Origin of the sequence: Streptomyces griseus (assembly GCF_900460065.1) — a bacterium.
In the GTDB taxonomy this organism is placed as follows: domain Bacteria; phylum Actinomycetota; class Actinomycetes; order Streptomycetales; family Streptomycetaceae; genus Streptomyces; species Streptomyces griseus.
Map to the genome: position 1 here is coordinate 288,358 of NZ_UAVD01000026.1, position 57,671 is coordinate 346,028.

A 57,671-nucleotide genomic window follows, 5' to 3' on the forward strand; every position below is an offset into this window, starting at 1 on the left:
GCGTGACTTCCGGGTTCCGCCGTATGCGCAGACGCCCGTGCCGCCGCAGGCGCAGGCGGCACCTCCCTCCCCGGTGCCACCGCGCGCCCCGGAACCGAACCCTCCGGCGCCGGGCGCGTCCGCGCCCCCGTCCGCACCGCCCCCCGTCCCGCCCCGGCCGCCGCATCCCGGCAACGCCGCCGTGGGCGACGGGCAGCCGGAGGGCTACACCCCGACCGAGCGGGACCTCCCTGTCATCCGCCGCGGCGACACCGTGCAGGTGCGGACCGCCCCCGAGCCGCGCCCCGTGGCCGAGGGCAGCCGCGGCCCGCTCTACGTCGTCGGCGACGTCCACGGATACCTGGCCGAGCTGATCGCCGCCCTCGGCGCGCAGGGCCTCATCGACGCCGACGGGAACTGGGCCGCCGGCAACGCCCGCCTCTGGTTCCTCGGCGACTTCACCGACCGCGGGCCCGACGGCATCGGGGTCATCGACCTCGTCATGCGGCTCTCCGCCGAGGCCGCGGCGGCCGGCGGCTACTGCAAGGCCCTCATGGGCAACCACGAGCTGCTGCTGATCGGCGCCAAGCGGTTCGCCGACACCCCCGTCAACTCCGGGGCGGGCACCGCCACCTTCCAGGCCGCCTGGCTGCTCAACGGCGGCCAGAAGACCGATATGGAGCGCCTCCAGGACGTCCACCTCCAGTGGATGTCCCGGCTGGACGCGGTCGTCGAGGAGGACGGGCATCTGCTGATGCACTCCGACACGACGGCCTACCTCGACTACGGGTCCACCATCGAGGACGTCAATGACACGATCACGGCCATTCTCACGCGCAATGACGCCGACGAGTGCTGGGATCTCTTCCGCAAGCTCACCAAGCGGTTCGCCTTCCGGGACGAGGGCGGCGCCCAGGCGGTGCGCGAGCTGCTGACGACGTACGGCGGACAGCGCGTCGTCCATGGTCACAGCCCCATTCCGTACCTCCTGGGCGAGGTCGGCACGGAGGACGGCGAGGACGGTGCGGGGCCCGTGATCAACGGCCCGCACGTGTACGCGGACGACCTCGCCATCGCCATGGACGGCGGAGTGACCATGGCCGGAAAGCTGTTGGTGGTTCAACTCCCTCTGCATGACTGACCGTCGGCGGGGAATGCGCTTCAGGTTCCGCCCGCGCGGACCTCGCCGATCGACGGGCCCGTCACGGGGCCCAATTCTGGAAACACCCTGTCACCCCTTGCCGTGAGCGCTCTACCATCGGCGTATCAGTGGCAGGCTCTCCTCCGTTTCCGCCCGATCGCCCGGTCCACGCGGGCTGCCGGGTACGACGGAGCATCGGGGGATGCAGATGACAAGCGCTCCGCACCTGCTGGCCGAGGACGGACCCGAGTACGAGCGGATCCTGGGCGACGCACTGCGCCACGCCCATGAACGCCCGGACCTGGAAGGCGTCGGGGACCGGCTCAACACCGAACAGCTGCGCACCATGGCGCTCAGCGCCACGGCGCTGATCACCGCGGCCGCGGCCACCGAGTACGAGCACTACGTCAAGGCCCGCGCCGAACTGCGGCGCGCGGCGGCCGCAGAAGGGATCGACGGCGGACCGGCCGCGGACGGGCCGCAGAGCACGGCGGCCGGTTCGGGCGCCGGCATCGGCGCGGTCATCGCGGTCCTGACCCCGCTGCTGGCCGGCTCGGCGGCCGTCATCTTCCTGCTCGTCGGCTATCTGCTGAAGGCGGTCAACCCCTCGCTGCCCTTCGGCCGCTCGATGGTCGCGGCCGGCTGGTTCTTCGCGGCGGTCGCCGCCGCGGCGATCCTGGTCGCCGCCATCGGACTGCTCGTCACCGCGCTCCGCAACGGCGCGACGTCGCCGGCCGCCGAGGACGAGGGGCAGGAGCTTCCGGAGGACGTCGCACGGGCCAGGGAGGCGTGGCGCCACGCCCTGCTGGAGCGCGGCATCCTCCCGTTCCTCCGGGACGCCCTGGCCGACCCCACCGCGGGGCCCGCCGCACGGACCCCGCACCGTTCGCCCCACCGCATCCCGAAGGTCGGGTACAGCAGGCCGGACTTCTCGGGCCCGGACGACGGCCCGGCGGCCGGCCCCCGGCCGACCTTCACCAGCCCCGACTTCACGAGCCCGGACTTCGGCGGCCCCGAGCACCGGCCGGACTGAGCCACGGGTACCGGGCCCCGGGTGCAGGTCTCCACGCCCCGGGCCCCGGGTGCAGGCCTCCGGGCCGCCCGGGCCAAGGGCTCCCGGCACAGGTCCGGCCGCCCGGGCCCGGGTACGGCGAAGGCCGGGGCGGCGGTGTGCCGCGCCCGGCCTCGGGGTGCTCCGGTGCGTACCGGAGCCGTCGGTCAGACGGCCGGAGCCAGCTTCGGGTTGGCACCGTGCTGGTTCGTCTCCGGCTTGCCCTCCGAGGCGAGGAAGACGATCAGGATGATGAAGCCGACCAGCGGGATGAAGGAGATGAAGAACCACCAGCCCGAGCGGCCCGTGTCGTGCAATCGGCGCACCAGGACCGCCAGCGACGGGACGAGGGTCGCGACGAGGTAGAGGTAGTACGGGATCTGCGTGCTGATCGCCGCGCCGATGGCCGACAGCACCACGGCGATGATGATGTTGAAGAGCGCGAACATCCAGTACTCCTTGCGGCGTGCACGTCCGCTGAAGCCTGCGTAGTTCTTGAGTACAGCCAGGTACCAGTTCATGGTGAGTCCCTCCCCGGGCCCCGGTTTCCGGGGCCGCTTACTTTCAGCCAAGCAAGCCGGAAAGTAAGGCACAGATAAGGAAAGGGTCAAGCGCTGGTGAGCCGAGGGCCAAACGTACATCCAGCTGCCACACGACTGTGTCCATACTGTCGCTTAACAAGGCGATGAACTGCACCAAAGCGCAGCGAACAGGTCGAAGTCACGCGTAACTCGCTTACCGCCCGGGCCGGTTCAGAGGATTCCGGCCCGGCGCGCGGCGGCCGTCCAGCTCGGGAACTCGGACAGGAGCCGGTCGTACAGCTCCTGGTCGGGGACCGCGCCGATGTCGTCGACGGCGAAGAAGCCGACGTTGTCGACCTGGCGCCCGGGGAGGGAGTCGAACCGTTCCAGCACGCCGTACTCGGACCGGCCCAGGCCGACGAACTGCCAGAAGATCGGCTCCTGGACCGCCGCACGCAACTCCTGCTCGATCTCGGCGTTGCGGTGGACACCACCGTCGGAGAAGAACAGCACGAGCGTGGGGACCGACGCGGGGTGCCGGGCGACATGGGCACGCACCTCGGCGATGACCCGCTGCTCCTCGTTCTGGATGCCTACCGTCCGCATGTCGATCTGCCCGTCCTCCAGCCCCTTCGGCCTCCTGCCGCGCCGGAAGAGGGCGAGCTGTCCGACCCGTACGTGCAGCCGCAGCCACTCCGGGAGGTCGCCGAGACGGAGATCGGGCAGCCGGGCCGGCCGGGAGGCGAACGTCCACGCCTGCATCTCACCGTCGTCGTCGAGCTGCGCGGCGACCGCGGCCATCCGCTCCACCACATCGGCCACGACGCCCCGCGTGTACAGCGCGCTCATGGAGCCGGAGGCGTCCAGCACCAGGACGACCCGGGCGACGATCCCCTCCGCACCGCGCTTGCGCAGGCTGACCGCGACCTGTTCCTTGCGCAGCGACAGGCGTGCGCGCATGTCCGGCGGAAGACGGTCCTCGCCCTTGCCGAGGCCCGGCCGCCCGGCCGAAGCGCCCGGAGCCGGCACGGCGGGCGGAACCGGGGCGGCCGACGCGGCCGGCGACGGAGGTGCGCTACCGGGGGAAGGCTCGTCGACCGTGATGCCGAACTCCGTGGCCAGACCGGCGAGCCCTGCCGCGTACCCCTGCCCCACCGCCCGGAACTTCCACCGCCCCTGCCTCAGATACAGCTCGCCGCTGATGAACGCCGTCTCGGTGCCGGCCGTCATCTCGAAGCGCGCCACCTCGCCGCCGGAGGAGGCGTCGAGGAGCCGCAGGCTCAGGCCGGGCACGTGGCCGAACGTTCCGCCGTCGGCGGAGGCGCACAGCGCCACGCGCTCGACCTCGGGGCCGAGCGAACGGAGGTCCACCGCCAGGGTGTCGCTCGTGAGGCCGTCGGCGCACTGCTTCCCCAGGTGCGCCACGGCCCCGGACGCGTGCCGGGGCTGGTTGTAGAAGACGAAGTCGCCGTCGTCACGGACCCGTCCGGCCGAGGTCAGCAGCAGAGCCGACGCGTCCACGTCGGGCACGCCCGGCCCGGGGGACCAGACGAGCTCGACGCGCAGTGCCGCGGCGTCCACGGGTACGTTGGCGCCCTTGCGGAGGGATCTCGCTGTCATACGACCAGTCTGCCGCCGGCCGGCGCCCCCGGACACCGGCCGGCCTCGTCCACCGGTGGTCAGTCGGCGATGGGCAGGTAGACCCGGTTGCCGGCGGCCGCGAACTCCTTCGACTTCTCGGCCATGCCCTCCTCGATCTCCTCCCGCGAGCCGCCGTGCTGGCGCCGGATGTCCTGGGAGATCTTCATCGAGCAGAACTTCGGCCCGCACATCGAGCAGAAGTGCGCCGTCTTCGCCGGTTCGGCGGGCAGCGTCTCGTCGTGGAACTCCCGGGCCGTGTCCGGGTCCAGGGCCAGGTTGAACTGGTCCTCCCAGCGGAACTCGAACCGCGCGTCGGAGAGGGCGTCGTCCCATTCCTGGGCGCCCGGGTGCCCCTTGGCCAGGTCGGCCGCGTGGGCGGCGATCTTGTACGTGATGACGCCGGTCTTCACGTCGTCCCGGTTCGGCAGCCCCAGGTGCTCCTTGGGCGTGACGTAACAGAGCATCGCCGTGCCCCACCAGGCGATCATCGCGGCGCCGATGCCCGAGGTGATGTGGTCGTAGGCGGGCGCGACATCCGTGGTCAGCGGGCCGAGCGTGTAGAACGGCGCCTCCTCGCAGATCTCCTGCTGGAGGTCGATGTTCTCCTTGATCTTGTGCATCGGGACGTGTCCGGGACCCTCGATCATGGTCTGGACCCCGAACCGCTTCGCGACCGTGTTCAGCTCGCCCAGCGTGCGCAGCTCCGCGAACTGCGCCTCGTCGTTGGCGTCCGCGATCGACCCGGGCCGCAGCCCGTCGCCCAGCGAGTACGTGACGTCGTACGTCGCGAGGATCTCGCAGAGCTCCTCGAAGTGCTCGTAGAGGAACGACTCCTTGTGGTGGGCGAGGCACCAGGCCGCCATGATCGAGCCGCCGCGCGAGACGATCCCGGTCTTGCGACGGGCCGTCAGCGGGACGTACGGCAGGCGCACTCCGGCGTGCACCGTCATGTAGTCCACGCCCTGCTCGGCCTGCTCGATGACGGTGTCCTTGTAGATCTCCCAGGTCAGTTCCTCGGCCCGGCCGTCGACCTTCTCCAGGGCCTGGTAGAGCGGAACGGTGCCGATCGGCACGGGGGAGTTGCGCAGCACCCACTCGCGGGTGGTGTGGATGTTGCGGCCGGTGGACAGGTCCATGACCGTGTCGGCGCCCCACTGGGTCGCCCAGGTCATCTTGTCCACCTCCTCCTCGATGGACGAGGTGACGGCCGAGTTGCCGATGTTGGCGTTGACCTTCACCAGGAACCGCTTGCCGATGATCATCGGCTCGATCTCGGGGTGGTTGACGTTGGCCGGCAGCACCGCCCGGCCCGCCGCGATCTCCTCGCGGACGACCTCGGCCTCGACGTTCTCCCGGATCGCCACGTACTCCATCTCCGGGGTGACCTCCCCCCGCCGGGCGTACGCGAGCTGGGTGACGGGCCGTCCGTCGCGGCTGCGGCGCGGCTGGCGCGGGCGGCCGGGGAAGACCGCGTCGAGGTTGCGCAGCCCGCCGCGCGGCGAGGTGTGCTTGAGCCCGTCGTCCTCGGGGCGGACCGGCCGGCCCGCGTACTCCTCGGTGTCGCCGCGGGCGATGATCCAGTTCTCCCGCAGGGGCGCGAGGCCGCGGCGGACATCGGTGTCGACGGAGGCGTCGGTGTACGGCCCGGACGTGTCGTACAGCGTCACGTGCTTGCCGTTGGTGAGGTGCACCTGTCGGACCGGCACCCGGAGGTCCGGGCGCGAGCCCTGGACGTACCCCTTGTGCCAGCCGATGGACTTCCCGGCCCCGTCGTTCGGCGTCCCGGCGTCCGGCGTCGTGCCGTCCGGCGTTCCGTCGTTCTGTTTCGAGGCAGGCGTGCGTGCGTCCGCTGTGGTCATGAGACCTACTCCCTACGCCGGCATTACCCGGTAACAGGTTCGGCGGTCGGCGCAGCGTGTCCCGTACGGATGTACGGCGATCAGCGCCCTCTCAGCCCGGTGCTCCGAGCTCCCGCGTGTGCAAAGGTGCCTCCACGCTAGCGTCCTTTCCGGCGAGCTGACCAGAGGGCCCTCCCGTTCTTGCGATGATCGCCCGGTGACCTCCCCCCAGAGCGACCCCGCACCCCAGCCGCCCCAGGGCCCCAGCCACGGCCACACCCATGCCCACAGCCACGGGCCGGCCGCTCCCGTCTCCCGGCACCTGCGCAAGGTCATCGCCGCCGTACTGATCCCGTTCGCCACGGCGGTCGTCGTCGGCCTGATCGCGTTCTGGCCCGGCGGCGCACCCGACCACGAGCGCACCGGCGTCGGATTCGACCGGCAGACCCAGGACGGCAGGGTCGTCAAGGTCGTGAAGGTCGACTGCGCGGACGTCAACGCCGCGCAGGTGCCCCCGACCGGCGACACCTCCACGCCCTCGGGCCGGGAGGCCGTCAACGAGCAGGAGGGGGAGTGCGCGAAGGCCACCGTCGAGGTGACCAGCGGCGACGACAAGGGCCGCAGGTTCGTCGAGGTGGTCCAGCCGGACGCGCCGCGCCAGCTGAAGGAGGGTCAGGGCGTGGTCGTCGCGTACGCCCCCGACGCGCCGCGCGACCTCCAGTATTCGGTCACCGATGTGAACCGCAAGGTCCCGATGGCGCTGCTGGCCGGGATCTTCGCCCTGGCGGTGGTCCTGGTCGGCCGGATGCGCGGGGTGATGGCGCTGGTGGCGCTGGCCGTGTCGTTCGCCGTGCTGACGCTGTTCATCCTGCCGGCGATCCTGCAGGGTTCGAACCCGCTGGTCGTGGCGGTGATCGGAGCCAGCGCGATCATGCTGGCGGCGCTCTATCTGTGCCACGGGGTGACGGCCCGGACGTCCGTGGCGGTCGTCGGCACGCTGATCTCGCTGCTGCTGATCGGGCTGCTGGGCTCCCTGTTCATCGGCTGGGCGAGCCTGAGCGGCAACACCGACGACAACACCGGCCTCATCCACGGCCTCTACCCGGACATCGATATGAGTGGTCTCCTGCTGGCCGGTGTGATCATCGGTTCGCTCGGGGTGCTCGACGATGTGACGGTCACCCAGACCTCCGCCGTCTGGGAGCTGCACCAGGCCGACCCGAGGATGGGTTGGAAGGGGCTGTACCGGGCAGGTATCCGGATCGGGAGGGACCACATCGCCTCGGTGGTCAACACCCTCGTGCTGGCGTACGCGGGCGCGGCGCTGCCACTGCTGCTGCTTTTCTCCATCGCCCAGAGCAGTGTGGGGACGGTGGCCAACAGCGAGCTGGTCGCCGAGGAGATCGTCCGTACGCTGGTCGGGTCGATCGGCCTGGTCGCCTCGGTGCCGGTGACCACGGTGCTCGCGGCGCTGGTCGTCTCCGCGGACCGTCCGGGGTCCGGCGGCGCACAGGCGGCAACGGCCGCACCCGCGCGGACGGGTCGGGGCCGTCGTCGTAGGAAGTGACGGGGCATCGGGGTGCGCGCCCGGTCAGCCGGCGTTCTGCTCCTCGGCGAGGATGCGGCCCAGTGCGTCCTCCAGGTTGCCGTCGAAGTCACCCAGCGTGTGCTCCTGGCCGAGCGGCACGAGCTTGTCCGTCCGGTCGAGGAACGCCACCAGCGGTGCCGTCCCCGCCCGGAACAGCGCACGGTCCGCGCCGACCTGGAGCCGGATGTGGACATCTCCGAGGCCCTCGGGCTCGGTCGGGCCGATGTGCACATCGCCGTCGCCGCTCGGGCTGTTGAGCCCGTCCAGCAGCAGCTCGCGGCCGAACGCCCAGGTCACAGGGGCATCGCCGGGAAGGTGGAACGTCATCCGGATGGCATACGGATCGCCGACCTCGTATCGGAGCTCCACCGGAATACGGAACGAGAGCTCCTCGGAGACGAGGAAGCTCATCATGACCTCTGCTTGAACCGACTCGCGCATCGTTCAACCCCGCAGTAGATGAATCTGGCCAGGAATGATCCCCCATGGCCCTATTGACGCCATCGTGGTGCACGCGATAGCAGATCACAAGGAGTGATTTTTCAGATACTGATAGAGAACACGAACGAACGCAAGAGGCTGGCGACTTCGCCACGTAGCTGTTCGACTGCGGGCAGCAACCGATCTTCCCGTTCCAGGGGTACGGAAATGGCCATCGCCGCAATGGTGGCACCGGCCGTGACGGGAATCGCGGCGCACACGGTCCCCAGTGCGTACTCCTGGCGTTCGATGACCGGTTCACCTCGTCGGAGGTTGCGCAGCCGTTCCAGAAGTGTGGCGCGATCTCGCACTGAGTAACGGGTGAGGGGGCGTACGGGGTGCCGGTCGAGGTGGTCCTCGCGGGCCCGCTCGTCGAGTTGGGCGAGCAGGCACTGCCCGATGGCGTGCGCGTGGGCGGTTTCCCGGAACGAGGCCCACTCCTCCACGGCCGGGGTGTCGGGGGCGTCCGCGACCGCGATGAGCTCGACCTCGCCGTCGCAGTAGACGGCGCAGTACACCGGGGCCCCGATGACGTCCCGCCAGTGGCCGAGGGAGTCGGCGACGGAGGCGGGGCGCAGGCGGCTCCGGACCCCCGGGGCGACGGTCAGGTTCTCGGCGGCCGCGCCGAGGAGGAAGACACCGTTCTCGCGGCGGAGATAGCCCTCGTGGGTGAGGGTGCGCAACAAGTGGTACGCGGTCGGGAGCGGAAGCCCCGCCTCACGTGCCAACTGCTTGGCCGGCGCCCCGTCCCGATGGGCGCCCACAGCCTCCAGCAGCCTCAACGCCCGTTGAACCGACCCGATCAATGTCGGGACAGCGGTGCTAGATGCCGTGGTCAAGGCCACCCCCAGGCGTGGTGACGGGCCGTCGGCCCTCCCGTGGGGGCCGCCCCCACGGGCTGCCGCGATCCCGAGGACCGGAGGGGACCGGAGATCCGGCCCGTGACCGGCGAGGACCGGTCCGGGCGCCGACGAGCGAAGGCCAACGACCGGACTGTCGTACCCAGGACCGATCAGGCGATCGATATGGTGACGGAAGGTCACATTCCGGATGGCGGCAGTGGTAGCCACTGTATCGGCCGACTGCGGCAGACGGGTGGTTCCTTCCGGGACTTAGCTCTGCTGGGCTAATCCTCTGGCGCCGGCGCTGACCTCATCCCGCCCTGATCGCGTCCCGCGGCTCCGGGCCGGACGCGCCCGAGGGAACGGACCGGCCCCCGCGCCGGCCCGCGTTGCGTGTACTACCAGTCACCGCGCGAGGACGACGACGACATGAACTTGCGGACGACGAAGATCAGCCCGCCGACCACGACGACGAAGACCAGCACCTTGAAGAGCAGGCCGATCACGAAGCCGACGACGCTGGCGATCAGCCCGCCGAACACGAAGATCGCAATGACGGGCACCGCGATCCACTTCACCCACCAGGGCATTCCCGCGAATATCTCCCGCACGGCCATCGCCTCTACCTCGTCTCTCTGAGTCCTTGCCTCGATGCTAAAGGCGTACGGGCCCCTCGCGAGGGCGGGCAGCCCTTGAAGACCCCTGATCGAGCCCCTAGGGCCTGGGCCCGCTCCCGGGCGGTGGGAATCAGCCCTCGGGAGGCGAGAAGACGACCATCACCCGCAGGTCCTCGGTGATGTGGTGGAACTTGTGGGCCACGCCCGCCGGAACGTAGACGACGCTTCCCCTGCCGACCTGCGTCGTCTCCGTCCCCACCGTGATCGACGCCCGCCCGCTGACGACGAAGTAGACCTCGTCCTGCCGGTGCGGCTGCTGCGGATCGAGCTCTCCCGCGTCCAGGGCGTACAGGCCGACCGACATATTGCGCTCCCGCACGAACTGCAGATAGGCGCCGTCGTTGGCGGCCCGCTCCGCCTCCAGCTCGTCCAGTCTGAATGCCTTCATGGCCCGTCCCGCCCCTTGTGCCCACGCTGTCGGCTGTGCCCGCGCTGCCGGTGTTCCACCACCGATCCTGTCTGCCACGATCAGACACATGAAGAATTTCGTAGTCAAGACGATCGCCAACGCGGGTGCGCTGGCCGTTGCCATCTGGCTCGTCGGCAACATCACGCTGGAAGGCGGCAGCACGGGCCGCAAGGCCCTCACCCTGATCCTGGTCGCGCTGATCTTCGGCCTGGTGAACTTCCTGGTGAAGCCGGTGGTCCAGTTGCTGACGTTCCCCCTGTTCATCCTGACGCTGGGGTTGATCACCCTGGTGGTCAACGCCCTGATGCTGATGCTGACCTCCTGGCTGGCCGGCGTGTTCGATCTCAGCTTCCACGTCGAGGGGTTCTGGACGGCGGTGCTCGGCGGACTGATCATCTCGGTCGTGTCCTGGGCGCTCAACGTCGTGCTGCCCGACGAGAACTGATTCCGGTACGCGGGATTCCGGACCTCCGGGGAGGGCCGTCGTGGGGCCTCTGGAAGAGTGCGGGGCACACCGGTCCACCACCGGGGGAGCAGCGAAGGAGCAGGCATGAGCACCATGGGCGACGGAACGCGCGCGGTACGCGCCGGGCTTCCCGAACCGGAGCAGTTCGGACCCACCCTGCCCGGCCCGGTCTTCGCCGCGCACTTCCACCTCTCCGGCGAACCGGTGGGGCCCTACACCTACGGCCGGGAGACCAACCCGACCTGGACCCACCTCGAACGGGCTATCGGCGAGCTGGAGGCCCCCGGTGAGGAGGTGGGCACGACGGTGTTCGCCTCGGGCATGGCGGCGATCACCGCGGTGCTGCTCTCCCAGGTCCGCTCGGGCGACGCCGTGGTCCTGCCCGACGACGGCTACCAGGCGCTGCCGCTCGTACGGGAGCAACTGGAGGCGTACGGGGTCGAGGTCCGGACCGCGCCGACCGGCGGCGACGCCCAGCAGGCCCTGCTGACCGGGGCGAAGCTGCTCTGGATCGAGAGCCCGTCCAACCCCGGCCTGGACGTCTGCGACATCCGGCGGCTGGCCGGGGCCGCGCACGCGGCGGGCGCGCTGGTCGCCGTCGACAACACCCTGGCCACCCCGATCGGCCAGCGCCCGCTGGAGCTGGGCGCCGATTTCTCGGTCGCCAGCGACACCAAGGGCATGACCGGGCACGGCGACATCCTGCTCGGCCATGTGACCTGCCGCGACCCCCGGCTGACGGCGGACGTACGGCGCTGGCGCAAGGTCGTCGGGGCGATTCCGGGGCCGATGGAGGCCTGGCTCGCCCACCGCTCGCTGTCCACCCTCCAGCTGCGCGTCGACCGGCAGTGCGCCACCGCCCTCGCTCTCGCCGAGGCGCTGACCGAGCGGGCGGAGGTCACCGGACTGCGGTATCCGGGACTGCCCACCGATCCGTCACACGTCGTCGCGGGGCGCCAGATGCGGCGCTTCGGATCCGTGGTCTCCTTCGAGCTGGCCGACCGGGAGACCGCGGAGCGCTTCCTGTCCGCGCTGCGCCTGGTCGACGACGCGACGAGCTTCGGCGGCGTCCGGTCCACCGCTGAGCGCCGCGGGCGCTGGGGCGGCGACGCCGTCGCGGAGGGCTTCATCCGCTTCTCGGTCGGCGCGGAGGACCCCGAGGACCTGCTCTCCGACGTCGAGCAGGCGCTGAACGCTGCGGTCCGGTAGGCCCGGGGGAGTTTCGGACGGCCCTCCACGGGCCACTCTCTTGCCATGACCGAACGTCCTGTGGTCAAGCGCACCGCACGCGCCGTCCTGCTCGACGGCGACGACCTGATTCTCATCAAGCGCACGAAGCCGGGAGTCGATCCGTACTGGCTCACGCCGGGCGGCGGGGTCGAGCCGGAGGACGCCACCGTCGTGGAGGCACTGCACCGCGAGGTCGACGAGGAGCTGGGCGCCAAGATCGTCGACGTGGTCCCCTGCTTCGTCGACACCGTGGAGCACATCGCGGACGGCGGTGTGACGGGGGTGAAGGTCCAGCACTTCTTCGTCTGCCGGCTGGCGTCGATGGACGTCTCGCTGCGGCACGGACCGGAGATCGACGAGCCCACCGGGGAGTACGAGATCGTCCGGGTGCCGTTCAGCCGGGTCGGAATCGCGGCCGTGCACCTCGTCCCGCTGTCCCTGCGGCACTACCTCGACGGCAACATCGAAGGCGTACGGGCGATGCACGCCCCCGACCTGGGCTGACGCCCCCGCTGGGGAGTACGCGCCCCGCGCCCGCGACGGCGCGTACTCCCCAGCGGGTACCCCTGGGCACTTCCGCTGTGGGACGCCTCCGGGACTCCGTCTCGGCATGGTGTTTCACGTGAAACCACTCAAGCGCCCCGTACGCCGAGGAATCCTCATCGCCCTCGTCGCCGTCTCCGTCGGCGACCGGCCTGACCGTCGGCCTCCCCGGGGGCTCACCCGGCGCGGCGGGCGGCTGCGGATCTCGGCCAGTTCCGCGAAACCGGTGGACGCGCGATCATCCCGTCCGACAGCCTGACCCCATGCACAGCCCATCGCCCCTCTCCCTCGTCGAGCTGCCGGTCCGGCGTCTGAACCGGGGAGACCTGGTCTCCTGCGCCGATCTCTGCGAGGACCGCGGCTGGCCGCGCGACGAACACCGGTGGGGGCTGCTCCTCTCGGCCGGGACCGGATACGGGGTCGACGCCCCGGACGGCAAGGGCCTGGCGGCGACCTGTCTGACCATGCCGTACGGATCCGACCTCACCGCGGTCGGCATGCTCCTCGTCGCGGACCGCTACGGACGCCGGGGGCTCGCCCGCCGGCTCATGCGGCACGTGATGGAGACCGTGGGGGAGGTCCCGCTCGTCCTGTACGCCACCGAACTCGGACGGCCGCTCTACGAGGACCTCGGCTTCTCCTCCGTGGGCCGGGCGGAACGCGTCGGCGGCCGCTTCGGAGCGGGCGCCGCCCCTGACTCCCCCTCCGCCTCCCGCCCCTCCCTGACCACCCGCCCGGCCACGGCGGACGACCTCCAGGCCATGATCCGGCTCGACCTCCCCGTGTTCGGCGCCGACCGGACGCATCTCCTCGCCCGGCTGCCCGCCTTCTCCGACCGGCTCCAGGTCGCCGAGGAGCACGGCGAGCTGACCGGCTACGCGGCGCTCTGGCCGAGCGGGCAGGCCCAGATCGTCGGGCCGTTGATCGCCCGGGACACGGCCACCGCACAGGCCCTGGTCTCGGCCCTGGCCGCCACGACGGACCGGCCCCTGCGCACCGAGGTCCACGCCGCGCACAAGGAACTGCTCGGCTGGCTGACGGAGCGCGGGCTGGAGCCCCTCAACCGGACCACCGTGATGACGTACAACCTCGACGGCCTGCCCGGTGACGCCACCCGCAGGTTCTCCCCGCTCACCCTCGCTACGGGCTGACGGCGAAGAGGCCGCACCGCCACGAGGACGGTGCGGCCCTGCGCGGAAAGCGTCCCCGGGGAGCGGGGTCCTCAGTGCCGGGTCGCCGACACCGCGACCGGCTCGGTGCCGCTCCGGGCGACGATCCGGCTCCCGCCGGTCCCCCGGCGCTCCAACAGGCTGGAGAACACGGCCAGGACCAGGGCCGAGGCGGCGAGCGCGGCGCCGACCCAGTTGGGAGCGGTGTAGCCGAGGCCTGCCGCGATCACGAGGCCGCCGAGCCAGGCGGCGAGGGCGTTGCCGAGGTTGAAGGCCCCGATGTTGACCGCGGAGGCCAGGGTCGGCGCACCCGAAGCCTGGTCGAGGACCCGCTTCTGGAGCGGCGGTACGGTCGCGAAGCCCAGGGCGCCGATCAGCACGATGCTGACGGCCGCGGCGACCTTGTCGTGGGCGGTCACGGTGAACAGGCCGAGGACCAGGGCGAGCGCGCCGAGCGAGACGTACAGCAGGGGCATCAGGTGGCGGTCGGCGAACCGGCCGCCGATCAGGTTGCCTCCCACCATGCCGAGGCCGAAGAGGACGAGCAGCCAGGTGACGGACGAGGCCGAGTAGCCGGCGATCTCGGTCATCATCGGGGTGATGTAGGTGATGGCGGCGAAGACTCCGCCGAAGCCCAGGACGGTCATGGCCATCGCCAGCAGGACCTGGACGTTGCGGAAGGCCGCCAGCTCGTGGCGGACGCGCACTCCTTCCGGCCGGGGCTGGTCCGGTACGAGCTTCGCGACGCCGAGGAGTCCCACGACGCCGAGCACGGCGACGAGGAGGAACGTGGTCCGCCAGCCCGCGGTCTGTCCGATGAACGTGCCCAGCGGAACGCCGACGACGTTGGCGACGGTGAGCCCGGTGAACATCATGGCGATGGCCCCGGCCCTCTTCTGCGGGGCGACCAGGTCGGCCGCGACCACGGAGCCGATGCCGAAGAAGGCGCCGTGCGCGAGGGAGGCGATCACCCGTCCGGCGAGCATGACCCCGAAGACGGGGGCGAGCGCGGACACCACGTTGCCCACGATGAACAGCCCCATCAGGAGCATCAGCATGCGCTTACGGGTGACCCGGGTGCCGAGCAGCGTCATCAGCGGGGCGCCGAGGACCACACCGAGCGCGTAGCCGGTCACCAGGAATCCCGCGGTCGGGATCGACACCTGGAAGTCGCCGGCGACCTCGGGGAGCAACCCCATGATCACGAACTCGGTCGTTCCGATCCCGAATGCCCCGATGGCGAGGGCGAGGAGCGCGAGCGGCATGGGTTACACCTTCCCTGAAGATTGCATCTGCGCCTTACGAGCGTCCACAATAATTGCAGACGCTGATTAATTGCAAGCGCGGGCTATTGCAGATGTCCTCTACCCTGGAGTCACGCAGCTCCCGCCCGGAGGAGAGAGACATGACAGCGACCGACCCCGCCCTGACCGCCATCGCCCAGAGCTGGTGCGCTCTCTCCCTGCTCCACGGGAAGATCGAGGCCCGGATCGAGCGGGCCCTCCAGGCCGGCCACGGACTCAGCGCACGCGAGTACTCCCTGCTCGACGTGTTGAGCAGGCAGCACAACGGCACCGGCGGACATCTCCAGATGAAGCAGGTCGCCGACGCCGTCGTCCTCAGTCAGAGCGCCACCACCCGGCTCGTCACCCGGCTCGAGGACCGGGGGCTGCTGACCCGCTACCTGTGCGACACCGATCGCCGCGGCATCTACACCGACGTCACCGAGGCCGGACTCACGCTGCTGGAGGCCGCCCGGCCGACGAACGACACCGCGCTGCGGGCGGCCCTGGACGAGGCGGCCGAGAACCCGGAGCTCGCTCCTCTGGTCAGGGCCGTCGAGGAGCTCAAGGTCCCGGTCTGACCGGGACCGACGGGCACGACACCCCCGGGGCCGTCCCGGGCACGGCCTGGGGAGTGTCCGCACAGTATCGTCGGCCGCCCGTCGGGCCGGACGAGACTTCGCGGGCACGACCTAGGATGCCGATCATGAGTGATCTCGCGATACGCCTCGCCGTTCCGGACGACCTGCCCCCCGTGGTCGCGATGCTCGCCGACGACCCCCTGGGTGCGCAGCGTGAGTCACCGGACGACCTCACCCCGTACCAGGAGGCGTTCCAGCGGCTGTCCGAGGACCCGAACCAGCACCTGGTCGTCGCCGTTCGCGAGGACCGCGTCGTGGGCACGCTGCAGCTGACGATCGTCCCGGGGCTGTCCCGCCGCGGCGCGACCCGCTCGATCATCGAGGGGGTCCGCGTCCACGCCGACGAGCGCGGCAGCGGCCTCGGCACCCAGCTCATCCAGTGGGCGGTGGATGAATCGCGCCGCCGGAACTGCCAGTTGGTGCAGCTCACCTCGGACGTGACCCGCGCCGACGCGCACCGGTTCTACGAGCGACTCGGCTTCACCGCGAGCCACGTGGGGTTCAAGCTGGCGCTCTGAGGGGCGCGGACGGGTGGGCCCTCGCCGGAAACGCCCACCCGCCTTCCGGATCCCCGCGCACCCGTGGGGAACACGCGCCCTCGTCCCCCGTGCAGCGCCCGCGCGAACGCCGTGAACCCCTTGCCCGCGTTTCACGTGAAACACCCGCGCGCGACCCGGCCGTAAGCTCAGTCGGCGAGCCCGCGCCAGCCCTCCGCGTCCACGCCGCCGGGCACGGCCGTGCCCGCCTCGTACGGCTCCCGGGTGAAGACGAACGAGCCGAGGTCCAGGTGGTCCACCGTGCCGTCGTCCCTGCGCACGACGCGCAGGGTCTCCCCCGCGTAGTAGTCGTTCTGGCCCGTCCAGGTGCCGTCCGGGCCGTACGTGAAGGCCGCGCCACGCCCCTGGCCGCCCAGCGGAGTCAGCTGAAGCCCCCGGTCCCCCGTGAGCCTCAGCGTGACCGGGTGGGTGCCCCAGTGCCAGACGCCGGTCAGCGCGAGGAGTTCGTCGTCCACCTCGGGCAGCGGACGCCAGGGCTCCGGGATCAGCGGCTCGGCGTCGACGACGATCCCCAGCAGCTCGGCGGCCACCATCGCGGCGGGCAGCCCGGAGGTGACGTTGGCGAGGACGACCGCCGCCACGTCCTCCCCCTCGCAGATCCAGAGGCCGGCGACGAACCCGGGAAGCGATCCCGAGTGCCCGAAAAGCACGCGCCCTTCGCCACCGACGATCTGGAGCCCGAGGCCGTAATCGCTGGCGCCCGTCTCGGCCGGTGCGGCGGGCGTCCGCATCTCCCGCACGGAGGAGGCCGACAGGACCCGGTCGTCGCCCTCGGTCAGGAAGGCGGCGAACCGCAGCAGGTCCGCCGCGGTGGACCAGAGCTGGCCGGCGGGCGCCATGATCCCGAGGTCCTCGGCGGGCTCGCTCAGCATCACATCGGCCCAGGGGTGGACGGCCCAGCCGGCCGCGTGCGGAGCGACCGGCCCGCTCGTCGTGCGGTGCATGCCCAGCGGCTCCAGGATCTCGGTGCGCAGCGCCTCCTCCCAGGAGACGCCACGCACCGCTTCCACCAGTGAACCGAGCAGGGTGTAACCGGGGTTGGAGTAGTGATGGCGATGACCCGCCGGATGCCTCTGCGGGCGGTCGCCCAGCACGTCGGCGAGTTCGGGCCGCAGACTGCCGGGCGTCCGCTCCCACCAGGGGGCGGGAGCCTCGGCGCCCAGCCCCGCGCTGTGGCCCAGCAGCTGGAAGACGGTGACCCCGCCCGACCCCGTGCCGGGAAGGTGCTTCTCCAGCGGGTCGTCCAGGTCGATCAGGCCCTCGTCCCGCAGGCGCAGAACCAGAACGGCGGTGAACGTCTTGGTGATCGACCCGATCCGGTACTGCGTGTCGGCGTCGGGAGCATGCCCCTCGACGCACGTACGCGCCCCGCTCCAGGCCGTACGCCCCTGCCGCCGCACCGCGGCCACCAGGGACGGCGCGCGGCCGTCCCGCTGGGCGACGGCGATGCGGTGCAGCAGGGCGCGTCGGGTACCGGGAAGCACATCCGCGTCGTGAGAAGTCATGGTCCAACCACTACCCGACGGACGGCTCCCTGACGAACCCTTTTCCGCGAGGTCACGGGCCCGGGCCGACGCCGACGACGCTCCCGGTCAGTCGGTGCCGAACTCCATCGCGGCGTGGTCGAGCATCTCGTCGCCACCGGACACCTGGCCGCGGGAGGCGATGACCTCGGCGCCGCCCTGCGGCATCGCGCCGATCAGTCCGGTCGAGGCCGCCTGGGCGGCGCCGATCAGGGCGGGGTGGGTCGACCCGACCATGCCGAGCCCGGCGTACTGCTCCAGCTTGGCGCGCGAGTCGGCGATGTCGAGGTTGCGCATCGTGAGCTGGCCGATCCGGTCCACCGGGCCGAACGCGGAGTCCTCGGTGCGCTCCATCGACAGCTTGTCCGGGTGGTAACTGAACGCCGGACCCTCGGTGTTGAGGATCGAGTAGTCATCGCCCCGCCGCAGCCGCAGCGTCACCTCCCCGGTGACCGCCGTGCCCACCCAGCGCTGAAGCGACTCGCGGATCATCAGCGCCTGCGGGTCGAGCCAGCGGCCCTCGTACATCAGCCGGCCGAGCCGGCGCCCCTCGTTGTAGTAGTTGTCCAGGGTGTCCTCGTTGTGGATCGCGTTGACGAGCCGCTCGTACGCCACGTGCAGCAGCGCCATCCCGGGCGCCTCGTAGATGCCGCGGCTCTTGGCCTCGATCACCCGGTTCTCGATCTGGTCGGACATGCCCATGCCGTGACGTCCGCCGATCGCGTTCGCCTCCATCACCAGGTCGACCGGGGTGGCGAACTCCTTGCCGTTGATCGTCACCGGCCGGCCCTGCTCGAAGCCGATCGTCACGGTCTCGGCGGCGATCTCCACCTCGGGATCCCAGAACCGCACGCCCATGATCGGCTCCACGGTCTCGATGCCGGCGTCGAGGTGCTCCAGCGTCTTGGCCTCGTGGGTGGCGCCCCAGATGTTGGCATCGGTCGAGTACGCCTTCTCGCTGCTGTCGCGATAGGGCAGCTCGTGGGCGACCAGCCACTCCGACATCTCCTTGCGGCCGCCGAGCTCGGAGACGAAGTCCGCGTCCAGCCAGGGCTTGTAGATCCGCAGGTGGGGGTTGGCGAGCAGCCCGTAGCGGTAGAACCGCTCGATGTCGTTGCCCTTGAACGTCGACCCGTCGCCCCAGATCTGTACGTCGTCCTCCAGCATCGCCCGGACGAGCAGGGTCCCCGTGACGGCACGGCCGAGCGGCGTGGTGTTGAAGTAGGCACGCCCACCCGACCGGATGTGGAACGCTCCGCAGGTGAGCGCGGCCAGGCCCTCCTCGACCAGCGCCGCGCGGCAGTCGACCAGACGCGCGATCTCGGCGCCGTACGCCGTCGCGCGCCCGGGCACCGAGGCGATGTCGGGCTCGTCGTACTGGCCGATGTCGGCGGTGTAGGTGCACGGGACGGCACCCTTGTCGCGCATCCACGCGACGGCGACCGAGGTGTCGAGACCGCCGGAGAAGGCGATGCCGACACGCTCGCCGAGGGGCAGGGAGGTGAGAACCTTAGACATAGGAAGAGTATGCATTCTTATGCATGATCATGCAACACGGGATTCTCGCGCATGCGCCGGCTGCCGGGCCGGCCGGTCTCGTGAGCCAGAAGCCGGCGCCGCGAGCGCGCGCGGGGACGCCGGACCGCCCGGCACGCGGAAGGCACGTCGTGAAGCCGCGCGTCCGCACGGGCGGCGGATCCGTCAGGTCTGCGCCATGTCGACGAAGCGGGAGTAGTGGCCCTGGAACGCCACGGTGATGGTGGCCGTCGGGCCGTTACGGTGCTTGCCGACGATGATGTCCGCCTCGCCCGCGCGCGGTGACTCCTTCTCGTAGGCATCCTCGCGGTGCAGCAGGATGACCATGTCGGCGTCCTGCTCGATGGATCCCGACTCACGCAGGTCGGACACCATCGGCTTCTTGTCCGTGCGCTGCTCGGGACCACGGTTCAGCTGCGAGAGCGCGATCACCGGGACCTCCAGCTCCTTGGCCAGCAGCTTCAGGTTTCGGGACATGTCCGAGACCTCCTGCTGACGGCTCTCGGAACGCTTCGATCCACCGGCCTGCATCAGCTGCAGATAGTCGATGATCACGAGCTTGATGTCGTTGCGCTGCTTGAGCCGGCGGCACTTCGCGCGGATCTCCATCATCGACAGGTTGGGGGAGTCGTCGATGTACAGGGGAGCGGCCGAGACCTCGGGCATCCGGCGGGCCAGCCGCGTCCAGTCCTCGTCCGTCATGGTGCCGGACCGCATGTGGTGCAGGGCCACCCGCGCCTCGGCCGACAACAGGCGCATGGCGATCTCGTTGCGTCCCATTTCGAGGGAGAAGATGACGCTGGGCAGGTTGTTCTTGATCGACGCGGCGCGGGCGAAGTCCAGCGCGAGCGTGGACTTGCCCATCGCGGGGCGGGCGGCGATGACGATCATCTGGCCGGGGTGCATGCCGTTCGTGAGGGCGTCGAGGTCCGTGAAGCCCGTCGGCACACCGGTCATCTCACCGCTGCGGGAGCCGATCGCCTCGATCTCGTCGAGCGCGCCCTCCATGATGTCGCCGAGAGGGAGGTAGTCCTCGCTGGTGCGCTGCTCGGTGACCGCGTAGATCTCGGCCTGCGCGGAGTTGACGATCTCGTCGACGTCGCCGTCGGCGGCGTATCCCATCTGCGTGATCTTGGTGCCCGCCTCGACCAGCCGGCGGAGCACCGCCCGCTCGTGGACGATCTCCGCGTAGTACGAGGCGTTGGCCGCGGTGGGCACGGACTGCACCAGGGTGTGCAGATACGGCGCTCCGCCGACCTTGGTGATCTCCCCGCGCTTGACCAGCTCGGCCGCGACCGTGATCGGGTCGGCCGGCTCGCCCTTGGCGTAGAGGTCGAGGATCGCGGTGTAGACGGTCTCGTGGGCGGGGCGGTAGAAGTCGTGCCCCTTGATGATCTCCACGACGTCCGCGATGGCGTCCTTGGACAGCAGCATGCCGCCGAGGACCGACTGCTCGGCGTCGAGGTCCTGGGGCGGCACCCGCTCGAACCCGGGGGAGCCCACTTCCCAGGCCTCGTCCGGACCCCGGTCGTGGCGGTCTTCCCGCCCCTTGCGGTCCCCGCGACGCTGACGGGAGACGGGCAGACGGTCCCCGGGACCGGTCTCGGTCCAGGGGTCGTCCAAAGGCTCGGGAATGCTCACCGGGCCGCCTCCTCCCGTCCGCATCGCGGACCTAGCCGTGCCACTCTTTCTTACGGCACGGCACCGACAAACAGGTCGCCCGACTCCACTTCCGGCGCGTCTGGTTCGGTGGATTCCGGTGCCGGAACGGAGTGCGGGCGCCGCACCACGGTAGGCCCCTCCGCACCGTCAGCCAATCTGGTTATCCACAGGGCATGTGGACGACGGACCAGATGCTGTGGAGAACCCTGCCGATCCTGTGCACGGACCGGGGGACAGCACTGTGGACAAACTCATAGCGATAGCAGCGTGACCATCCTGACCTGCGCATTCTCCATCCACTGACTGTGGGGGAGAAAAACTTTCACCCTCATTTCAAGATCACCGCAAACGGCGCGGGGCGGAAGGCGCCACCGGTCCGCAAGTAAGGACCCCAGGCCAATTGCATCTCTTACCTGTGGAAGATTAGATTGACCCTCATGACCAAGGCCCCCGCGACCTCCAAGAACGGCCGCCGACGGCACGACCGCGAGATCATCGCCCTTGCCGTCCCGGCGTTCGGCGCGCTCGTCGCCGAGCCCCTGTTCGTGATGGTCGACAGCGCCGTCGTCGGCCACCTCGGCACCCCGCAGCTCGCCGGCCTCGGCATCGCCGCGGCCCTCCTGATGACGGCCGTGAGCATCTTCGTCTTCCTCGCCTACGCCACCACGGCGGCCGTCGCCCGGCGGGTGGGGGCGGGCGACCTCCCCGCCGCCATCCGCCAGGGCATGGACGGCATCTGGCTCGCCCTTCTGCTCGGAGCGGCCGTCGTCGCCCTCGCGCTCCCGACGGCCCCGTGGCTCGTCGACGTCTTCGGCGCGTCCGACACCGCGACTCCGTACGCCATCACCTATCTGAGGATCTCCATCCTCGGCATCCCGGCCATGCTGGTCGTGCTCGCCGCCACCGGTGTCCTGCGCGGCCTCCAGGACACCCGCACCCCGCTGTACGTCGCCATCGGTGGTTTCACGGCGAACGCCGCCCTGAACGTGACCCTCGTCTACGGTGCCGGGCTCGGCATCGCCGGATCCGCATGGGGAACGGTGATCGCCCAGGTCGGTATGGCCGCCGCCTATCTCGTCGTGGTGATCCGCGGAGCCCGAAGGCACAACGCCTCCCTGCGCCCCGACGCGGCCGGCATCAGGGCCAGCGCACGGGCGGGCGTGCCCCTGCTGATCCGGACCCTGTCGCTGCGCGCCGTCCTGATGATCGCCACCGCCGTCGCCGCCCGGCTCGGGGACGTCGACATCGCAGCACACCAGATCATCCTCTCCCTGTGGAGCCTGACCGCCTTCGCCCTCGACGCCATCGCCATCGCCGGGCAGGCGATCATCGGCCGCTATCTGGGGGCGAACGACGAGAAGGGCGCCCGCGAGGCCTGCCGCCGCATGGTCGAGTGGGGTATCGGTTCCGGCATCGTGCTCGGTGTCCTGATCGTGCTGGCCCGGCCCCTGTTCATCCCGCTGTTCACCAGCGACCCCTCGGTGAAGGACACCCTGCTGCCCGCGCTCCTGGTCGTGGCGGTCTCGCAGCCGATCGCCGGCGTGGTCTTCGTCCTGGACGGCGTCCTGATGGGAGCCGGCGACGGACGCTATCTCGCCTGGGCGATGCTGGTGACCCTCGCCGTCTTCGCGCCCGTCGCCCTTCTGGTGCCCTCCCTCGGCGGCGGGCTCACCGCGCTCTGGTGGGCCATGACACTGATGATGGCCGTCCGCCTCATCACGCTCTGGCTGCGTACCCGGTCGGGCCGGTGGATCGTCACGGGAGCCACGCGCTGATCCGTACGCCGCGCGGCCTGTTTCACGTGAAACCGACACCCTGTTTCACGTGAAACAGGAAGGGCCGCACCCCGTCACGGGGTGCGGCCCTTCACTGACTCAGCTGAGCTCTGCCCTTAGGCAGCAACGACCTCGACGCCGAGCTTCGCTGCGACCTCGGGGTGCAGACGGACGGACACCTGGTGTCCGCCGAGCGTCTTGATCGGCGAGCCGAGCTCGACGCGACGCTTGTCGACGTCGGGACCACCGGCGGCCTTGATCGCCGCGGCGACGTCGGCCGGGGTGACCGAGCCGAAGAGACGGCCGGCGTCGCCGGAGCGAACAGCCAGACGGACCTTCACGCCCTCGAGCTTGGCCTTGATCTCGTTGGCCTGCTCGATCGTCGCGATCTCGTGGATCTTGCGGGCGCGGCGGATCTGCGCCACGTCCTTCTCGCCGCCCTTGGTCCAGCGAATGGCGAAGCCACGCGGAACCAGGTAGTTGCGGGCGTACCCGTCCTTGACGTCGACGACGTCGCCGGCGGTGCCGAGGCCGGAGACCTCGTGGGTGAGGATGATCTTCATGCTGTTGTCACCCTTCCCTTATCGCGCGGTGGACGTGTAGGGCAGCAGCGCCATCTCACGGCTGTTCTTGACAGCCGTGGCGACGTCACGCTGGTGCTGCGTGCAGTTGCCGGTGACGCGGCGGGCACGGATCTTGCCGCGGTCGGAAATGAACTTCCGCAGCATGTTCGTGTCCTTGTAGTCCACGTACTGGGTCTTGTCCTTGCAGAACGCGCAGACCTTCTTCTTAGGCTTGCGCACAGGCGGCTTCGCCATGGTGTTTCTCCTGTGTGATCAAGAAGTGGGGTACGAGCAGCCCTAGAAGGGGGGCTCGTCCGAGTAGCCGCCGCCAGAGCCGCCGGAACCGCCGGAGCTTCCGCCCCAACCGCCTCCGCCGCCCTGCTGGCCTCCGCCGCCCTGGCCGCCTGACGGCGCGCCGGTCGCCCACGGGTCGTCGGCGGGTGCACCGCCGCCGCCCTGCTGGCCACCGCCACCGGGACCGCCGCCCCAGTTGCCGCCGCCCTGCTGGCCGCCGCCGTATCCACCCTGGCCGCCCTGACCACCGCGACCGGTCGTCTTGGTGACCTTGGCCGTGGCGTTCTTGAGGCTGGGGCCGACTTCCTCGACGTCCAGCTCGTAGACCGTGCGCTTGACGCCCTCACGGTCCTCGTAGGACCGCTGCTTCAGCCGGCCCTGCACGACGACGCGCATGCCTCGCTGAAGCGACTCCGCGACGTTCTCCGCCGCCTGACGCCAGACCGAGCAGGTGAGGAACAGGCCTTCGCCGTCCTTCCACTCATTGGTCTGCCGGTCGAAGATGCGGGGAGTGGACGCGACACGGAACTTCGCGACCGCCGCACCGGACGGGGTGAAGCGCAGCTCGGGGTCGTCGACGAGATTGCCGACGACCGTGATGACGGTCTCGCCTGCCATGGGTGAACCTCTCGGCGGGGATTGCTTCTGGCTGCTTGCTGCTACTCGGACCCGAAAACCGCTGAGCTGAAAGCTCAGTGGACCTCGGGACGGAGGACCTTGGTCCGGAGGACCGACTCGTTCAGGTTCATCTGGCGGTCGAGCTCCTTGACGACCGCAGGCTCGGCCTGCAGGTCGATGACCGAGTAGATGCCCTCGGGCTTCTTCTTGATCTCGTAGGCGAGCCGACGACGGCCCCAGGTGTCGACCTTCTCCACCTTTCCGTCGCCCTCACGGACGACGGAGAGGAAGTTCTCGATCAGCGGGGAGACTGCTCGCTCCTCGAGATCGGGGTCGAGGATGACCATCACCTCGTAGTGACGCATGTGGAACCCACCTCCTTTGGACTCAGCGGCCACGGTCGTTCCGTGGCAGGAGGGTCGTGATGCGTAGTGCAACGGTGTTCCCGAGGAACACCCAACGCGGACGATCCGCTCCCGAACGGTCCCGGAGACGGGGTTCGGGGGAGGCTCGCCGTGCTGGCCTGGGCAGACACCGGTGCAGACCGTACAGACTACCCGTAGACCCGCTTCCGGTTGAAATCAGGAGCTCAGAGGGCACAATCGAGACAGATGCGGTGTGAGAGGCGCTACACACCCACTGCGGTGCGCAGGGCGCCGGATCCACCCGCCCATCCGCCCGGCCAGGAGGTAATCCATGGCTCAGACCATCCGACCCGCCACCGGCTCCCGGTCCACGACCGGACGCCGCCCCACCGGCTCGCTCTTCGCGACGGACGGCAGGCCGCACCCCGTCCAGGACGTCCTGATGGTCGTGACCGGGGTTCTCGGCATCCTCGCGTTCGTCACGGCGATGTTCCACCATCTGCACCTGATCAGCTCATGGGCGGGCCTCGTCGGGATTCTGACCGGCGCCTACGGCCAGTACATCTCGAAGACCACCTGGGAGCGGTTCGGCCTGATCATGGGCCTCGGCGCCTCCGCGGTCGGCTTCTACCTCGGCATGGCCCACGGCGGCCTCTTCGGCGGCGTGATCACCTGACCGGAGCACCGGCCGGACCACCGGCCGGCGCGGGTGCCCGGGCGCCCGCGCCGGTCCGTCCTGTGTTCCGGGCCCCCGGGGCCAGGCCGCGCGCCCCCCGGTCACAGTAGGCTTCGGCGCGAGAGCCGGAGCCCCTGACCGATGGGGACACACCTGCCGAGGAGCGCCCCGCATGAGCCTGACCCTGAGGACCATCAGCCGAGAGCAGCATCTGGCGTACATCCAGAGCCTGCCCTCGGCCAGTCACTGCCAGGTCCCGGCGTGGGCTGATGTGAAGACCGAATGGCGCTCGGAGAACCTGGGCTGGTTCGACAAGAACGGCGAGATCGTCGGCGCCGGCCTCGTCCTGTACCGCCAGCTGCCCAAGATCAAGCGCTACCTGGCGTACCTCCCCGAGGGCCCGGTCATCAACTGGTACGCGCCGAACCTGGAGGACTGGCTCCAGCCGATGCTCGCGCACCTCAAGCAGCAGGGCGCCTTCTCCGTGAAGATGGGTCCGCCGGTGGTCATCCGCCGCTGGGACTCGGCCGCCATCAAGTCCGGCATCCAGGACCCCGACGTGAAGCGCCTGCGGGACGTCGAGGCCACGCACATCGAGCCGCGCGCCTTCGAGGTCTCCGACCGGCTGCGCAAGATGGGCTGGCAGCAGGGCGAGGACGGCGGCGCCGGATTCGGTGACGTGCAGCCCCGCTACGTCTTCCAGGTGCCGCTGGCCAACCGCTCCCTGGAGGACGTCCTCAAGGGCTTCAACCAGCTGTGGCGCCGCAACATCAAGAAGGCCGACAAGGCCGGCGTCGAGGTCGTCCAGGGCGGCTACGAGGACCTGGCCGAGTGGCAGCGGCTCTACGAGATCACCGCCGTGCGCGACCGCTTCCGGCCGCGCCCGCTCTCGTACTTCCAGCGCATGTGGACCGTCCTCAACTCCGAGGACCCCAACCGGATGCGGCTCTACTTCGCCCGGCACAACGGCGTGAACCTGTCCGCGGCCACGATGCTCGTCGTCGGCGGACACGTCTGGTACTCCTACGGCGCCTCCGACAACATCGGACGCGAGGTCCGGCCGTCGAACGCGATGCAGTGGCGCATGCTGCGCGACAGCTACGCGATGGGCGCGACCGTCTACGACCTGCGCGGGATCAGCGACTCGCTGGACGAGACCGACCACCTCTTCGGCCTGATCCAGTTCAAGGTCGGCACCGGCGGCGAGGCCGTCGAGTACGTCGGCGAGTGGGACTTCCCGCTCAACAAGCTGCTCCACAAGGCGCTCGACATCTACATGTCGCGCCGCTGATCCGCTTCACTTCCCTCCGGGACGCGCACATCGCGGCCCACCCCGTTCGTTCCTGATTCACCGCAGCCACCAGAAAGGTTCCGGGCCGGCCATGGCGCTCTCCCTCTACGTCGACACCGCGCGCTGGCGGGCGCACCAGAAGTCCGTGATCGACCAGTTCCCCGGTCTCGTACCCGTCTGCAAGGGCAACGGCTACGGCTTCGGCCATGAGCGCCTCGCCGACGAGACGATCCGCTTCGGGTCCGACACCCTCGCCGTCGGGACGACCTACGAGGCGGCCCGGATCAAGGACTGGTTCAGCGGCGATCTCCTCGTCCTGACCCCGTTCCGGCGCGGCGAGGAGCCCGTGCCCCTGCCGGACCGCGTCATCCGGTCCGTCTCCTCCGTCGACGGCGTGCACGCCCTGGTCGGCGCCCGCGTCGTCATCGAGTGCATGAGCTCGATGAAGCGCCACGGCGTCAAGGAGGAGGAGCTCGGGCAGCTGCACGCGGCCATCGAGGACGTACGGCTCGAAGGCTTCGCCCTGCACCTGCCGCTGGACCGCACCGACGGCTCCGACGCCGTCGAGGAGGTCATAGGCTGGATGGACCGGCTGCGCGCGGCCCGGCTGCCGCTGCACACCATGTTCGTCAGCCATCTGCGGGCCGAGGAGCTGGCCCGGCTCCAGCAGCAGTTCCCGCAGACCCGCTTCCGCGCCCGCATCGGCACCCGGCTCTGGCTCGGCGACCACGAGGCCACCGAGTACCGGGGGGCCGTTCTGGACGTCACCCCCGTCGTCAAGGGCGACCGGTTCGGCTACCGCCAGCAGAAGGCCGCCTCCGACGGCTGGCTGGTCGTCGTGGCCGGCGGTACGTCCCACGGCGTCGGCCTGGAGGCGCCCAAGGCGCTGCACGGCGTGATGCCGCGGGCCAAGGGCGTCGCCCGCGCCGGGCTGGCCACGGTCAACCGCAACCTGTCGCCGTTCGTCTGGGCGGGCAAGCAGCGCTGGTTCGCCGAGCCGCCGCACATGCAGGTGTCGATCCTGTTCGTCCCCTCGGACGCCCAGGAACCGCGGGTCGGTGACGAGCTGGTGGCCCACCTGCGCCACACCACCACGCAGTACGACCGGCTCGTCGACCGCTGAGCGGCCCGGGCGCGGCCCGTACGGCCGCGCCCGGGGCTGCGGGTCAGCCTTCCCGGGTGGGCGGGGCGCCCCACTCCACCTGGGGCCCCGTGACCGCCATGGCCTCGTGTCCCGGCTCTCGGGCCTCGGGCGCCAGCACGAACGCGTCCGGGGTCCCGTCGAGGACGCCGCCGGACGGGTCGTCCGACCCGTCCGCGCGCACCGGGTCCTTCTCCGGCCTGAGGATGTCCCGGACGACCAGCGCGCACAGGTACAGCGTGCCCAGCAGGTGCAGGACGATCGCGACCTGGTAGCCCTCCTGCGGCAGCCCCTGGTGCTTGTCCCCGCCGCTGGTGTAGGCGAGGTAGAACCAGATCCCGAGGAAGTACATGACCTCGCAGGCCTGCCAGATGAGGAAGTCGCGCCAGCGCGGCCGGGCCAGGACGGCCAGCGGGATCAGCCAGAGCACGTACTGCGGTGAGTAGACCTTGTTCGTCAGGATGAATGCGGCCACCACCAGGAACGCCAGCTGGGCGAAGCGCGGCCGGCGGGCCGCGGAGAGCGCCAGGCCCGCGATGCCCGCGCAGAACACGACCATCAGTACGACCGACGCGGTGTTGACCGTCTCCACGTCGATGGGCTTGCCGGTGCGCTGGGTGATGACCAGCCAGAACGAACCGAAGTCGATGGGCCGCTCCTGGCTGAAGGTGTAGAACTTCCGCCACCCCTCGGGGGCGAAGATCATCACCGGCAGGTTCACCACCAGCCAGGCCGTCCCCGCGCCCAGCAGGGCCGTACCGAACTCGCGCCACCGGCCGGCCCGCCAGCAGAGGACCAGCAGCGGTCCCAGCAGCAGCACGGGGTAGAGCTTGGCGGCGGTCGCCAGGCCGATCAGGACGCCGAACGCGAGCACCCGGCTCCGGGACCACATGAGCATCGCGGCGGCCGTCAGGGCGACGGCCAGCAGGTCCCAGTTGATGGTCGCGGTCAGGACGAACGCGGGGGCCAGCGCGACCAGGAGGCCGTCCCAGGGGCGGCGGCGGTGCGTACGGACGGTGCACACGGCGACGACGACCGCGCAGATCATCAGCATGCCCGCGTTGACCATCCAGTACATCTGCTCGCGCTGCTGGATGGGGTCGCTGTCGGGCGTCAGCGTCAGCCACGACGCCACCTGCATGAACACCCCGGTCAGCACGGGGTACTCCAGGTACTGCATGTCGCCGCTCAGCCGGTCGAAGTACGGCACGAGGCCGTCGGCGAAGCCGCGCCCCAGGAAGAGGTGCGGAATGTCGGAGTAGCAGGCGTGGGTGTACTGCGAGGTGGCCCCGCGGAACCAGGCCCACTCGTAGCAGGGGATCTTCTGCACCATGCCGAGGGCGAACATCCCGATCATGACCAGCGCGACGACGCGCACGGGCGTCAGCGGGCCGTCGCCGAGCCGCGCCCAGCGTCCCACCCGGCCGCCGAACAGCTCGCTGCCGGCCGCCGCGACCTCGTCCTGATCGGTGGGCCGCACGACGGGCCGCTCCTGGTGCACGCTCGTGTCTTCTGCGCTGGGGCTTGGCATGCCGCACATCCTGCCGTACGGGGCTGTGCCAGGGGGCAAGGACCGCCCGGGCGACACGGGCGGGGGCCGGGATGCCGTGTGCCGCCGCCGGAAACGCGGCGAGGGCCGCCGTACCCGGGTGGGTACGGCGGCCCTCGCCGCTGTCACGGGCCGGCCCGTGAGGGCCCGGCCGGGGCGTCCGGCTAGCCGCTGTTGCCCCAGATGGACCCGGTGCCGCCCGGGTTGCCGCCGGCTCCCTGGGATCCGCCGTTGTCGCTTCCGTCGGTCGCTCCACCGTCGGCTCCGCCGTCCGCTCCGCCGTTGGCGGCGCCCCCGTCGGCTCCGGCGTTGTCGCCCCCGCCGTCGGCTCCGGCGTTCGCCCCGCCGTTGGCCTCCTGGCAGTTCGGGTCGAAGATGCCGCAGGTCTTGGTCGGGGTCGGCGTCGGCGGGGTCGGAGTGGTCTGGGTCGGCGTCGGGCTCGGCGGCGGCTCCTCCTCGGAGGGCGTCGGCGAGGGCGTCGGGCTGGGCGTCGGGCTGGGGCTGACGGCGCCGCCGCCCCAGACGACATCGCCCAGGTCCTTCGGCTCCGGGAAGGAGATGGCCTTCTTGCCCTTCATCGCCCCGGTCATGTAGTCGTGCCAGATGGAGGCGGGGAACGAGTTTCCGTGGATCTTCTCCTCGCCACCGGTGCCGAACATCTTGAGGAACTCGCGCTGCTTGTTCGTCTCGTCGTCGTCGTACCGGAACATGCTGATGGCGGTCGAGATCTGCGGCGTGTACCCGACGAACCAGGCGGACCGGTTGCCGTCGGTGGTACCGGTCTTGCCCGCGGCCTCGCGGCCCTCCAGACGGGCGGGCTCACCCGTTCCGTTCTCCACGACGTTCTTCAGCACGTCGGTCACGTTGTCCGCGATGACCGGGCTGAAGGCGCGCTTGGGCTGCTTCTTGTGCTGGAAGACGACCTCGCCCCCCTTCTTCACCTCGGTCACCGAGTACGTGTCGTTCTGCTGGCCGCTGGTGGCGAAGGTGGCGTAGGAGCCCGCCATCCGGATGGCGCTGGGCGACGAGGTGCCGATGGAGAACGAGGGAACCGTCGCGTCCGCCATGAAGTCGTCGTTCTTCAGACCGGAGGCGACTGCGACGTCCCTGACCTTGTCCGTACCGACGTCCATGCCGAGTTGTACGAACGGGGAGTTGGCGGACTTCTCCATGGCCGTGCGCAGGTCGATCTCGCCGTAGTCATAGTTGCCGTCGTTGGTCTGGCGCCATTCCTTGTCGTCCTCGTTCAGCCAGATCTTGCCGGTGTAGTCCCTGATCCGCAGGCCGTCGTCGCCGTTGTAGATGCTCTCCGGCGACACCTGGGTGCGCTGGGAGTTGCTCTGCTCCGGCCCGCCCGAGGGGTCGCGCACGCCGTACTGCATGGCCGCGGCCAGGACGAACGGCTTCCACGTCGAACCGACCTGGGCGCCGGTGGCGTCCGCGTTGTTCGTGAAGTGGGTGGTGGCGTCCTGACCGCCGTACGTGGCGATGATCGCGCCGGTCTTCGCGTCCACGGACGCACCGCCGAACTCGACGTGCGTGTCCGTCTTGGGGCGCTCCTCGGGCCGGATCTTGGCCTTGTAGACCTTGTTCACCGCGTCCTCGAGCTGCTTCACCCTCTTCTTCTGGAAGGTGGTGTGGATCTCGTAGCCGCCCAGTTCCAACTGCTTGGCGTCGATGCCCTGGTCGTTGTTGGCGAGGAAGTACTTCTTGGAGAGCTCCACCAGGTAGCCGGTCTGGCCGCCCAGCTTGGCGTCCTTCTTCTTCGGCAGCGGCATGGGGAACTTCGTGTACTTGGCGCGGTCCTCGGCCGTCATGCGCCCGTCCTTGACCTGCTCGTCAAGGATCCACTCCCAACGCTCCTTGGCCCGCTTGGTGTTCTTCTCCGCGGTCGCGTTGTTCTTGTCGATGTCGGGGGCGCCGGCGGGGTCGTAGTAGCTCGCGCCCTTGAGCAGGGTGGCCAGGAAGGCGCACTCGCTCGCGTTCAGTTCGTCGGCGTCCTTGTTGTAGTAGGTGCGGGCCGCCGCCTGCAGCCCCGAGGCCCCACGTCCGTAGTACGAGACGTTGAGGTACCCCGCCATCACCTTTTCCTTGCTGTCCTCACCCGCGACCTTGAGCGTGATGAAGAGTTCCTGGAACTTCCGCTTGAGCGTCTGGTCCTGGGAGAGCATGGAGTTCTTCACGTACTGCTGGGTGATGGTCGAGCCGCCCTGGGTCTCACCGCCCGTGGCCATGTTCACCAGGGCACGGCCGATGCCCACGGGGTCGATGCCCTTGTCCGTCTCGAAGCTCTTGTTCTCGGCCGAGATGACGGCGTTGCGCATCTCCTCCGGGATCTGCTCGTACTTGAGCTCCTGGCGGTTCACCGCGCCACCGGTCGCCACCATCTGCGTGCCGTCGGCCCAGTAGTAGACGTTGTTCTGCGCCGAGGCCGCTTCGTTGATGTTCGGCTTGGACACCAGGGCGTACGAGATGCCCCCGACGCCCATCAGCACGCCGAGGAAGCCCAGACAGAGCCCGGAGACCAGCTTCCACGAGGGCACCCAGCGGCGGAATCCGTACCTGCCGTGGCGCGGGTAGTCGATGATGCGCTTCTTGCCGGGGTCCCCGTGGTCGCGCCCCCGGCCCCCCGGACCGTCGGAACCGCCGCCACCGCGGCGTCGGCCACCGCCGCCCGCGCCGTGGCCCCCCGCGTCGGCACCCCGGCGCCGGCCCCCCTTCTGGGCCGCGCGGCGGGCCTCGGCCCGGCTGCCGTAGCGGCGCTCCTCGCCGTGCGACTCGGACGGCGATTCGGAAGGTGATGCCGACGTGGCTCTGCGTGACGGGACTGCTCGGCGTCCGGTCGACTGCTGGGCGGCTCGTCTGGCCGCTGCACGCCCGCCACCCTGTGGCTGCGGCGTTTTGCGACGGTGCTCGCTCATGGAACGACTACTCCTCGGGCAGGCGAGAGCGCCTGGAAGCGGCAGTTGAGATCCGGTCCCCCCGAATGACGGACAAGCCACTGCGGAAGGCTCACCCGCGGTACATCCGGCAGTCCGCGATAACTGACGCGCGAAAGCGGCTCGCGGTTCCCGGTGGTCTGCATGCCGGACAGACTACGCACGGTCAAAACCCGCCTAGGGCCGAACTTCACCCCAAACAACGCAAGTCGAACCCTGGGAATTGCCGATGTGACGCCGCTCACGAAGGCCACCCTTGTCGAACAGGTCGGAGCGATCTATCGTGCTGATGTATCGAGTCGATACATCAGCACGGCATAAGCACACCGGTGGTTTCGGTGGACCGTGCCGACGGAGGCAGCGGGAGAAGGAGGAGGCACCGGTGAGCAGACGCTCCGGCATCCTCGAGTTCGCTGTTCTCGGTCTGCTCCGCGAATCACCGATGCACGGCTATGAGCTGCGCAAACGCCTCAACACCTCGCTGGGGATCTTCCGTGCGTTCAGCTACGGAACCCTCTATCCCTGCCTCAAGACGCTGGTGGCCAGCGGCTGGTTGATCGAGGAGCCCGCCGGTGATCCGGCGGACACCACGCCGGTCGCCGGGCGCCCGGCCACCCCCTCCTCATCCCTGACCGGACGCCGGGCGAAGATCGTCTACCGGCTGACGCCAGAAGGTAAGGAGCACTTCGAGGAGCTGCTGTCGCACACCGGTCCGGACGCCTGGGAGGACGAGCACTTCGCAGCGCGCTTCGCCTTCTTCGGCCAGACCGAGCGCGAGGTGCGGATGCGGGTGCTCGAAGGCCGGCGCAGCCGGCTGGAGGAACGCCTGGAGAAGATGCGCGCCTCTCTCGCCCGCACCCGGGAACGACTCGACGACTACACACTTGAGCTGCAGCGGCACGGCATGGAGTCCGTGGAGCGCGAAGTGCGCTGGCTGAACGAGCTCATCGAGAGCGAGCGGTCGGGACGGGATCAGCGACGATCCTCGCCCGAGGGCTCCGCTCAGCAGGACACACCTGGAGAGACGGGCGGCCTGCCCCGGCACCGGGACAACACCCGGCCGGATCCGTCCGACGACACCGCCATGTGAAGTCGTCGCACTCCGCGGCGACTTCATCGGAAACATCGATCACACAGGGAGCAACCGGAATGGGTTCGGTTCGCGTAGCCATCGTAGGCGTGGGCAACTGCGCCGCCTCGCTGGTGCAGGGCGTCGAGTACTACAAGGACGCCGATCCGGCCGGCAAGGTGCCCGGTCTGATGCACGTCCAGTTCGGCGATTACCACGTCAGTGACGTCGAGTTCGTCGCCGCCTTCGACGTCGACGCGAAGAAGGTCGGCCTCGACCTCGCGGACGCCATCGGCGCCAGCGAGAACAACACCATCAAGATCGCGGACGTGCCGAACACGGGCGTGACCGTCCAGCGCGGCCACACCCACGACGGCCTGGGCAAGTACTACCGCCAGACGATCGAGGAGTCCGCGGACGCCCCGGTCGACGTCGTCCAGGTCCTCAAGGACAAGCAGGTCGACGTTCTCGTCTGCTACCTGCCCGTCGGTTCCGAGGTCGCTGCGAAGTTCTACGCGCAGTGCGCCATCGACGCCAAGGTCGCGTTCGTCAACGCCCTCCCGGTGTTCATCGCCGGCACCAAGGAGTGGGCGGACAAGTTCACCGAGGCCGGTGTCCCGATCGTCGGCGACGACATCAAGTCCCAGGTGGGCGCCACCATCACGCACCGCGTGATGGCGAAGCTGTTCGAGGACCGGGGCGTCATCCTGGACCGCACGATGCAGCTGAACGTCGGCGGCAACATGGACTTCAAGAACATGCTCGAGCGTGAGCGCCTGGAGTCCAAGAAGATCTCCAAGACGCAGGCCGTCACCTCGCAGATCCGTGACCGCGAGCTCGGCGCGGACAACGTCCACATCGGCCCCTCGGACTACGTGGCCTGGCTGGACGACCGCAAGTGGGCGTACGTGCGCCTCGAGGGCCGCGCCTTCGGCGACGTCCCGCTGAACCTGGAGTACAAGCTCGAGGTGTGGGACTCCCCGAACTCGGCCGGTGTCATCATCGACGCTGTCCGTGCGGCGAAGATCGCCAAGGACCGCGGCATCGGTGGCCCGATCCTGTCGGCCTCGAGCTACTTCATGAAGTCGCCGCCGGTGCAGTACTTCGACGACGAGGCCCGCGAGAACGTCGAGAAGTTCATCAACGGCGAGACCGAGAGCTGAACCGGCCCCCTCGGCCGAGAAGCCTCACCGGAGTCTGAGCGCAGACGCTCACCTCCTCCTGCCGCACGTCGGGGGTCCCCGGGCAATCCGCCCGCGGACCCCCGACGTGTGTGACGCTTGCTCCCATGTCTGTCGCGCGTGATCTGCGCACCCTGCTGCGCCTGCGGAACTTTCGCCGCCTTCTCACCGTGCGGCTGCTGTCCCAGTCCGCCGACGGCGTCTACCAGGTCGCCCTCGCCGCGTACGTCGTCTTCTCCCCCGAGAAGCAGACGTCGGCCGCCGCCATCGCCTCCGCGATGGCCGTGCTCCTCCTGCCCTACTCCCTGATCGGCCCCTTCGCGGGGGTCCTGCTGGACCGCTGGCCCCGGCGCCAGGTCTTCCTCTACGGGAACCTTCTGCGGGCCGCTCTGGCCTGCTCCACGGCCCTGCTGATCCTCGCCTCGGTGCCCGACTGGCTGTTCTACGCCTCGGCCCTCTGCGTCACCGCCGTCAACCGTTTCGTGCTGGCCGGTCTCTCCGCCGCCCTGCCCCGGGTGGTCGACACCGAGCGCCTCGTCGTCGCCAACTCCCTGTCCCCCACCGCCGGCACCCTGGCGGCCACCGCGGGGGGCGGTCTCGCCTTCGTCGTGCGGCTGGTGGCCGACGAGTCCGACGCGGCGGTCGTACTGCTGGGGTCGATGCTCTACCTGCTCTCCGCACTGGCGTCCCTGAGCCTGCCCCGTCCCCTGCTGGGACCGGACACCGACGGCAGCCCGCTGCGGCTGCGGGCCGCTCTGGCCGTCACCGCGCGCGGCCTCCTCGCCGGGCTGCGCCATCTGGGGCAGCGGAGACACGCCGCCGGAGCCCTGGCCGCCATGACCGTGATCCGCTTCTGTTACGGCGCGCTCACCGTGATGGTGCTCATGCTGTGCCGCTACGCCTGGTCGGACACCGAGTCCGACGGGCTGGCGCTGCTCGGCCTGGCGGTCGGGGTGTCCGGTGCGGGATTCTTCGTCGCCGCCGTCATCACTCCCTGGGCGGTGGGACGGCTCGGCCGGTACGGATGGATCGTGGGCTGCGCCGGCGCGGCGGCGGTCCTGGTACCCGCCCTGGGCCTCTCCTTCGCCCCGCTCCCGATGCTGATCGCCGCGTTCGTGCTCGGCGTCGTGACCCAGGGGTCGAAGATCGCGACGGACACGGTGGTGCAGACCTCCGTCGACGACTCCTTCCGCGGCCGGGTCTTCTCGCTCTACGACGTGCTTTTCAACGTCGCGTTCGTGAGCGCCGCGGGGGTGGCCGCTCTGATGCTCCCGCCGGACGGCAGATCGGTCGCCGTCGTGGTGGTCGTGTCGGTGCTGTACTCGGTGGTCGCGGTGACGTTGTTCCGTCGGCGACGCATCGACGGTTACCGGTAGCCGGTCGCGGATGGGGAGAGGGGCGTTGTTTCACGTGAAACAACGCCCCTCTCCCCATCCCGTGGCCGATGTTTCACGTGAAACATCCACCGCAGAGCTCAGTTCTGCCGCGCCCACCACTCCTTGAGCGCCGCCACAGCCGCGTCCCGCTCCATGGGGCCGCGCTCCAGACGCAGCTCCAGCAGGAACCCGTACGCCTTGCCGATCACCGGCCCGGGCCCGACCTCAAGGATCCGCATGATCTCGTTGCCGTCCAGATCGGGGCGGATCGAGTCGAGCTCCTCCTGCTCCTTCAGCTGGGCGATGCGCTCCTCCAGCCCGTCGTAGGTGCGGGAGAGCGCGTTCGCCTTGCGCTTGTTCCGGGTCGTGCAGTCCGATCGGGTCAGCTTGTGGAGGCGTTCGAGCAGCGGGCCGGCGTCGCGCACATACCGGCGCACCGCGGAGTCGGTCCACTCGCCGTCGCCGTACCCGTGGAAGCGCAGGTGCAGCTCCACCAGTTTGGACACGTCCTTGACCAGCTCGTTGGAGTACTTGAGCTCGGTCATGCGCTTCTTGGTCATCTTCGCGCCCACCACCTCGTGGTGGTGGAAGGAGACCCGGCCGTCCTTCTCGAAGCGGCGGGTCCGCGGCTTCCCGATGTCATGGAGGAGCGCGGCCAGCCGCAGCACGAGGTCGGGGCCGTCCTCCTCCAGGTCGATGGCCTGTTCCAGGACGGTCAGCGAGTGCTCGTAGACGTCCTTGTGACGGTGATGCTCGTCACTCTCCAGACGCAGCGCGGGAAGCTCGGGCAGCACATGGGCGGCCAGCCCCGTGTCGACCAGCAGTCCCAGACCCTTGCGCGGGTGCTGGGAGAGCAGAAGCTTGTTGAGCTCGTCGCGGACCCGCTCGGCGGAGACGATGTCGATCCGGGCGGCCATCTCCGTCATGGCGGTGACGACCTCGGGGGCGACCTCGAAGTCGAGCTGGGCGGCGAAGCGGGCCGCGCGCAGCATGCGGAGCGGGTCGTCGGAGAAGGACGCCTCGGGCGTGCCCGGAGTGCGCAGCACCCGGTCGGCGAGGTCCTTCAGACCCCCGTACGGGTCGACGAACTCCTTCTCCGGCAGCGCCACGGCCATCGCGTTGACCGTGAAGTCACGGCGCACGAGGTCGTCCTCGATGGAGTCGCCGTAGGAGACCTCCGGCTTGCGCGAGGTGCGGTCGTAGGCCTCGGACCGGTAGGTCGTGACCTCGATCTGGTAGCCGTCCTTCTGGGAACCGACGGTGCCGAAGGCGATCCCGACCTCCCACACCGCGTCGGCCCAGGGGCGGACGATCTTGAGCACGTCCTCGGGTCGGGCATCGGTGGTGAAGTCCAAGTCGTTCCCCAGCCTGCCCAGCAGTGCGTCGCGGACCGAGCCGCCGACCAGCGCGAGGCCGAATCCGGCCTCCTGGAATCGACGGGCGAGGTCGTCGGCGACCGGGGACACCCGCAGCAGCTCACTCACCGCGCGGTGCTGCACCTGGCTCAGTGCACTGGCGTTCTCTTCGTTGGCGTTCGGCACAACAGAAAAGGGTACGTGCACGGACCGGCGGCGACGTCATCGTTTACGGGCCCCCGCCGGATCGTTTACGGAGGCCCTGCGGGACGCCCGCGATCATGTCCGATGGACCCCAGCACTTCGGCCCGCCGCACCTCGTTACCATGCGTGGACGCAGGACCGAACGACCGACAGCATCTGACGACGACGAGGGACGGGTAGGCGCGTGGCCGAGGCGGCAGATTTCCAGGGGACTCGTCCCTCTCCTGCCCGCCGGTGGCTCCGGCGCACGGCCTCGGCGGTGCTCGGAGCACCGCTGCTGGCCGGTCTCCTGGCCGTTCCGGCCGCCGGTGCCGCCCCGGCCACGGAGCCCGCCAAGGCCCCCACCGGCTCCCGTACGGTCGATGTGTCCCTGAACACGCTCTCCCCGAGCGTTCCGACGGAGGACGACACCCTGACCGTCTCCGGAACGCTCACCAACAAGGGCAAGGAGACGATCAGCAGCGCCGAGGTCGATCTGCGGGTCGGGCCCCGGCTCTCCGGACGCGGAGAGGTCGACGACGCCGCCAAGCGCTCCACGTACGTCCCCGGCGCCGACCCGGTCACCGTCGGGGACAAGTACACGCTGAAGTTCCCCAAGCTCGCCAAGGGGATCGCCCAGGACTTCACGCTCACCGTGCCGGTCGACAAGCTCGGCCTGGACGACCCGGGCGTCTACCAGCTCGGCGTCTCGGTCTCCGGCCGTACCACCACCACGCCCTACGAGCAGGTGCTGGGCATCGAGCGCTCGTTCCTGCCCTGGCAGCCCGAGGCGAGCGACAGCAGGACGAAGCTCACCTTCCTCTGGCCGCTGATCGCGTCCCCCCACGTCACGGCGGAGACCCGCTCGGACGAACAGCAGACCCCGGTGTTCACCAACGACGACCTGGCCGAGGAACTGGCGCCCGGCGGCCGGCTGGAGCAGCTGGTGTCCCTGGGCAGCCGGCTCCCCGTGACCTGGGTCGTCGACCCGGACCTCCTGGCGAGCGTCGCGGCGATGGCCGGCAAGTACGAGGTCGAGTCCGGTGACACGACCGTCCCGGGCAAGAATCAGGCCGTCGCCCGGCAGTGGCTCAGCGCGCTGGAGAAGGTGGTGGAGGACGGCAAGGTGATCGCGCTGCCGTTCGCCGACCCCGACCTGGCGTCCATCGCGCACCGCGGCAAGAACGTCTCCGGCACGCTCAGCCATCTGCAGAACGCCTCCGCCGTGGCCGCGACCACCGTGGAGACCATCCTCCACGTGAAGCCGTCCACCGACTTCGCCTGGCCCGTGAACGGCGCCGTGGACTCGTCCATCGTCGACGTGGCGACCTCGGCGGGGGCACACAACGTGATCGCCCGCAGCGACAGCTTCCGGGAGACCTCGGACCTCCCCTACACCCCGACCGCGGCCCGGCCGATCGGCGGAGGCACCACCGCGATCGTCGCGGACGCCCGGCTGTCGACCTTGTTCGACGGCGACATGTCGAGGGCGGGCTCCGCCACCCGCGCCGTCCAGAAGTTCCTCGCCCAGACCCTCGCGCTGACCGAGCAGGCGCCGGACAACGAGCGCAGCATCGTCGTGGCCCCGCCGCGGATGCCCACCGCCGCACAGGCCCAGACGATGGCCCGCGCGCTGGAGGGCCTGGCGGGCAACCGCTGGACGCAGCCCTCGGACCTCACCGCGGCCGCCGAGGTGAAGCCCGACCCGAGGGCCACCACCAAGGTTCCCCGGGCCTCCGCGTACCCCAAGAAGCTCCGCGCCCAGGAACTGCCCACGCAGGCGTTCCAGGACATCCGGACCACCCAGGGCTCCCTCGACAGCTTCGAGACGATCCTGACGCAGCCCGAGCGCGTGGTGACGCCCTTCGGCAACGCCGTCAACCGCTCGATGTCGACGTCCTGGCGCGGCCGGTCCCTGGAGGCGCAGCAGTACCGCGACGCGGTCCGCGACTACCTGCAGAGCCTCACCTCCGAGGTGCAGCTCATCGAGAAGTCCGACGTGACCCTCTCCGGGCGCAGCGCGACGATCCCCGTCACCGTGCAGAACAAGCTGGTGCAGGGCGTGGACCGGCTGGTCCTCCAGCTGACCTCGGACAACATCCGGCTCAAGTTCAACGACGACGGGAGCATGGCCGAACTGCCGGTCAGCATCGCGGGCGGCCACAGCCAGTCGGTGAAGTTCGACACGGCGACCAGCGCCAACGGCCGCGCCCAGGTGACCGCCCGGCTGTACACGGAGGACGGCACCCAGTACGGCGAGGAGATGACCTTCACCGTGAAGGTCTCCGAGGTGACGCCCACCGTGCTGCTCGTCATCGCCGGCGGCCTGCTGCTCCTGGTGCTGGCGGGTATCAGGATGTACAGCCACCGCAAGCGCGCCGTGGCAAGCGACACGGCGGACGGCAACGGTGACGGACCCGAGCAGCCGAGTGACCCGACTCCGGACACCGGTCCGGAAAGCGGGGCCCCGTCGGGAACGGGTGAGAAAGTGGACCGTTGAGCGATGTCTGTCGTGGCCGGTCGGCCGGGGACGATGAGGTAGGGGTTTCGATGAACGCGCCGTACGACGGTGACCGCGGGCAGGGCGCGGGCGGAGCAGCGTCTCCGGGCGGGCCTCCGCTTCCTCCGGACGCGGGCCAGGACGGCTCCGTGCCGCCGGACCCGTACCTCCAGCACGCCTACGAGGACGACCCCTACCGGGCACAGGACCTGGCCGCCCAGGACCCGGTGGACGAGGCGCTCTACGACCGCGCCGCGCACCCGCCGCCGCCTCCCGGCACCTACCAGCAGCCGGCGCCGCTCTACCAGCAGCCGCCCCCCGCTCCCTACGCCCCCGACCCGCGCATCTGGGCCCAGACCCCGCCCCCCGAACCGGCGGGCCCCTCCCGTCACCTGCCGTACGGGGACCGCCCGGCGACCACGCAGTTCGTCGGCGTCGACGCGCTCGTCACCCAGGCGTCGGACGACCGGCAGGAGCCGGACGCCTTCGCCCACCTCTTCCGGGACCAGGAGGGCTCGGGGAAGCCCCCGGTACCGCCCCAGCCCGAACCGGCACCCGCACCCGTCCCCGCCAAGGGCGGCGGCGGCAAGGTCTCCGGACTCCTCAAGTCCAGCGCGGTCATGGCCGCCGGCACGCTCGTCTCCCGGCTCACCGGCTTCGTGCGGTCCCTGGTGATCACCGCCGCACTCGGCGCCGCACTCCTCGGCGACAGCTTCACCATCGCGTACACCCTGCCGACGATGATCTACATCCTCACCGTCGGCGGCGGCCTCAACTCGGTCTTCGTCCCGCAGCTCGTCCGTGCCATGAAGGACGACGCGGACGGCGGCGAGGCCTTCGCCAACCGGCTGCTGACCCTGGTGATGGTCGCCCTCGGCCTGATCGTCGCCGCGGCGGTCCTCGTCGCACCGGTGTTGATCAAGCTGATGTCCAGCACGATCGCCGACGACGTCGCCGCCAACAGCGTCGCCGTCACCTTCGCCCGCTACTGCCTGCCCACCATCTTCTTCATGGGCGTGCACGTGGTGATGGGCCAGATCCTCAACGCCCGCGGGAAGTTCGGCGCGATGATGTGGACCCCGGTCCTCAACAACATCGTCATGATCATCACGTTCGGGCTGTTCATCTGGGTCTACGGCACGTCCGGTGAGTCGCAGATGGGCGTGGACACCATCCCCCCGGAGGGCGTCCGGCTGCTGGGCATCGGCACCCTGCTCGGACTCGTCGTCCAGTCGCTGGCGATGATTCCCTACCTGCGCGAGACGGGCTTCCGCTTCCGCCCCCGGTTCGACTGGAAGGGCCACGGGCTCGGCAAGACCGTCAAGCTCGCCAAGTGGACCGTGCTGTTCGTCCTGGCCAACCAGGCGGGCGTCCTGGTCGTCACCCAGCTCGCCACTGCGGCCGGCACGGCCTCGGGCCACGACGGCACCGGGTTCCTGGCCTACTCCAACGCCCAGCTGATCTGGGGCATGCCGCAGGCCATCATCACCGTCTCGGTCATGGCCGCGCTGCTGCCCCGCATCTCCCGGGCCGCCCACGACAACGACCCGGGCGCGGTCCGCGACGACATCTCGCAGGGACTGCGCAACTCGGCCGTCGCCATCGTGCCGGTGGCCTTCACCTTCCTCGCGCTCGGCCTGCCGATGGCCACCCTGCTCTACGCCTCCAGCGGCATCGAGGCCGCCCGCTCCATGGGCTTCATCCTCATGGCCTTCGCGCTCGGCCTGATCCCGTACTCCGTGCAGTACGTGGTCCTGCGCGGGTTCTACGCCTACGAGGACACCCGCACCCCCTTCTACAACACGGTCATCGTGGCCGCCGTCAACGCCGCCGCCTCCGCCCTCTGCTATGTCGTCCTGCCCGCCCGCTGGGCCGTCGTCGGCATGGCCTTCTCCTACGGCCTGGCCTACGCGGTCGGCGTCGGCGTCGCCTGGCGCCGGCTGCGCAACCGACTGGGCGGCGACCTGGACGGCGCGCACATCGTGCGGACCTACGCGCGCCTCTGCATGGCCGCGGTGCCCGCCGCCCTGGTCGGCGGCGCCGTCGGTTTCGGGATCCTGGAACTCGTCGGCACGGGCGCGCTCGGCTCACTGGCCGCGCTGATCTGCGGCGGCGTCATCCTCCTCGGCATCTTCTTCGTCGCGGCGAAGAAGATGCGCATCGAAGAGGTCAACGGCCTGGTCGGCATGGTCCGTGGACGGCTCGGACGCTGAATGAGCGCGCGCCCGCACAACCATCGCCGCACTCCGCGTGTCGTGCATAGCGCCGGAGTGTGGGCACAATTGGCGTGACTGTGCAGAGCTGGCTGGCATCGCGCAACGGATGGGGAGGCAGGAACGACGGTGGCGGAACGTAGCACGGCTGCCGTCGACGTGGCTGACAACAGCGGCGACGAGCCGCTGACCGCCAAGGCGGACGAGGCCACGACCGACGGAACGGCGCAAGCCGACGAAACCGAGGGCGCGAGCCCCAAGGACACCGAGAAGACGGACGGTGGGCGGGAGCGTTCCGAGGCCGTTCCGGCATCACCCGATCTGCACAGCGGTCACAAACTGGCCGGGCGCTACCGCCTGGAGGAGTGCGTCACCCGCCTGGACGGCTTCAGCAGCTGGCGTGCCGTCGACGAGAAGCTCCGCCGGGCGGTGGGCGTGCACCTGCTGCCCGCCGACCACCCGCGGGCCCGCTCGGTGCTGGCCGCCGCCCGCTCCTCGGCCCTGCTCGGCGACCCCCGCTTCGTCCAGGTCCTGGACGCCGTCGAGGAGAACGACCTCGTCTACGTGGTCCACGAATGGCTGCCGGACGCCACCGAGCTCACCGCTCTGCTGGCCACCGGGCCGATGGAGGCCCACGACGCCTACCAGCTCGTCAGCCAGCTCTCCCAGGCGATGGCCGCCGCCCACCGCGAGGGCCTGTCCCATCTGCGCCTCACCCCCGGCGCGGTCCTGCGCAGCTCCACCGGGCAGTACCGCATCCGCGGCCTCGCCGTGAACGCCGCCCTGCGCGGCATCACCGCGGAGCGCCCCCTCCGGACGGACACCGAGGCCATCGGCGCCCTGCTGTACGCCGCGCTGACCCACCGCTGGCCCTACGGGGACGACGCCCACGGCCTCGCCGGACTGCCCAAGGGCCTGGGGCTCATCGCCCCCGACCAGGTCCGGGCCGGCGTCCACCGCGGACTCTCCGAGCTCGCCATGCGGGCGCTCGCCAACGACGGCGCCACCGCCTCCCGGCAGGAACCGCCCTGCACCACCCCGGACGAGCTGGCCAAGGCCGTCGCGGCCATGCCGCGCATCCTTCCTCCGGAACCCACGTTCGCCGCGCCACCGGCCTACCAGCGCACGACCTATCAGCAGGGCACCTACGGACGGCCGTCCTCCCACCCGTCCGCCGTCACCCAGCCCGTGATGCCCGCCCCTCCGGCCCCCCTGCAGAGCCGTGCCGGACGCGCGCTCAAGTGGACCGTCTCGGCGCTCCTCATCGCCGCGCTGGGCCTCGGCAGCTGGCAGTTGGCGGAGGCGCTGCTCGACCGCACCAACAGCTCCGGCGACACCGGTGTCACCGAACCGGACGACGACGACAAGAACAAGGACGACAAGCCCGCCCCGTCCGCCGAACCCCTGGACATCGCGGGGGCCACGGAGTTCAAACCCGACGGCTCCGGCATCGAGGAGCAGGACGTACCGAACACCGTCGACGGCGACTCCGGAACCCACTGGATCACCCCGCGGTACCAGGGCTTCGCCAACTTCGGCAACCTCCCCCAGCGCAAGCAGGGCAGTGGAATCATCGTCGACCTCGGCAAGGTACGGGACGTCTCCGGCATCGACGTGTCCCTGTACCGGCAGGGGCAGACGACGGCTGTGCTCGCCGCCTCCCCGGACGCGTCGCACCCGTCCACGACGGCCGACTTCGACCAGCGGATCGTCAAGCGCACGGTCGCGGGAAAGACGCTCAAGGAGAAGCTCGACGAGCCCATCCGCACGCGTTACGTCCTGATCCACATCACGGAACTCCCCTCGGACGGCACGGGCGGCTACCGCGGCGGCATCACCGACATCTCCGTCCTCGGCTGACCCACGGGCCGGTGCGGGCCATCCGTACCGGCCCGTGATCACCCGCCCCACCCGCCCGTTACTGTGGGGCGGACCGCCCGCACGACCGAGCGCCCGCGGCGACAAGGGTTGCGGCCGTCACACCCGTGACGGCAGGCTTCTCCCCGTCGCGCCGCTTCACCGGGGTGCGGCCCGCATGTGACATCGGATCCGGTTCGGAGGGGGAGCACGGTGGATTCCGTTCCACCAGAGGCACCGAGCGACTCGGACCTGCTCGCCCAGCACGTGGCGGGCGACCCCGACGCCTTCGGAGAGCTCGTACACCGCCACCGCGACCGGCTGTGGGCCGTGGCGCTGCGCACCCTGGGGGACAGGGAGGAGGCGGCCGACGCCGTCCAGGACGCCCTCGTCAACGCCTTCCGCGCCGCCCACACCTTCCGCGGCCAGTCGGCGGTCACCACCTGGCTGCACCGGATCACCGTCAACGCCTGCCTCGACCGGGTCCGCAAGGCGGCCTCCCGGAAGACCTCCCCGGTGGACGACGCCGAACGGCTCGACCAACTCCTGGAACCCCATGAATCGGCCGAGGCCCCCGCCGTCCGGCAGGACCTCCACCGCCAGCTCCAGGAAGCCCTGGCCACCCTGCCCGCCGAGCAGCGGGCGGCGCTCGTCCTCGTCGACATGCAGGGCTACCCCGTCGCGGAGGCGGCCAGCATCCTCGAAGTACCGACCGGCACCGTGAAAAGCCGCTGTGCCCGGGGCCGGGCGAGACTGGCCCCCCTGGTCCGCCATCTGCGCGCGGGAACCGGGGGGCGGACCCCCGACGGGGAGAACGGCACGGACGGAAGGAACCGGACGCCCGGAGCATCCGTCCCATCTGCGTCAGGTCCCCGAGACGCAGAAGCAAGCGATCCCGCCGCTACGAAGGGAGGAGGTGGGCGCCCGTGACATCCACGGCCGACACGGCTCAGCACCCGGAGGTCTCCGAGATCTCCGATCTCACGGAGGGGCTGCTCGCCCCTTCCCGGGCCACAAACGTCCGGCAGCACCTCGCGGGATGCGACCCCTGCTCGGAGGTACGGGACTCGCTGGAGGAGATCCGGAGTCTTCTCGGAGCCCTGCCCGAGCCGGAGCCCATGCCCGAGGACGTCGCCGCCCGTATCGACGCGGCTCTCGCGGCCGAGGCCCGTTCCACCGCCCCCGCGGAGGACGAGCCGGTCGTTGTTTCACGTGAAACAACGACCGCGGACGACGCCACGAGCGACCGCGCGAGGAGCCGCCCCGCTCCCCGGAGCACCGGCGCCGCCGCCCCGGATCGTCCCGCGGGCCGTTCCTCCGCCGCCACCGGGCCGAGCCGTCGTCCCTCCCGCCGGCGGCGTCGCGCCGCGGTCCTCGGCACCGCGTTCGGCGCGGCGGTCATCGGGATGAGCGTCTTCTTCCTCCAGTCCGTCGCCCCCTCGGGAGACTCCTCCAAAACCGCGGCCGACAGCGGAGTCAGCGCCGGAGAGAACCGCGTGCACGCCTACGGCGACGGCACGCTGGAATCCCAGGTACAGGACCTCCTCGGCAGCGGAGCCTCGCAGGAGAGCCCCGGGGTCAAGAAGGTGCCGCCGGGCGCGGACACCAAGTCGTCGAGTGAGGCCGTCACCCCCGGCACCGAAACGCCCAGGAGCCCCTTGAGGGCCCCTGCCGTCGACGTTCCCCCCTGTGTCCAGCAGGCCACCGGACGCACCACGCCGGCCCTCGCCCTCGACAAGGGGACCTACCGCGGAACGGACGCCTATCTCGTCGTCCTTCCGCACCCGAGCGACCCCGCACGCGTGCAGGCCTACCTCGTCGCCTCCTCCTGCGTGGACGCCGCCCCGGAGTCCCCCGGGCAGCTGCTGCTCACCCGCGCCTACGACCGCCCCTGAGAACCGTCCGCGACCGCCGCGGCACGTTCGGGAATGCATCAGCCGTAGGATCCGTTGGGTGGGGTGTGAGTCGTTGAACCGACCCCGTAGGCAGTTAGGCAGTCTGCAGAAACGAGGAAGAAACCCGTGAGCGACGTCCGTAATGTGATCATCATCGGCTCCGGACCGGCCGGGTACACCGCCGCGCTGTACACCGCCCGCGCCTCGCTGAACCCGTTGGTCTTCGAGGGCGCCGTCACGGCCGGCGGTGCGCTGATGAACACCACCGACGTGGAGAACTTCCCCGGCTTCCAGGACGGCATCATGGGCCCCGAGCTCATGGACAACATGCGCGCCCAGGCCGAGCGCTTCGGCGCCGAGCTGATCCCCGACGACGTCGTCGCGGTCGACCTCACCGGTGACATCAAGACCGTCACCGACACCGCGGGCACCGTCCACCGCGCCAAGTCCGTCATCGTCACGACCGGCTCCCAGCACCGCAAGCTCGGACTGCCCAACGAGGACGCCCTCTCCGGACGCGGCGTCTCCTGGTGCGCCACCTGCGACGGCTTCTTCTTCAAGGACCACGACATCGCCGTGATCGGCGGCGGCGACACCGCGATGGAGGAGGCGACCTTCCTCTCCCGCTTCGCCAAGTCCGTCACGATCGTCCACCGCCGTGACACGCTGCGCGCCTCCAAGGCCATGCAGGACCGCGCCTTCGCCGACCCGAAGATCACGTTCGCCTGGGACAGCGAGGTCGCCGAGATCAAGGGCGACCAGAAGCTCTCCGGTCTGACCCTGCGCAACACCAAGACCGGCGAGACCTCCGACCTCCCCGTGACCGGACTCTTCATCGCCGTCGGCCACGACCCGCGCACCGAGCTCTTCAAGGGCCAGCTGGAGCTCGACGACGAGGGCTACCTGAAGGTCGAGGCGCCCTCCACCCGCACCAACCTCACCGGCGTGTTCGGCGCCGGAGACGTGGTCGACCACACCTACCGTCAGGCCATCACGGCAGCGGGCACCGGCTGCTCCGCCGCCCTGGACGCCGAGCGCTTCCTCGCGGCCCTGGCCGACGCGGAGCCCGCCGAGCCGGAGAAGACCCCGGCCGTCTGAACGTCCGCACCGCACCCCACCACCCCGAGAGACTAAGGAGGCCGCCGTGGCCGGCGACCTGAAGCACGTTACGGATGACACCTTCGACGAGGTCGTCCTCAAGAGCGAGAAGCCCGTTCTGGTGGACTTCTGGGCTGCCTGGTGCGGCCCGTGCCGCCAGATCGCCCCCTCGCTGGAGGCGATCGCGGCCGAGCACGGCGACCAGATCGAGATCGTCAAGCTCAACATCGACGAGAACCCGGCCACCGCCGCCAAGTACGGCGTGATGTCCATCCCGACCCTGAACGTGTACCAGGGCGGCGAGGTCGCCAAGACCATCGTCGGCGCCAAGCCGAAGGCCGCGATCCTCCGCGACCTCGAAGGCTTCATCAGCGCGTAATCGCGCAACGGCGCGCGACGCGTGATGTTTCACGTGAAACGGGCCCGCCCCTTCGAGGGGGCGGGCCCGTTTCTCATGCTGGCCGGCGCATGGATCTCGCGCCTCACAACGGCCGCAGCACCGGTTCCTTCTGAACCGCCCCCAGGAGCCGGTCGAGCGCCATCTCCACGTCTTCCTTCCAGGAGAGCGTCGTCCGCAGATCCAGCCTCAGCCTCGGGTGCACGGGATGCGGGCGCACGGTCTTGAAGCCGACGGCCAGCAGATGTTCCGCGGGGAGTACGCAGGTGGCCTGCTCGGACCGCGTGTCCCCGAACGCCTCGATCGCCTTGAAGCCCCGGCGCAGAACGTCCTTCGCCACCGTCTGCACCAGGACACGGCCCAATCCCTGCCCCTGGTACGCGGGGACGATCAGCCCGGTGATGAGCTGGACGGCATCGGGGGAGACCGGACTGGTAGGGAAGGCCGTCGAGCGGGGGACGTACGCGGGCGGGGCGTAGAGCACGAAGCCCGCCGGAACGTCGTCCACGTAGACCACCCGGCCGCAGGACCCCCACTCCAGCAGAACCGCGGAGATCCAGGCCTCCTTCTCCAGCTTCGGCTTGCCCGCCTTTACCGCGGCTTCCCCGCTGACCGGGTCAAGCTCCCAGAAGACGCACGAGCGGCAACGTTCGGGGAGATCCGGAAGGTTGTCCAGGGTGAGTGGTACGAGCCGACGCCCCATGACAGCGATCCCTCCCTTCCTTCGCCCGCCGCACCACGTGCGGCTGTCAGTGTGCTCCGTTCATGGAACAGACTGCCGACGAATCCCCCGACGGCGCCCAGGCCCAGCCCGACCGTGACGAGCCGACCGCGGCTCACTCTTCGCAAGGCCTCCGCCCTCCTCTGAGGTCGATCACCATGGATGCGCCGTCCCAGACCGCATCGTATCCACCCAGAGGTGATGCGGACACCGAGAGAGAGCAAAGGGCGGGCCGTGTTCCGGTAGGCACCCGGTTCACGGCCCGCCCTTGATCGGCTTCCGCCGCTCAGCCCTCGTCGTCCTCCTCGGACGTCTCGGCGAGCCGGCGCTCCAGCACTCGTCCCTCACCCGGGGCGAGACTGCCGAGGATCCGGTCCAGGTCCTCCATCGAGGCGAACTCGACGACGATCTTGCCCTTCTTCTGCCCCAGATCGACCTTCACCCGGGTCTCGAAGCGATCGGACAGACGGGTCGCCAGGTCGGTCAGAGCGGGCGACAGACGGCCGCCGGCCCTCGGACCCTTGGGCTTCGCGGCGCTCGTGGGGCGCGAGCCCATGAGCGTCACGATCTCCTCGACCGCACGCACCGAAAGCCCTTCGGCCACGATGCGGTGGGCCAGCCGGTCCTGCTCCTCGGAGTCGTCCACGGACAGCAGCGCACGGGCGTGACCGGCCGAGAGAACACCGGCGGCGACCCTGCGCTGCACCGGCGGCGAAAGCCGCAGAAGCCTCAGCGTGTTCGTCACCTGGGGACGCGAACGGCCGATCCGGTCGGCCAGCTGGTCATGGGTGCACTTGAAGTCCTTGAGCAGCTGGTCGTACGCAGCCGCCTCCTCCAGCGGGTTCAGCTGAGCCCGGTGCAGGTTCTCCAGGAGTGCGTCCAGCAGCAGCTTCTCGTCGTCCGTGGCCCGGACGATGGTGGGAATCCGCTCCAGGCCCGCTTCACGGCAGGCCCGCCACCGACGCTCACCCATGATGAGCTCGTAGCTGTCCGGACCGACCTTGCGGACCACGACCGGCTGGAGAAGGCCGACTTCCTTGATGGAGACGACCAGCTCGGCGAGCGCGTCCTCGTCGAAGACCTCACGAGGCTGGCGCGGGTTCGGGGTGATCGTCCCGATCGGGAGCTCGGCGAAATACGCGCCGGACGTCCCGGCTTCCTGCTCGGACCGGCCCTCCGGGGTGGACGCCGGCTCCGGCACCACCGGAACGGAGGGCAGCGCCGTCACCTTCGCGGCGGCCACCCCGCGCTCCGCCGTCAGAACCGGACCGGCGCCGGACGAAGCGGCACCTCCTCCGGGCGCCGGCACCTGCTTCTCCTGAGGAGCGGCGGGGATCAGCGCACCGAGCCCACGCCCCAGTCCTCTACGACGCTCACTCACTGCATGCCCTCCGAAACGTTCTGCTGGCTGTTCTGACTGCTCGTGTGGGCGTGCTGAGCCTCGTAGTGCACCCCGACGCCCCGGAGGGCGATCTCCCGGGCGGCCTCGAGGTACGAGAGCGAACCGCTGGACCCCGGGTCGTAGGTCAGCACGGTCTGCCCGTAGCTCGGCGCCTCCGAGATGCGGACCGAGCGCGGGATGCTCGTCCGCAGCACTTCCTTGCCGAAGTGGGTACGAACCTCCTCGGCGACCTGCGAGGCGAGCCTCGTCCGGCCGTCGTACATGGTCAACAGGATCGTCGAGACGTGCAGGTCCGGATTGAGATGGCCGCGCACCAGGTCGACGTTGCGCAGAAGCTGCCCCAGGCCTTCCAGCGCGTAGTACTCGCACTGGATGGGGATCAGCACCTCGGCCCCGGCCACCAGCGCGTTCACCGTCAGCAGCCCCAGCGAGGGCGGGCAGTCGATGAGGATGTAGTCCAGCGGCTGCTCGTAGGCCTGGATGGCCCGCTGGAGCCGGCTCTCCCGTGCCACCAGCGAGACCAGCTCGATCTCCGCACCGGCGAGATCGATGGTGGCGGGGGCGCAGAAGAGACCCTCGACGTCCGGTACCGGCTGGACCACCTCGGAGAGCGGGCGGCTCTCCACCAGGACGTCGTAGATCGAGGGGACATCGGCGTGGTGATCGATGCCCAGAGCCGTGGAGGCGTTGCCCTGCGGGTCGAGGTCGACCACCAGAACGCGTGCACCGTGCAGGGCCAGGGAGGCCGCCAGATTGACCGTCGTGGTCGTCTTCCCGACCCCGCCCTTCTGGTTGGCGACCACCATGACGCGGGTGCGATCAGGACGGGGCAGCCCTTCGCCGGCACGGCCGAGGGCCTCGACCGCCAGCTGAGCGGCTCGGCCGATGGGTGTGTCGTCCATCGGCGGCGGTGTTTCACGTGAAACACCCTCACCCACGGACTCGGTTCGGGGACCGGGGACCGGGTCGGTCATCGGTCCCGCGATGTTGGCGTCGGACCGCAAGGATTCACTCTCCTCGACTTCAGGCTCGCAATGCACAGAGCCTGCCATGCTTTCGGGGTCGTGAACCAGCGAGGCCCGCTGTTCTGTGGATGAATCCGTGCGTGTGGACAACTCGGCAACCCGTCCGGGCTTGCGGTCGCGCGGCGTGGCAGCCGCACGACCGCGGCCGATGATTCCCTGCAGCAGAGAGCGACGTTTCACGTGAAACACGATGCCCCTGCGGAGCAACTACCAGGCCACGACACTCCGCACGGTGCACGTATCGCTACTTTCCGGCAGAACCGCTGCTAAGCGGCGCAAGAGCCAACAAGTTGCGCATACCGCCTGACCGGACAGAACTCCCGGCCGGGCGGCGCCACCGTCCGCCCGTGCTCCTCAGCGACGCCTGCGCGTGCGCTCCGTCCGCGCGGCCTTGGCCCTCTTTGCGGCGAACCTCACACCGCCCGGGCTCTCTCCCACCACGACGCGGACCACGGTGGAGAGCGGATCGACCAGACCCTCCCCGACCTGGAGCACCTCGGTCTCCAGGACACCGAGCTTGCTGAGCGCGGCCCTGGCGCCGTTGAGCTCCTCCTCGGCGGTGTCGCCCTTGAGCGCGAGCATCTCCCCGTAGGGCTTCAGCAGGGGCACGCCCCAGCCCGCCAGCCGGTCCAGCGGCGCCACCGCACGGGCGGTCACCACGTGGACGGGCTGAAGCTTCCCGAGGACCTCCTCGGCCCGGCCGCGCACGACCGTCACATGGTCCAGGCCGAGCAGTTCGACGACTTCCTGGAGGAAGTTCGTCCGCCGCAGCAGCGGCTCCAGCAAAGTGATCTTGAGATCGGGCCGCACCAGAGCCAGTGGGATGCCGGGCAGTCCCGCACCGGAGCCCACATCGCAGACGGTGACGCCCTCGGGCACGACCTCGGAGAGCACCGCACAGTTCAGCAGGTGCCGCTCCCACAGCCGGGGAACCTCGCGAGGCCCGATCAGACCTCGTTTGACCCCGGCATCCGCGAGAAGCTCCGCGTACCGGACAGCCTCCGGGAAGAGCTCTCCGAACACCGCCTGCGCCTCCGCAGGTGCCTGGGGGAGCTCTGCTGGCTCCGTCACGGGGACCGTCCTTCCATACCGCACTAGCGCACTGTGGGTGGCTGACTATCAGGCTGACAAAGATCGGCCCCGCCTGCGAACAGACGGGGCCGACAGGACAAGGACCGGGTCAGGCCGGGAGAACGACGACGAAGCGCTGCGGCTCCTCGCCCTCCGACTCGCTCCGGAGACCGGCCGCGGCGATCGCGTCGTGCACGACCTTGCGCTCGAACGGCGTCATCGGCTCCAGCTTCACCGGCTCGCCCGAGCTCTTGACCTCGTCCGCGGCCTTGGCACCCAGCGCCGCGAGGATCTCGCGCTTCTTGGCCCGGAAGCCACCGATGTCCAGCATCAGTCGGCTGCGGTCACCGGTCTCCCGGTGGACGGCCAGCCGCGTCAGCTCCTGGAGCGCCTCCAGGACCTCACCGTCGCGGCCCACGAGCTTCTGGAGGTCACGCGCCGATTCACTGATGATCGACACCGCGGCCCGGTCCGCCTCGACGTCCATGTCGATGTCGCCGTCGAGGTCGGCGATGTCGAGCAGTCCCTCAAGGTAGTCGGCCGCGATCTCGCCCTCCTGCTCCAGGCGGGTCAGGGTGTCGCTGCCGGCCTCGGCGGCGGCCGTGGAGGTGGTGCCTTCCGTCACGGATGGACTCCTTCTTACTTCTTGGACGGGTGCTTGGGCCGCTGCGGGCCCTTGCGCTGTCCGGACTTGGCTTGGCGTGAGGAGCCGGAGGCGGGCTTGCCCGCGGACTTCGGCTGGTCGTCCTGCGGTGCGTCCTGCTTCTCGAGCGAGGTCTTCGAGCCGGCGTCCGAAGACTCCGCGTCCTTGGCTCCGGCCGCGCCGGCCGTCTGGCGCTTCGCCTTGGTCTGGCGCTTGGGCTGCTGGCGCTTGTGCGCCTGGCTGCCCTCGGCGTCGGCGGCGGCGGTCTCGCTCTTCTGCACCGTGCCGTCGTCCTGGGCCGCGAGACCCAACTTGCCGAGGCCGGTGATGAACTTGCGCTCGATGTCGTTGCGGTCGGGGCCCTTGGCGACGATGGCCTTGACGGTGTTGCGCCGGGTCCGTCCGCGCACCTGCCCGTGGGCGGTCACGCTCTTGAGGACCCGCTGGAGGTAGGCGTCCTGCGCCTTGCTGCCCGGCGTCGGGTTCTGGTTGATCACGTACATCTGCTGACCCATGGTCCAGACGTTCGTGGTCAGCCAGTAGACGAGGACACCGACGGGGAAGTTGATGCCCATCACGGCGAAGATGACGGGGAAGATGTACATCAGCATCTTCTGCTGCTGCATGTACGGGGTCTTCACCGTCAGGTCGACGTTCTTCGTCATCAGCTGGCGCTGGGTGAAGAACTGCGAGGCCGACATCAGCACGATCATGATCGCGGTGACGATCCGGACGTCCGTCAGGGAGGCGTCGAGCGAGGTGACCTTCTCGACGCTGTCCGTGAACTTGGCGGCCAGCGGGGCGCCGAAGATGTGCGCCTGACGCGCGCTGTCAAGCAGGTCCTGGTTGATCGCACCGATCTTCTTGCCCGAGGCGATGGAAGACAGCACGTGGTACAGGGCGAAGAAGAACGGGGACTGCGCCAGGATGGGAAGGCACGAGGAGAGCGGGTTGGTGCCCGTCTCCTTGTACAGCTTCATCATCTCTTCGGACTGACGCTGCTTGTCGTTCTTGTAGCGCTCCTGGATCGCCTTCATCTTCGGCTGGAGCACCTGCATGTTGCGGGTCGACTTGATCTGCTTCACGAAGAGCGGGATCAGGCAGATCCGGATCAGCACCACCAGGGACACGATCGACAGGCCCCAGGCCCAGCCGGAGTCGTCACCGAAGAGCGCCCCGTAGACCTTGTGGAACTGAACGATGACCCATGAGACGGGTGTGGTGATGAAGCTGAACAGACTGGCAATCGTGTCCACTAATCAGGCTCCTTGAGCATTGGGCGAGGTCTCTGCGGCCGGGCCCGGAGGTTCGGAGACCGACCCCCCGGACGGCACATCAGCGGCGGACTCCCCGCCCTTTTCGCCGCGCAGGGCATTGCGCAGCAGCTCGTGCCACCGCGGACGCTTGCGTGGCGGAACATGATCCACACCGCCGGGTGACCACGGATTGCACCGCAGGATGCGCCAGGCTGTCAGCGCTGTCCCTTTGATGGCACCGTGCCTGTCGATCGACGTATATCCATAGTGGGAACACGACGGGTAATAACGGCAGACAGGCCCGAGGAGTGGACTGATCGTCCACTGGTACAGCTTGATGAGAGCAAGCAGCGGGTACTTCATCGCGCGCCCCCTCCGAGGAGCCGCTGGAGGGCGGCGTCCAGGTCTCGGGCCAGCTGTGCATGGTCGGCGTCGCCCGCACCGGGCAGCGCCCGTACGACAACAAGGCTACCGGGGGGCAGCTGAGCCAGCCGGTCACGGACCAGGTGGCGAAGCCTCCGCTTCACCGCGGTACGGACGACCGCGCCCCCCACGGCCTTGCTGACAACGAAACCCGCACGCGGCGGGGGAACAGTCTCCCCTGTCACGTGCGGGTCCGTGTCACCGCTGCGTAGATGGACGACGAGCAGTGGACGTCCGGCTCGACGCCCTCGTCGTACCGCGGTCGCGAAGTCCTCGCGCCGCCTCAGCCGATTCTCGGTAGGCAGCACGTCATGGACCTGTTGGCGATCAGGCGGACAGGCTGCTGCGGCCCTTGCCACGGCGGTTCGCGAGAATCGCACGGCCGGCACGGGTACGCATGCGCAGCCGGAAGCCATGGGTCTTGGCGCGACGACGGTTGTTCGGCTGGAAGGTGCGCTTGCTCACTCGGGGGCTCCAGAAATGATTCGTGTGTTGGCGGGACATCGCCTGGCTGTCACCGTGCGCCCACGAGGAACTCGCGTAAACGCCTTAGTGCACCGCTTCACAATCACAGATCGTGATCTTTGCCCATCGGAGGCAGGCGGCAGCAGCCATCGACAACTCGACCTGGTCACGGTACGCGCGGCTACGCCATCCGGTCAAACCGGCTCCGCGCGACCCACCATTGTGCACAGCCTGTGGACAACAACTTGAACCGCGCGGCTCCGCCTGACTACCGTGGCTGAACTCCGGTTCTTTTCCTTCCCGACTGCCGGGCCTCACCCGACCCGACCCATCCCGTCCCGAGAACCACACATTCGTGGGACATGCGAGAGAGCGTGCCTTGTGGCTGACGTACCTGCCGATCTTGCCGCAGTGTGGCCGCGAGTGCTGGAACAACTCCTCGGGGAGGGCCAGCAGGGCATCGAACCGAAGGACAAGCAGTGGATCGAGCGCTGCCAGCCCCTGGCACTCGTCGCCGACACCGCACTGCTGGCCGTCCCCAACGAATGGGGCAAGCGCGTCCTGGAGGGCCGGCTCGCGCCGCTCATCAGCGAGACGCTGACCCGTGAGTGCGGCCGCCCGATCCGGATCGCGATCACCGTCGACGACTCCGCGGGCGAACCGCCCGCCCCGCCGGCGCCCCCGATGCACCAGTCGCACCAGGGCCCGCAGGGCCACCGCTACCCGTCGCAACAGCGCGACGACGCCCCGCGGGGAGACACGTACGACGGATACGGCCACCGCCCCTCCGACGACGGCATGCCGACGGCCCGGCCGGCCTACCCCGACTACCAGCAGCAGCGCCCGGAGCCCGGCGCCTGGCCGCGCACCCAGGAGGACCTCTCCTGGCAGCAGCCGCGGCACGGCGGCTACCAGGACCGCGAGCAGCCCCCGGGCGAGCCGTACCGCGAGAGCGAGGCGTACCAGCGGGAGAGCGAGCAGTACCGGGAGCAGCCCCCGGAGCCGTGGCGCGAGCCGTACGGCGCCGGCCGCCCCCAGCAGCACGACTACCGGTCGCAGCCGCCCGAGCACCAGGGGTACGAGCAGCAGCGCCCCGACCGCCAGGACCAGCAGCAGCCGGGGCCCCGCCCGGGCGGTCACGGTCCCGGGCGGACCGGCGGTTCGGTACCGGGCCCGATGGGCGCGCAGCCGTCCCCCGCGCCGGGCCCCGGCGAACCGCACGCCCGGCTGAACCCGAAGTACCTCTTCGACACCTTCGTCATCGGGGCGTCCAACCGGTTCGCGCACGCCGCCGCCGTCGCCGTCGCGGAGGCGCCCGCGAAGGCGTACAACCCCCTCTTCATCTACGGGGAGTCGGGGCTCGGCAAGACCCACCTGCTGCACGCCATCGGTCACTACGCGCGGAGCCTCTACCCGGGGACCCGGGTGCGGTACGTGAGCTCCGAGGAGTTCACCAACGAGTTCATCAACTCGATCCGCGACGGCAAGGGCGACACCTTCCGCAAGCGCTACCGCGACGTGGACATCCTGCTGGTCGACGACATCCAGTTCCTGGCGAGCAAGGAGTCGACGCAGGAGGAGTTCTTCCACACCTTCAATACGCTGCACAACGCGAACAAGCAGATCGTGCTCTCCTCGGACCGGCCGCCGAAGCAGCTGGTGACGCTGGAGGACCGGCTGCGCAACCGCTTCGAGTGGGGTCTGACGACCGACGTCCAGCCGCCCGAGCTGGAGACCCGGATCGCGATCCTCCGTAAGAAGGCCGTGCAGGAGCAGCTCAACGCCCCGCCGGAGGTCCTGGAGTTCATCGCCTCACGGATCTCGCGCAACATCCGTGAGCTGGAGGGGGCGCTGATCCGGGTGACCGCCTTCGCCTCGCTGAACCGGCAGCCGGTGGACCTCGGGCTGACCGAGATCGTCCTCAAGGATCTGATCCCGGGCGGCGAGGAGTCGGCCCCGGAGATCACCGCGCCGGCCATCATGGCGGCGACCGCGGACTACTTCGGCCTCACCGTGGACGACCTCTGCGGATCCTCGCGCAGCCGGGTCCTGGTGACGGCTCGCCAGATCGCCATGTATCTGTGCCGCGAGCTCACCGATCTCTCGCTGCCGAAGATCGGCGCGCAGTTCGGCGGCCGCGACCACACGACGGTGATGCACGCGGACCGGAAGATCCGGGCGCTGATGGCGGAGCGCCGCTCCATCTACAACCAGGTCACCGAGCTGACCAACCGCATCAAGAACGGCTGACGACCAACTGCCGGGGCTTCTCCCGGAGCGTTCCTCGGGGCGCCTGTCCCGGACCACCACGGTCCGCGGCAGGCGCCTTTCGCGCTCCCGGGGACCCGCAGCGTGCCGTCCGGGACCTCCGCAGCGGCCGTCCGGAGCCTCCGTCAAGCCGTCCGGGACCTCCGCCGGGGCCGCCCAGAGCCTCCGCCGAGGCTGTTCGAGGCCCGTGTCGAGCGCTCCGGTCACCCCGCGCTGTTCGAATACCGGCTGCTCAGAGGCCCTTCTCCACAGATGGGGGAGAAATCTTCCGTCCACAGCCTGGGGACTGGGAAGTTGTCCATATTGCGTCCACAGGGCGCCCTGCCGATACTCCATCAGGCCAGGTCACGTGGTTGGGGATTTGTGGTCAACCGTGATCCACAGCCTGTGGACAGTTCTTTCGTCCACAGGAGGTGATCGTTGTTGTCCACCGGCGGCCCACAGGTTGAGCCGTGTTGTCCCCAGCTTCGCCCTGCTTCTCCACACCCCTGTCCACTGTTCGGCAACGCAACACCCGCTCTCACCGCCCGGAGTGAAAGGCGTCACACCAAGGTGTCCGATTGGGCTGTGGGGAACGTGGGTAAAGCTGGGGACAGGCCTGGGGAGAAGTGGCCCCCTCCTGTGCATCGGGTGTGCAGAACTTTCGCCCGTCCACAGAAAGCCCTGGTTTTCCACGGGTGCCACCCACAGGACCGGTGGACAAAAAACAGTCGCTGACCTGCGCAAACGACGTTATCCACGGTATCCACAAGGCCTACTACTACTACCACCCAGAGTTAGCCAGGAATCAGCTTCGAAGTGGGGCCTGTGCACAACTCGACCCTCGACCGTCGCGAAGCTCTCGGCCCGACTTGACCCCGAGCAGCAACGACTGTCGGTGCCGTACGTCAGACTGGACCCCGGAGCCTCCCCCGCCCTCGGCAGGGAGCTCCGGTCCAGACGACGAAGGCCAGCAGGGCGAGCGAGCAACAGCAGGAGGCGGTTCCGGTGAAGATCCGGGTGGAGCGCGATGTACTCGCGGAGGCGGTGGCCTGGGTGGCCCGCAGCCTCCCGGCCCGTCCGCCGGCGCCCGTTCTCGCGGGCCTTCTGCTGAAGGCCGAGGACGGAGCTCTCAGCTTCTCCAGCTTCGACTACGAGGTCTCCGCGCGCGTCTCCGTCGACGCGGAGATCGACGAGGACGGCACGGTGCTCGTCTCCGGCCGGCTGCTCGCCGACATCTGCCGCGCCCTGCCCAACCGCCCGGTGGAGATCTCCACCGACGGTGTGCGGGCCACGGTCGTCTGCG

At 69.9% G+C, this 57,671-nt stretch carries 52 protein-coding genes (2 of these 52 only partly in view); 25 read left to right on the forward strand and 27 right to left on the reverse strand.

Features of this window, described 5'->3' with window-relative positions:
* On the forward strand, positions 1–1,120 hold the 3' portion of the coding sequence (locus tag DTB53_RS15235) for a metallophosphoesterase (protein ID WP_012380057.1). 62 nt of this gene lie to the left of the window's left edge; the window shows 1,120 of its 1,182 coding nt (coding positions 63–1,182); its start codon lies beyond the left edge, outside the window; its stop codon occupies positions 1,118–1,120.
* Positions 1,121–1,322: 202 nt separating this feature from the next.
* Positions 1,323–2,153, forward strand: a complete 831-nt coding sequence (locus tag DTB53_RS15240) for a hypothetical protein (RefSeq protein ID WP_012380058.1) — start codon at positions 1,323–1,325, stop codon at positions 2,151–2,153.
* A 185-nt stretch (positions 2,154–2,338) separates the two neighbouring features.
* On the opposite strand, the gene DTB53_RS15250 is transcribed toward DTB53_RS15240, so the two are convergent.
* From DTB53_RS15250 to thiC, 3 genes are all read right to left on the reverse strand, one after another.
* On the reverse strand, positions 2,339–2,692 hold the full coding sequence (locus DTB53_RS15250) for a DUF805 domain-containing protein (RefSeq protein WP_003967837.1): 354 nt from the start codon (positions 2,690–2,692) through the stop codon (positions 2,339–2,341).
* 231 nt (positions 2,693–2,923) lie between these two features.
* Positions 2,924–4,312: a VWA domain-containing protein gene (locus tag DTB53_RS15255; protein ID WP_012380059.1), complete on the reverse strand. Its 1,389-nt coding sequence runs from the start codon at positions 4,310–4,312 to the stop codon at positions 2,924–2,926.
* A 59-nt stretch (positions 4,313–4,371) separates the two neighbouring features.
* A complete protein-coding gene (gene thiC, locus DTB53_RS15260) occupies positions 4,372–6,192 on the reverse strand; it encodes a phosphomethylpyrimidine synthase ThiC (RefSeq protein ID WP_012380060.1) in 1,821 nt (606 codons plus the stop codon).
* Between the two features lie 196 nt (positions 6,193–6,388).
* On the opposite strand from thiC, the gene DTB53_RS15265 reads away from it, so the two are divergent.
* On the forward strand, positions 6,389–7,738 hold the full coding sequence (locus DTB53_RS15265; RefSeq protein WP_030701338.1) for a YibE/F family protein: 1,350 nt from the start codon (positions 6,389–6,391) through the stop codon (positions 7,736–7,738).
* A gap of 24 nt (positions 7,739–7,762) precedes the next feature.
* Here the strand turns inward: DTB53_RS15265 and DTB53_RS15270 are convergent, their stop codons facing one another.
* From DTB53_RS15270 to DTB53_RS15285, 4 genes are all read right to left on the reverse strand, one after another.
* A complete protein-coding gene (locus DTB53_RS15270) occupies positions 7,763–8,200 on the reverse strand; it encodes an SsgA family sporulation/cell division regulator (protein ID WP_024263706.1) in 438 nt (145 codons plus the stop codon).
* Between the two features lie 101 nt (positions 8,201–8,301).
* Positions 8,302–9,078, reverse strand: a complete 777-nt coding sequence (locus DTB53_RS15275) for an IclR family transcriptional regulator (protein ID WP_043393282.1) — start codon at positions 9,076–9,078, stop codon at positions 8,302–8,304.
* A 401-nt stretch (positions 9,079–9,479) separates the two neighbouring features.
* Positions 9,480–9,692 carry a DUF5326 family protein gene (locus tag DTB53_RS15280; RefSeq protein WP_012380063.1) on the reverse strand — a complete coding sequence of 71 codons (213 nt, stop codon included), beginning with the start codon at positions 9,690–9,692 and terminating at the stop codon, positions 9,480–9,482.
* Between the two features lie 136 nt (positions 9,693–9,828).
* Positions 9,829–10,146 carry a cupin domain-containing protein gene (locus DTB53_RS15285; RefSeq protein ID WP_003967844.1) on the reverse strand — a complete coding sequence of 106 codons (318 nt, stop codon included), beginning with the start codon at positions 10,144–10,146 and terminating at the stop codon, positions 9,829–9,831.
* A gap of 88 nt (positions 10,147–10,234) precedes the next feature.
* Here DTB53_RS15285 and DTB53_RS15290 point away from each other — a divergent pair, with 88 nt between their 5' ends.
* The 4 genes from DTB53_RS15290 to DTB53_RS15310 all read left to right on the forward strand — a co-directional run bounded on the left by DTB53_RS15290 (position 10,235) and on the right by DTB53_RS15310 (position 13,557).
* Complete coding sequence (locus DTB53_RS15290; protein ID WP_003967845.1) at positions 10,235–10,612, forward strand: phage holin family protein; 378 nt, start codon at positions 10,235–10,237, stop codon at positions 10,610–10,612.
* Positions 10,613–10,717: 105 nt separating this feature from the next.
* Complete coding sequence (locus tag DTB53_RS15295; protein ID WP_042496715.1) at positions 10,718–11,842, forward strand: cystathionine gamma-lyase; 1,125 nt, start codon at positions 10,718–10,720, stop codon at positions 11,840–11,842.
* A gap of 45 nt (positions 11,843–11,887) precedes the next feature.
* Positions 11,888–12,367 carry an NUDIX domain-containing protein gene (locus tag DTB53_RS15300; protein WP_003967847.1) on the forward strand — a complete coding sequence of 160 codons (480 nt, stop codon included), beginning with the start codon at positions 11,888–11,890 and terminating at the stop codon, positions 12,365–12,367.
* A 302-nt stretch (positions 12,368–12,669) separates the two neighbouring features.
* Positions 12,670–13,557, forward strand: a complete 888-nt coding sequence (locus tag DTB53_RS15310; RefSeq protein WP_012380066.1) for a GNAT family N-acetyltransferase — start codon at positions 12,670–12,672, stop codon at positions 13,555–13,557.
* A gap of 71 nt (positions 13,558–13,628) precedes the next feature.
* Here DTB53_RS15310 and DTB53_RS15315 read toward each other — a convergent pair whose 3' ends face one another.
* Entirely contained in the window at positions 13,629–14,840 is a 1,212-nt protein-coding gene (locus tag DTB53_RS15315) for an MFS transporter (protein WP_012380067.1), read from the reverse strand.
* Between the two features lie 140 nt (positions 14,841–14,980).
* Here DTB53_RS15315 and DTB53_RS15320 point away from each other — a divergent pair, with 140 nt between their 5' ends.
* Positions 14,981–15,439, forward strand: coding sequence for a MarR family winged helix-turn-helix transcriptional regulator (locus DTB53_RS15320; RefSeq protein ID WP_003967850.1), 459 nt, complete (start codon positions 14,981–14,983; stop codon positions 15,437–15,439).
* A 125-nt stretch (positions 15,440–15,564) separates the two neighbouring features.
* Complete coding sequence (locus DTB53_RS15325) at positions 15,565–16,017, forward strand: GNAT family N-acetyltransferase (RefSeq protein ID WP_003967851.1); 453 nt, start codon at positions 15,565–15,567, stop codon at positions 16,015–16,017.
* Between the two features lie 167 nt (positions 16,018–16,184).
* On the opposite strand, the gene DTB53_RS15330 is transcribed toward DTB53_RS15325, so the two are convergent.
* From DTB53_RS15330 to dnaB, 3 genes are all read right to left on the reverse strand, one after another.
* Positions 16,185–17,561, reverse strand: a complete 1,377-nt coding sequence (locus DTB53_RS15330; protein ID WP_012380068.1) for a serine hydrolase domain-containing protein — start codon at positions 17,559–17,561, stop codon at positions 16,185–16,187.
* Between the two features lie 87 nt (positions 17,562–17,648).
* The gene (gene argG, locus DTB53_RS15335) at positions 17,649–19,097 is read right to left on the reverse strand and encodes an argininosuccinate synthase (protein ID WP_003967853.1); all 1,449 of its coding nucleotides are present in this window, start codon (positions 19,095–19,097) and stop codon (positions 17,649–17,651) included.
* A 183-nt stretch (positions 19,098–19,280) separates the two neighbouring features.
* Complete coding sequence (gene dnaB / locus DTB53_RS15340) at positions 19,281–20,756, reverse strand: replicative DNA helicase (protein WP_003967854.1); 1,476 nt, start codon at positions 20,754–20,756, stop codon at positions 19,281–19,283.
* 458 nt (positions 20,757–21,214) lie between these two features.
* Between dnaB and DTB53_RS15350 the strand changes: the two genes are divergently transcribed.
* Positions 21,215–22,552 (forward strand): MATE family efflux transporter, encoded by a 1,338-nt coding sequence (locus DTB53_RS15350; protein ID WP_003967855.1) that lies wholly within the window; start codon positions 21,215–21,217, stop codon positions 22,550–22,552.
* Positions 22,553–22,668: 116 nt separating this feature from the next.
* On the opposite strand, the gene rplI is transcribed toward DTB53_RS15350, so the two are convergent.
* The 4 genes from rplI to rpsF all read right to left on the reverse strand — a co-directional run bounded on the left by rplI (position 22,669) and on the right by rpsF (position 24,392).
* The gene (rplI, locus tag DTB53_RS15355; protein WP_003967856.1) at positions 22,669–23,115 is read right to left on the reverse strand and encodes a 50S ribosomal protein L9; all 447 of its coding nucleotides are present in this window, start codon (positions 23,113–23,115) and stop codon (positions 22,669–22,671) included.
* Between the two features lie 18 nt (positions 23,116–23,133).
* The gene (gene rpsR / locus DTB53_RS15360) at positions 23,134–23,370 is read right to left on the reverse strand and encodes a 30S ribosomal protein S18 (RefSeq protein WP_003967857.1); all 237 of its coding nucleotides are present in this window, start codon (positions 23,368–23,370) and stop codon (positions 23,134–23,136) included.
* 42 nt (positions 23,371–23,412) lie between these two features.
* Positions 23,413–24,027, reverse strand: coding sequence for a single-stranded DNA-binding protein (locus tag DTB53_RS15365; RefSeq protein WP_003967858.1), 615 nt, complete (start codon positions 24,025–24,027; stop codon positions 23,413–23,415).
* Between the two features lie 74 nt (positions 24,028–24,101).
* On the reverse strand, positions 24,102–24,392 hold the full coding sequence (rpsF, locus tag DTB53_RS15370; protein ID WP_003967859.1) for a 30S ribosomal protein S6: 291 nt from the start codon (positions 24,390–24,392) through the stop codon (positions 24,102–24,104).
* 331 nt (positions 24,393–24,723) lie between these two features.
* Between rpsF and DTB53_RS15375 the strand changes: the two genes are divergently transcribed.
* From DTB53_RS15375 to DTB53_RS15385, 3 genes are all read left to right on the forward strand, one after another.
* Positions 24,724–25,068 carry a hypothetical protein gene (locus DTB53_RS15375; protein ID WP_003967860.1) on the forward strand — a complete coding sequence of 115 codons (345 nt, stop codon included), beginning with the start codon at positions 24,724–24,726 and terminating at the stop codon, positions 25,066–25,068.
* 172 nt (positions 25,069–25,240) lie between these two features.
* Entirely contained in the window at positions 25,241–26,359 is a 1,119-nt protein-coding gene (locus DTB53_RS15380) for a lipid II:glycine glycyltransferase FemX (RefSeq protein WP_003967861.1), read from the forward strand.
* Between the two features lie 91 nt (positions 26,360–26,450).
* Positions 26,451–27,482: an alanine racemase gene (locus DTB53_RS15385; protein WP_003967862.1), complete on the forward strand. Its 1,032-nt coding sequence runs from the start codon at positions 26,451–26,453 to the stop codon at positions 27,480–27,482.
* A gap of 43 nt (positions 27,483–27,525) precedes the next feature.
* On the opposite strand, the gene DTB53_RS15390 is transcribed toward DTB53_RS15385, so the two are convergent.
* Both DTB53_RS15390 and DTB53_RS15395 read right to left on the reverse strand, forming a co-directional pair.
* On the reverse strand, positions 27,526–29,040 hold the full coding sequence (locus DTB53_RS15390) for a glycosyltransferase family 87 protein (protein WP_012380070.1): 1,515 nt from the start codon (positions 29,038–29,040) through the stop codon (positions 27,526–27,528).
* 173 nt (positions 29,041–29,213) lie between these two features.
* On the reverse strand, positions 29,214–31,970 hold the full coding sequence (locus DTB53_RS15395) for a transglycosylase domain-containing protein (RefSeq protein WP_202549317.1): 2,757 nt from the start codon (positions 31,968–31,970) through the stop codon (positions 29,214–29,216).
* Positions 31,971–32,370: 400 nt separating this feature from the next.
* Between DTB53_RS15395 and DTB53_RS15405 the strand changes: the two genes are divergently transcribed.
* From DTB53_RS15405 to DTB53_RS15415, 3 genes are all read left to right on the forward strand, one after another.
* Positions 32,371–33,078, forward strand: a complete 708-nt coding sequence (locus tag DTB53_RS15405) for a PadR family transcriptional regulator (RefSeq protein ID WP_003967865.1) — start codon at positions 32,371–32,373, stop codon at positions 33,076–33,078.
* A 59-nt stretch (positions 33,079–33,137) separates the two neighbouring features.
* Positions 33,138–34,220 (forward strand): inositol-3-phosphate synthase, encoded by a 1,083-nt coding sequence (locus tag DTB53_RS15410; RefSeq protein WP_003967866.1) that lies wholly within the window; start codon positions 33,138–33,140, stop codon positions 34,218–34,220.
* A 125-nt stretch (positions 34,221–34,345) separates the two neighbouring features.
* Complete coding sequence (locus DTB53_RS15415; protein ID WP_012380072.1) at positions 34,346–35,614, forward strand: MFS transporter; 1,269 nt, start codon at positions 34,346–34,348, stop codon at positions 35,612–35,614.
* Between the two features lie 98 nt (positions 35,615–35,712).
* Here DTB53_RS15415 and DTB53_RS15420 read toward each other — a convergent pair whose 3' ends face one another.
* Complete coding sequence (locus DTB53_RS15420; RefSeq protein WP_012380073.1) at positions 35,713–37,155, reverse strand: CCA tRNA nucleotidyltransferase; 1,443 nt, start codon at positions 37,153–37,155, stop codon at positions 35,713–35,715.
* 202 nt (positions 37,156–37,357) lie between these two features.
* On the opposite strand from DTB53_RS15420, the gene DTB53_RS15425 reads away from it, so the two are divergent.
* The 7 genes from DTB53_RS15425 to trxA all read left to right on the forward strand — a co-directional run bounded on the left by DTB53_RS15425 (position 37,358) and on the right by trxA (position 47,094).
* The gene (locus DTB53_RS15425) at positions 37,358–39,652 is read left to right on the forward strand and encodes a DUF6049 family protein (protein WP_012380074.1); all 2,295 of its coding nucleotides are present in this window, start codon (positions 37,358–37,360) and stop codon (positions 39,650–39,652) included.
* A gap of 50 nt (positions 39,653–39,702) precedes the next feature.
* A complete protein-coding gene (gene murJ, locus DTB53_RS15430) occupies positions 39,703–41,865 on the forward strand; it encodes a murein biosynthesis integral membrane protein MurJ (RefSeq protein WP_012380075.1) in 2,163 nt (720 codons plus the stop codon).
* Between the two features lie 129 nt (positions 41,866–41,994).
* Positions 41,995–43,725 carry a protein kinase family protein gene (locus tag DTB53_RS15435; RefSeq protein WP_012380076.1) on the forward strand — a complete coding sequence of 577 codons (1,731 nt, stop codon included), beginning with the start codon at positions 41,995–41,997 and terminating at the stop codon, positions 43,723–43,725.
* A gap of 210 nt (positions 43,726–43,935) precedes the next feature.
* Positions 43,936–44,652, forward strand: coding sequence for an RNA polymerase sigma factor SigM (gene sigM, locus DTB53_RS15440; protein ID WP_012380077.1), 717 nt, complete (start codon positions 43,936–43,938; stop codon positions 44,650–44,652).
* On the forward strand, positions 44,649–45,617 hold the full coding sequence (locus DTB53_RS15445) for an RsmA family anti-sigma factor (protein WP_012380078.1): 969 nt from the start codon (positions 44,649–44,651) through the stop codon (positions 45,615–45,617). Before sigM ends, DTB53_RS15445 begins: the two co-directional genes overlap by 4 nt.
* Positions 45,618–45,743: 126 nt before the next feature.
* Positions 45,744–46,715, forward strand: coding sequence for a thioredoxin-disulfide reductase (trxB, locus tag DTB53_RS15450; RefSeq protein ID WP_012380079.1), 972 nt, complete (start codon positions 45,744–45,746; stop codon positions 46,713–46,715).
* 46 nt (positions 46,716–46,761) lie between these two features.
* The gene (trxA, locus tag DTB53_RS15455; RefSeq protein WP_003967875.1) at positions 46,762–47,094 is read left to right on the forward strand and encodes a thioredoxin; all 333 of its coding nucleotides are present in this window, start codon (positions 46,762–46,764) and stop codon (positions 47,092–47,094) included.
* 103 nt (positions 47,095–47,197) lie between these two features.
* Here trxA and DTB53_RS15460 read toward each other — a convergent pair whose 3' ends face one another.
* The 9 genes from DTB53_RS15460 to rpmH form a co-directional block, all read right to left on the reverse strand.
* Positions 47,198–47,815 (reverse strand): GNAT family N-acetyltransferase, encoded by a 618-nt coding sequence (locus DTB53_RS15460; RefSeq protein WP_003967876.1) that lies wholly within the window; start codon positions 47,813–47,815, stop codon positions 47,198–47,200.
* Positions 47,816–48,119: 304 nt separating this feature from the next.
* Positions 48,120–49,214: a ParB/RepB/Spo0J family partition protein gene (locus tag DTB53_RS15465; protein ID WP_012380080.1), complete on the reverse strand. Its 1,095-nt coding sequence runs from the start codon at positions 49,212–49,214 to the stop codon at positions 48,120–48,122.
* On the reverse strand, positions 49,211–50,287 hold the full coding sequence (locus tag DTB53_RS15470; RefSeq protein WP_012380081.1) for a ParA family protein: 1,077 nt from the start codon (positions 50,285–50,287) through the stop codon (positions 49,211–49,213). The genes DTB53_RS15465 and DTB53_RS15470 overlap by 4 nt, the downstream gene beginning before the upstream one ends.
* A gap of 327 nt (positions 50,288–50,614) precedes the next feature.
* Complete coding sequence (gene rsmG, locus DTB53_RS15475) at positions 50,615–51,331, reverse strand: 16S rRNA (guanine(527)-N(7))-methyltransferase RsmG (RefSeq protein ID WP_030701370.1); 717 nt, start codon at positions 51,329–51,331, stop codon at positions 50,615–50,617.
* Positions 51,332–51,440: 109 nt separating this feature from the next.
* On the reverse strand, positions 51,441–51,956 hold the full coding sequence (locus tag DTB53_RS15480; RefSeq protein ID WP_003967880.1) for a Jag family protein: 516 nt from the start codon (positions 51,954–51,956) through the stop codon (positions 51,441–51,443).
* 14 nt (positions 51,957–51,970) lie between these two features.
* Complete coding sequence (gene yidC, locus DTB53_RS15485; protein WP_012380082.1) at positions 51,971–53,230, reverse strand: membrane protein insertase YidC; 1,260 nt, start codon at positions 53,228–53,230, stop codon at positions 51,971–51,973.
* Positions 53,231–53,233: 3 nt separating this feature from the next.
* Positions 53,234–53,593 (reverse strand): membrane protein insertion efficiency factor YidD, encoded by a 360-nt coding sequence (gene yidD / locus DTB53_RS15490; protein WP_003967882.1) that lies wholly within the window; start codon positions 53,591–53,593, stop codon positions 53,234–53,236.
* Positions 53,590–53,961 (reverse strand): ribonuclease P protein component, encoded by a 372-nt coding sequence (rnpA, locus tag DTB53_RS15495; protein ID WP_003967883.1) that lies wholly within the window; start codon positions 53,959–53,961, stop codon positions 53,590–53,592. Before rnpA ends, yidD begins: the two co-directional genes overlap by 4 nt.
* Before the next feature lie 19 nt (positions 53,962–53,980).
* On the reverse strand, positions 53,981–54,118 hold the full coding sequence (gene rpmH, locus DTB53_RS15500; protein ID WP_003967884.1) for a 50S ribosomal protein L34: 138 nt from the start codon (positions 54,116–54,118) through the stop codon (positions 53,981–53,983).
* A 381-nt stretch (positions 54,119–54,499) separates the two neighbouring features.
* Between rpmH and dnaA the strand changes: the two genes are divergently transcribed.
* Complete coding sequence (gene dnaA / locus DTB53_RS15505; protein ID WP_012380083.1) at positions 54,500–56,368, forward strand: chromosomal replication initiator protein DnaA; 1,869 nt, start codon at positions 54,500–54,502, stop codon at positions 56,366–56,368.
* Between the two features lie 1,005 nt (positions 56,369–57,373).
* On the forward strand, positions 57,374–57,671 hold the 5' portion of the coding sequence (gene dnaN / locus DTB53_RS15515; protein WP_003967886.1) for a DNA polymerase III subunit beta. 833 nt of this gene lie beyond the right edge of the window; only the first 298 of its 1,131 coding nucleotides appear in the window; its start codon is at positions 57,374–57,376; the stop codon falls past the right edge of the window.

Excerpts from the sequence above, each read along its gene's own strand:
- DTB53_RS15350 (WP_003967855.1), top strand. The coding sequence starts at position 21,215 with ATGACCAAGGCCCCCGCGACCTCCAAGAACGGCCGCCGACGGCACGAC.
- DTB53_RS15385 (WP_003967862.1), top strand. The coding sequence starts at position 26,451 with ATGGCGCTCTCCCTCTACGTCGACACCGCGCGCTGGCGGGCGCACCAG.
- DTB53_RS15410 (WP_003967866.1), top strand. The coding sequence starts at position 33,138 with ATGGGTTCGGTTCGCGTAGCCATCGTAGGCGTGGGCAACTGCGCCGCC.
- rplI (WP_003967856.1), bottom strand. The coding sequence starts at position 23,115 with ATGAAGATCATCCTCACCCACGAGGTCTCCGGCCTCGGCACCGCCGGC.
- DTB53_RS15390 (WP_012380070.1), bottom strand. The coding sequence starts at position 29,040 with ATGTGCGGCATGCCAAGCCCCAGCGCAGAAGACACGAGCGTGCACCAG.
- DTB53_RS15330 (WP_012380068.1), bottom strand. The coding sequence starts at position 17,561 with ATGACTTCTCACGACGCGGATGTGCTTCCCGGTACCCGACGCGCCCTG.
- DTB53_RS15470 (WP_012380081.1), bottom strand. The coding sequence starts at position 50,287 with ATGGCAGGCTCTGTGCATTGCGAGCCTGAAGTCGAGGAGAGTGAATCC.
- DTB53_RS15250 (WP_003967837.1), bottom strand. The coding sequence starts at position 2,692 with ATGAACTGGTACCTGGCTGTACTCAAGAACTACGCAGGCTTCAGCGGA.
- DTB53_RS15295 (WP_042496715.1), top strand. The coding sequence starts at position 10,718 with ATGAGCACCATGGGCGACGGAACGCGCGCGGTACGCGCCGGGCTTCCC.
- thiC (WP_012380060.1), bottom strand. The coding sequence starts at position 6,192 with ATGACCACAGCGGACGCACGCACGCCTGCCTCGAAACAGAACGACGGA.
- DTB53_RS15325 (WP_003967851.1), top strand. The coding sequence starts at position 15,565 with ATGAGTGATCTCGCGATACGCCTCGCCGTTCCGGACGACCTGCCCCCC.
- yidD (WP_003967882.1), bottom strand. The coding sequence starts at position 53,593 with ATGAAGTACCCGCTGCTTGCTCTCATCAAGCTGTACCAGTGGACGATC.
- DTB53_RS15380 (WP_003967861.1), top strand. The coding sequence starts at position 25,241 with ATGAGCCTGACCCTGAGGACCATCAGCCGAGAGCAGCATCTGGCGTAC.
- rpsR (WP_003967857.1), bottom strand. The coding sequence starts at position 23,370 with ATGGCGAAGCCGCCTGTGCGCAAGCCTAAGAAGAAGGTCTGCGCGTTC.
- DTB53_RS15285 (WP_003967844.1), bottom strand. The coding sequence starts at position 10,146 with ATGAAGGCATTCAGACTGGACGAGCTGGAGGCGGAGCGGGCCGCCAAC.
- DTB53_RS15270 (WP_024263706.1), bottom strand. The coding sequence starts at position 8,200 with ATGCGCGAGTCGGTTCAAGCAGAGGTCATGATGAGCTTCCTCGTCTCC.
- DTB53_RS15395 (WP_202549317.1), bottom strand. The coding sequence starts at position 31,970 with ATGAGCGAGCACCGTCGCAAAACGCCGCAGCCACAGGGTGGCGGGCGT.
- DTB53_RS15365 (WP_003967858.1), bottom strand. The coding sequence starts at position 24,027 with ATGGCAGGCGAGACCGTCATCACGGTCGTCGGCAATCTCGTCGACGAC.
- DTB53_RS15310 (WP_012380066.1), top strand. The coding sequence starts at position 12,670 with ATGCACAGCCCATCGCCCCTCTCCCTCGTCGAGCTGCCGGTCCGGCGT.
- DTB53_RS15320 (WP_003967850.1), top strand. The coding sequence starts at position 14,981 with ATGACAGCGACCGACCCCGCCCTGACCGCCATCGCCCAGAGCTGGTGC.
- DTB53_RS15290 (WP_003967845.1), top strand. The coding sequence starts at position 10,235 with ATGAAGAATTTCGTAGTCAAGACGATCGCCAACGCGGGTGCGCTGGCC.
- DTB53_RS15315 (WP_012380067.1), bottom strand. The coding sequence starts at position 14,840 with ATGCCGCTCGCGCTCCTCGCCCTCGCCATCGGGGCATTCGGGATCGGA.
- DTB53_RS15255 (WP_012380059.1), bottom strand. The coding sequence starts at position 4,312 with ATGACAGCGAGATCCCTCCGCAAGGGCGCCAACGTACCCGTGGACGCC.
- DTB53_RS15415 (WP_012380072.1), top strand. The coding sequence starts at position 34,346 with ATGTCTGTCGCGCGTGATCTGCGCACCCTGCTGCGCCTGCGGAACTTT.
- DTB53_RS15375 (WP_003967860.1), top strand. The coding sequence starts at position 24,724 with ATGGCTCAGACCATCCGACCCGCCACCGGCTCCCGGTCCACGACCGGA.
- DTB53_RS15240 (WP_012380058.1), top strand. The coding sequence starts at position 1,323 with ATGCAGATGACAAGCGCTCCGCACCTGCTGGCCGAGGACGGACCCGAG.
- argG (WP_003967853.1), bottom strand. The coding sequence starts at position 19,097 with ATGTCTAAGGTTCTCACCTCCCTGCCCCTCGGCGAGCGTGTCGGCATC.
- murJ (WP_012380075.1), top strand. The coding sequence starts at position 39,703 with ATGAACGCGCCGTACGACGGTGACCGCGGGCAGGGCGCGGGCGGAGCA.
- DTB53_RS15300 (WP_003967847.1), top strand. The coding sequence starts at position 11,888 with ATGACCGAACGTCCTGTGGTCAAGCGCACCGCACGCGCCGTCCTGCTC.
- rpsF (WP_003967859.1), bottom strand. The coding sequence starts at position 24,392 with ATGCGTCACTACGAGGTGATGGTCATCCTCGACCCCGATCTCGAGGAG.
- DTB53_RS15460 (WP_003967876.1), bottom strand. The coding sequence starts at position 47,815 with ATGGGGCGTCGGCTCGTACCACTCACCCTGGACAACCTTCCGGATCTC.